Source organism: Sphingomonas faeni, from assembly GCF_040407505.1.
GTDB classification, from domain to species: domain Bacteria; phylum Pseudomonadota; class Alphaproteobacteria; order Sphingomonadales; family Sphingomonadaceae; genus Sphingomonas; species Sphingomonas faeni_E.
Genome location: NZ_JAPZPQ010000002.1, coordinates 342,663 through 398,371, shown reverse-complemented (window position 1 = coordinate 398,371; position 55,709 = coordinate 342,663). Strand labels below are relative to the sequence as shown.

Sequence of the window (55,709 nt, the reverse complement as noted above, 5' to 3'; positions counted from 1 at the left end):
GCACCACTCCCACGCCACCACCCCGGCGAAGGCCGGGGCCCAATTGGGGGACGGCAATAACGGAGGATCGCGCGCAGTTACTGCGACCTTTCCAATTGGGCCCCGGCCTCCGCCGGGGTGGTGATAGCTGGTGTAAGCGCCCGTGCACCAAACGTGTTTCCCCGCGAAGGCGGGGACCCAGACTGGGCTCCCGCCTTCGCGGGAGAACAAGGGGGTCGGTAGAATCGGTTCGCTCGTCTAGCGAACGTGCGTCCGGCGAGGTGTCGCCCCTCGCCGCTGTCCTACAAACCGCGTTTCTGCCACAACGCCCCGCATGACCCGGCAAACCCCGCTGCAATACCAACGGGACGCGCATCGCAACCTCGCCAGACTGTGAACTTTGTGAACTTCGGCCCCAACGAGAGACCCAAGACATGCCCCCGCTGACCGACCGCCTCGCCGCCCTCCGCACCCAGCTCCAAGCAGACCGCCTCGACGGCTTCGTAATTCCGCTCACCGACGAGCATATGAGCGAATATGTCGGCGGCTACGCGCAGCGCCTCGGCTGGCTCACCGGGTTCGGCGGATCAGCGGGCACGGCGGTCGTGCTGGCCGACCGTGCGGCGATCTTTACCGACGGGCGCTACACGATCCAGGTTCGCGAACAGGTCGATGGTGCGCACTGGGACTATGAGCCCGTGCCGCAAACCAGCCCCGCCGCGTGGCTTGGCAAGCATGCACCCGAGGGCGGTCGGATCGGTTACGACCCGTGGCTGCACACCGGGACCTGGGTCGCCGACGCCACCACCGCGCTCGCCGACCGTGGCGCGACGCTGGTTGCGGTCGACGTCAACCCGATCGATGCGATCTGGACCGATCGCCCCGCCCCCTCGCCGGCCAAGCTGACGGTCCAGCCGGACGAGTTCACCGGTGCCTCGTCCGCCGAAAAGCGCGCGAAGATCGCCGACTGGCTGTCCGAGCAGAATGCCGACGCGGTCATCCTGTCCGCACTCGATTCGATCGCTTGGGCGCTCAACGTCCGCGGTGGCGACGTCGATCACACGCCCGTCGCGCTGTCCTACGCGATCGTCGGCGCGGACGGCACCACCGACCTGTTCGTCGCGCCCGACAAGCTCGACGACGCGGTCCGCCAGCATCTGGGCAACGCGGTCCGCCTTCATGATCGCACCGCGTTCGCCGCTGCGCTGGGCACCTATTCCGGCAAGCGCGTCGCCGCCGATCCCGAACGCGCGGTCGCCGCGATCACGCAAGCGCTCCAGGCCGGCGGCGCGAAGATCCTGCCGCTGCGCGATCCCGTCGTGCTCGCCAAGGCGATCAAGAACCCCGTCGAGATAAACGGCCACCGTGCCGCCTCCGCCCGCGACGGCGCCGCACTCGCGCGTTTCCTGCGCTGGGTCGAGAGCGAGTGCGTGAAGGGCGGGCAAACCGAACTCAGCGCCGCCGCCAAACTGCTCGCCTTCCGCGAACAGACCGGCCTGCTGAAGGATACCTCGTTCGACACCATTTCGGCGACCGGGCCGCACGGCGCGAGCCCGCATTACCATGTCACCGAGGAGTCGAGCGCGCCGATCGAACCCGGCCAGCTCTATCTGATCGACTCCGGCGGACAATATGCGGACGGCACCACCGACGTGACGCGCGTGATGCCGATCGGCGAACCGACCGAAGAGATGCGCGACCGCTTCACCCGCGTCCTGAAGGGCCATATCGGCATCGCTACCGCGGTCTTCCCCGACGGCACGATGGGCGGCCAGATCGACGCCTTCGCCCGCCGCCCGCTCTGGGAAGCCGGCCTCGATTTCGGCCACGGCACCGGCCACGGCATCGGCGCGTATCTCGCGGTGCACGAGGGTCCGCAGCGGATTGCCTCACCCAATTATCCCGGCGGCGCGGCGATGGAGCCCCTGCGTGCCGGCATGATGCTCTCCAACGAGCCCGGCTATTACAAGGCCGGCGAATACGGCATCCGCATCGAGAATCTGATCCTGATCGAACCGCGCGCCATTCCCGGCGCCGACCGGGAGATGCTGGGCTTCGAGACGCTCACCTTCTGCCCGATCGAGCGCACGCTGATCGAGCCGACACTGCTGACCGCAGCAGAACGCCAATGGGTCGACGACTATCACGCACAGGTGCTGGCGGTCCTCACCCCCGAAATGACCGACACGGAGGATCGCGCTTGGCTCGCCGCCAAATGCGCACCGCTTACTTGAGCGGGTCGTCCTCGGTCGCAGGCGCGGCGCTGACAGCACGCGCCTGCGCCTTCCGCCGCCGCAGGTTCTCGCGCAGCGCGGCGGCCATGCGCTCGGCCTTTTCCGCCGCCTTTCGATCCCGGTCATCCATAATTTCGCCCTACATTGTGGTGGGACAGCTTGACAACCGCCCCGCCCTCGTCTCTTAGCCCCACTCCGCCGGCAGCGATGCCAGCGAGTGCTGCCGTAGCTCAGTGGTAGAGCGCATCCTTGGTAAGGCTGAGGTCGTGAGTTCAATCCTCACCGGCAGCACCATTTTTTCAACATTTGATCGTCGTGACAAGCATCCCCTGCGGGGACACCGACTTCCGCCGGGGTCTGTATTGACGCTTCCGCGAACGTTCTAGAGCCCGAGTTCGGCCATCGTCACGACGCGGTGTTCGCGGGCGCTGATCTCGGCGGCGGTGCCGATCGCGACGGCGCGCAGGCCGTCCTCCGCGGTGACCTGGACTGATCCCTCCCCGCGGACCGCTGCGGCGAAGGCGGCGTGCTGGTAGTAGGTCGCGCCTTCGTGCGAGCCGGCGGCCTTGGCGGCGGGGTCTACGGCGACGTGCGCACGCTCGACCTGCTTCGGGTTCAGGAAACCGACGCGGGGGGAATAGACGAGTTCGCCTGCGGGGATCAGCACGTCGAGGCGGGCGGCGTCGCCGGTGGCGGACATCTCCTCTTGGTTCTCGGCACCGTCGGCGAACATGCTGAGGTCGAGCATCGCGCGCACCCCGTTGGCGAAGTCGACGGTCGTGAAGCTGTTGTCGATGATGTCGGGGCGCTGCCCGTCATAGCGTTCGTCGAGATGGTTCACGTCCATTGCGCCCGAGCAATATACGCGGACCGCTTCGGATCCGACAATCAGCCGCATCAGGTCGAAGAAATGGCAGCATTTCTCGACCATCGTGCCGCCGGTGTTGGCAGAGAAGCGGTTCCAGTCGCCGACCTTGGGGAGGAAAGGGAAGCGGTGTTCGCGGATCGAGAGCATCTGAAGGCGGCCGACGCGGCCTGCGTGGACCTGTTCGATAAACGCGGCGGCGGGGGGCATGAAGCGGTATTCCATCCCCGTCCAGAACGGCTTCGAATGAACGGCAGCGCGGTCGACGATCCAGCGGGCGTCCTCGATCGTCGTCGCCAGCGGCTTCTCGCAGAGGATCGCAGCGTCCATGTCGAACAGCCGATCCAGCACGTCGCGGTGCGTTTTGTTGGGCGAGGCGATGACGATCGCATCGACGTCGGCGCCTTTTGCGAAGGCCTCAACGCTGTCGAATCGTGCGACATTGGCGGCGCGGTCGCCAAGCGCATCGGTCGCCCAATCGAGCGAGGTCGCGACCGGATCAGCGATCGCGACGATCTCGGCACCGGGCAGGATCGCCAGGTTTCGAAGGTGTTCGACGCCCATCATGCCCGTTCCGACGACGCCGTATCTGATCGTGGCTACCAAGCTGTCATTCCCTATGCCATGGCCGCCTGCATGACGACGATCCGCCTTTCCAACGACCTTCGCCCGCTCGGCAAGAGCGAAATCCTTGTTTCGCCGATAGCCTGGGGCATGTGGCGGCTGGCCGGAGAGGTCGCCCCGGTCCACGCCATGATCGAGGCCGCGCTGTCGGCCGGGATCAACTTCTTCGACACCGCCGACATCTATGGCTGCGACGTGCCCGCCGGGTTCGGCTCGGCGGAGGAACTGTTCGGGCGCGCGCTGGCCGAAGACCGGTCATTGCGTGCGAAAATGGTGATTGCGACTAAGGCGGGCATCCGTCCCGGCATCCCGTATAATTCGAGCGCGACGTATCTTGCCGATGCGCTCGACGCGTCGCTGACGCGGATCGGCGTCGAGCAGGTCGACCTCTACCAGATCCACCGCCGTGATTTCCTCACGCATCCGCACGAAGTGGCCGAAACGCTGACCCGGATGATCGACGCGGGCAAGATCCGCAGCATCGGCGTGTCGAATTACAGCGTGCACGAGTTTGATGCGTTGCAGGCGTTCCTGGGCCAGCCGATCGTCAGCACGCAGCCGGAGTTCTCGCCGCTGCGCACCGCGCCGCTGTTCGACGGGACGCTCGACCACGCGATGCGGCGCGACGTTGCGGTGATGGCGTGGTCGCCGCTCGGGGGCGGACGCCTCGCGCAGGGCAATCATCCCGCGGCCAAGCTGCTCGCCGAGCATGGCGCGCGCTACGACGTCGATGCGGCGACCGCGACGCTGGCGTGGATCATGGCGCATCCGGCGCGGATCATTCCGATCGTCGGATCGCAGAATGCGGCGCGGATCGCTGCGTCGGCGGATGCTTACAAGGTCGAGTGGACGCGGGCCGAATGGTATGGCGTGCTGCAGGCCGGGATGGGTGAGAATTTGCCATGAGCGACCTGCCTCCCTGCGAAATCAGCTGGTTCTCCGCGCTGTGCGACGACGATTACGAGTTTCTCGGCGTGCCCGATGCGGCACTGAAATCGAGCTGGGAGCATTGCCGCGACATCGTGATGCAGGCCGAGACCGCCGGCTACGATAATATCCTGTTGCCGTCGGGCTATGCGCTGGGGATCGACACGACCGCATTCGCCGCGGGGATCGCGCCGATGCTGAAGCGCCTGCGGTTGCTGATGGCGGTACGGATCGGCGAGAGCTGGCCGCCGCAACTCGCGCGACAGATCGCGACGATCGACCGGATGCTCGGCGGACGGCTGGCGATCAACATCATCTCGAGCGACCTGCCGGGCGAGAAGCTGGAGAGCGCGCCGCGCTACGCGCGCACGGTCGAGGCGATGCACATCCTGCGGACGTTGCTCGACGGCAAGCCGCTCGATCATGATGGCGCGTTCTGGAAGCTAAAGGTCGATCCGCCTCGGGTGACGACGGTTTCAGGGGCATGTCCGGCGTTGTATTTCGGCGGGCTTTCGGAGGCGGCGCGCGATGCGGCGGCGACCAATGCCGACGTGTATCTGATGTGGCCGGATACGATGGACGCGGTGCGGGCGATCGTTGCGGATTTGCGGTCGCGGGCGGCAAAGTATGGGCGGACGTTGCGGTTCGGGTACCGCGTGCATGTCGTGGTGCGCGAGACCGAGGCGGAAGCGCGTGCGGCGGCTGACCGGCTGTTGTCGAAGCTGGACGATGCCGAGGGTCGCGCGATCCGGGAGCGGTCGCTGGATTCGCAATCGGCGGGCGTGCGGCGTCAGGCCGAGCTGCGCGAAGGATCGGACGATGGCTATGCGGAGGCGAACCTCTGGACCGGCATCGGCCGCGCCCGCTCGGGCTGCGGCGCGGCGATCGTCGGCGATCCGGATCAGGTACTGGCTAAGCTGAATGCTTACCGGGCGGAGGGGATCGATGCGTTTATTCTCTCCGGGTATCCGCATGCGGCCGAGGCGGATCTGTTTGCGCGGCATGTGTTGCCGCGGATCGAACATGGCCCTTTGGTGATCTGAGCAACTCGATCTCTCCAACAATCGACCACCCCGGCGAAGGCCGCGGCCCAATTGGGGGACGGTAGTAACGTAGGGCGGTCCGTCGTTACTGGGGACTTTCCAATTGGGCCCCGGCCTTCGCCGGGGTGGTGTGAGGTTGGCGGCGGCCCTTCCCCTTCCTTGTTCTCCCGCGAAGGCGGGAGCCCAGTCTGGGTCCCCGCCTTCGCGGGGAAACAAGGGTGCTCGAAGGAGATGGCCGCCAAGCCAATCCGGAGTGAGCCCCACCCGCTGCAACCAAATAACCGGCTTCACGAAGAGAAACTGGCTAGCCTCCCCGCCACGCTCGTCCATGCTAAGCGCGTATGACCAAGCCTACCAAGACCGTCGCGCAGCTCAGCGCCCACGCCCGCGCGCTGCTGTTCGCGCTCGTCGTCACCGCCGGTATCCTAAACCTCGTCGACCGCCAGATCATCTCCGTCCTGAAGCCGATCATCGCCACCGATCTCGGCTGGAGCGACGACGACTACGGGACGCTCGCCGCGTGGTTCCAGGGCGGCGCGGCGTTCGCGTTCCTGTTCACCGGGTGGATCGTCGACAAGCTCGGCGTCAAATGGGCGAACCCGATCGGCGTTGCAGCGTGGAGCATCGCGGCGATGGCACATGGCTGGGCGCGGTCGATGACCGAATTCGTGATGATCCGCGTCAGCCTCGGCGCGACAGAGGCGATGGGGACGCCGACGGGGATCAAGACGATCGCGTCAGTGCTGCCGAAGAACTGGCGATCAAGCGGGTTCGGCGCGACCAACGCCGCCAACAGCATCGGCGCGATCCTGGCGCCGCTCGCGATCCCGGGTGTCGCGTTGCTGGTCGGGTGGCGTGGGACGTTCGTCGCGGCGGGCGCGCTCGGGCTCGTCTGGGCCGCGGTATGGCTGGTCGCGACACGGCGCGTGACCTTCTCCCCGCCCCGTCCGGTCGAGACGGATACCGCTCCCCTTACTGAGTACGGCCCGATCCTGCGCAACCGTCAGACCTGGGCGATCGTGGTCGCCAAGGTCCTGTCGGATGCGACGTGGTGGCTGTTGCTGTTCTGGTTGCCCGACTTCTTCCACAGGCAATACGGCCTGACCGGCGTCGCGCTCGGCGTACCGCTCGCCATTGCCTATGGTGGCGCGGCGGTCGGATCGCTGCTCGGCGGTGGTGTTTCGACGCGGCTGCTGAGCCTTGGCTACAGCGTCAACACGGTGCGCAAAGGCATCTTGCTGGTCGCCGCGCTCTGCGTCCTGCCAATCCCGCTGGTGCTGTATGCAGGCAATTATGCGGTCACGATCGGGCTCATGGCACTGACGCTCGCGGCGCATCAGGCATTCTCGACCAATCTTTTCGCGCTGATCGCCGACGTCGTGCCACAGGACAAGCTTGGTCGCGTGACGGCGTTCGGATCATTGAGCGGCAACGTCGGCGGCATGGTGATCGCTAAGGTCGCGGGGCTCGTGCTCACCGCAGGCCTCGGATATCTCCCGTTATTCCTGTTCGCGAGCGTGTCGTACCTGCTCGCGGTCGGATGGATCCAGCTGCTGCTGCCGACGCTGCGACCGATCGAGGCGCGCTAAAGCTGATACGACGCACCTGCATATCGTTCTTTATACCCATCGCGCGAATGGGATTTACAAGGCGGCATCAATTTCGGGGAGGGAACCCATGATCGACCCACGCATCCAGCGGCGCCATGTCGCGTTGTTCGCCGGCACCGCACTCGTCGCGCTCGTCACTCCGGCTACTGCGCAGGATATTCCCGCGACGACACCGGCAACGGCGTCGACAACCGCGCCCGCCCCGGCTGCCCAGAGCGACGAGGTCATCGTCACCGCGCGCTACCGCAACGAGACGCTCCAGTCGGTGCCGATCGCGATCACCGCGGTCAGCGGCCAGTCGCTCGCCGAGCGCCAGTTGAACACGGTCGAGAACATCGCCGCGACGATCCCCTCGGTCGGCTTCCGCAGCGGCGCGTCGAACAAGGATCGCACGATCTTCATCCGCGGCGTCGGCACGATCACCACCTCGCCCGGCGTCGAGCCATCGGTGTCGACCGTGCTCGATGGCGTCGTCCTCACCCGCCCGGGCCAGTCGACGCTCGACCTCGGCGAAGTCGAGCGGATCGAGGTGTTGCGCGGGCCGCAGGGCACCTTGTTCGGCAAGAACGCCTCGGCGGGCGTGGTCAACATCGTCACGCGCAACCCGACCGACGAATTCCGCGCGTTCGGCGAGGCCGGCATCACCTCCGACGAGGAATATCGGATCAAGGCCGGCATCTCGGGCGCCCTCGTCCCCGGCAAGGTACAGGCCCTGATCGGCGGGCTGTACGACGACTATAAGGGCAACGTCCGCAACGTCGTGCAGGGCAAGGACGTCAACGGCTACCGGCGCTATGGCGCGCGCGGCAAGCTGGTCGTCACGCCGTCGGACGACCTGAAGTTCACGATCATCGGCGATTATCTCAACTCGCACGATACGACGCCGACCAGCGTTTACGCCGCCACCAGCCGCACCGCCTATCCGACTGGTGTCGTCACCAATTCGCCCGACCTCGCCGCCGCGCTGGGCGCAAGCGGGATCGTCGCGGGGCCGAGCAATCGCCGGACGAACAATAACTCGATCACCGATGTGAAGGACGAGAATTACGGCGGGTCGTTCACCGGCGAACTCGCGCTTGGCGATTATCACATCACCTCGATCACCGGCTGGCGGCAGTGGCTGAACAACCAGCGCCAGGATTACGACAGCGTCGCCGCGCTCTCGACCGTGTTCCCGTCGGGGCAGGACGCGGGCAGCGTGAATACCAAGCAATTCTCCGAGGAACTGCGCCTCACCTCACCCAAAGGCGGGCTGATCGATTACGTCGTCGGCGCCTATTACCTGCACGCGACGACCGACGAGCGATACCAGCGCACGCTAACGTCGCTCGCGGCGGGTGGCGCGCAGAGCACGACCACGGGCGTCGCCAACTACGGCATCACCAACGACAATTACGCGCTGTTCGGTGAGGCGAACGTCAACTTCACGCCGAAATTCCGCGGTATCGCCGGCTACCGCTCGACCTGGGACAGCCTGGATTTCTACCACGTCCGCACCTCGACTGCGGATCCGCTCAACACCGGCGCGGCGGCGCTCGATCGGCCCGGCGTCCGCGCGTATCACAACGCGACGGGCGGCATCGACAAGCGCGGCGACAGCTATCGTCTCGGGCTGCAGTATGATCTGGGCGAGCATGCGCAGACCTATTTCACCTATTCGCACGGCTATAAGGGCCCGGCGTACAACGTGTATTTCAACATGCGCTCGCTCAACGCGACGACGCCGCTCGACGAAGTGCCGCTGAGCCCGGAGACGTCCAATTCCTACGAGGTCGGACTGAAGGGCAGCACCGCGAACCGCGCGCTGAGCTATAGCCTGGCCGCGTTCACGACCAACTTCGACGGGTATCAGGCGAGCTTTAACGACGTCGTCGCGGGCGCGCAGGTCAGCCGGCTGATCAACGCCGGATCGGTCCGCTCGCGCGGGGTCGAGACGGACGTAACGCTGCGCCCGACCAAGGGCCTGACGCTCGATATTTCCGCCGCCTATACCGATGCGACGGTGCGCAACTTCCTCTGCCCGACCGGCGCGCCGACGAGCTGCAACATCAACGGCCAGCCGCTCCCCTATGCTCCGAAGATCAAGTTGTACGAGAATGCAGCGTACAAGTTCGGGCTGACCGACACGCTGGCGCTGGAACTCCAGACCGACGTGACGTTCAGCAGCAAGGTGCAATATTCGCTCGCCGAGACGCCGAGCACGATCCAGCCTTCGTACGCGATCTGGAACGCGAGCGTCGCGGTGCTGAGCGATACGTCCGGGTGGCAGCTGCGCGCGTATGTGAAGAACCTGACGAACACCTCCTATTCGTCGTTCCTCACCGCGGGCACGTTCGCCGGCACCGTCCGGTTCGTGCCGCGCGACGACAAGCGCTATGCCGGGCTGCTCCTCCGCAAGGATTTCTGACCGAGCCTGGACTCTGCTGATGTCGTTGTGGCTGGATCGCCCCTTCGGTTGACAAGCCGCTGTAATTGCGGCGCCATGCGGTACGCGCGTTCTTCCTATCGAGCGCGTTTTACCACATGGTGCCCGCATGCCGACGATCCCCGCCGTCTCGACGATCGCCCAGACGATCCAGCTTTCGCTAGCGCCCGTGTTCATGCTGGCGGGTATCGGCCAGTTGCTGAACGTACTTGCCGGCCGCCTGTCACGGGTGATCGATCGCGCGCGGAAGCTCGAACATCTGCACGCAAGCAGCACCGGGCCGGAGCATGTCCGCTTCGTCTGGGAATTGCGCCTGCTCGACCGCCGGATGACGATCATCAACGCCGCGCTGTTCCTCGCGGTCTCCAGTGCGATCATGACGTGTATCCTGATCGCGCTGCTGTTCATCGCCGAACTCGCGAAGCTGCATTTCGGGACCTACGTCGCGGTGTGCTTCATTCTCGCGATGATCCTGCTGATCGCCGCGCTCATCTCGTTCATCTTCGAGGTGCGGATTTCGCTCCGCGCATTTCGTATCCGCCCCGAATTGCTGAGGCCCCTGCCATGACCGGCTCGATCGAGAAGCGCCTGTTGCAGGCCGTTATCGCGGTGGCGTGCCTGTTGCCGCTGATCGTCGGCGGCCAGGGTATCCTGCACGGCCCTGCGCCATTCGGGCATCTGGCCGATGTGCCGAAGGATCTCGACAGCCATTTTCGGTATATCTCGGGGATATTCTTCGCGACCGGTCTCGGGTTCGTCAGTTGCATCCCGAATATCGAGCGCAAGGGACCGCGGTTCCGGTTGCTCGGCGGGCTGATCTTCGTCGGGGGCGTATCGCGGCTGGTATCGTTGATCGCGGTCGGCGTGCCATCGCAGGGCCACGTGCTCGGATTGGGCATGGAGACGATCGTCGTGCCGTTGCTGATGCTGTGGCAATGGAATTTCGCGCGGCGGAATTTCGCGCGGCGGACCGGATTGCGCGCTTGATCTGAACGATGATCGACAGCGTGCGTTAGGGCGACATCCAATCCCATGCAGACAGGAACGCCGTGACGAGACTATTGAAGATCGTCGGCGGTACGATCCTGTTGCTGATCGTGATCGGTGCGCTGATCGTGACGATCGTGCCGCAATTCCTCGATCGCATCTATTATCGCGGGTCTGCATCTGGCCATTTCGACGGTGCGCGGTTCTTCAATCCCGACGGCGACGCGGATACGAAGCAGATACAGCCTAAGGGCAGTGGCGGTGGCCGTGCGAGCTTCTTCTGGAAGTATTTCACCGGCAGCGATGGCCGACCTGCATGGCCGAAGTCGGTCGCGGTGAACCGCATCACGCCGCCCGCCCGCGTCGAGGGCAGGCAGATGGTGGTGACATGGGTCGGCCATGCCAGCGTGCTGATCCAGACTCAAGGGCTGAACATCCTCACCGATCCGGTCTGGGCGGAGAAGGCGGGGCCGCTGGACACGGGGCCGCGGCGTGTCGCCGAGCCGGGGATTGCGTTCGATGCGTTGCCGAAGATTGACGTCGTGCTGGTCAGCCACAATCACTACGATCATCTCGACAAGGCGACGCTGCAGCGGCTCTGGCAGCGCGATCAGCCGCGGATCGTCACCAGCTTGGGCAACGACAGCGTGATCGGCCAGACCGGCGCGCAGGCGACCGCGCTCGACTGGGGCCAGCGGGTGGCGATCAAGCCCGGCGTCGCGGTCACCGTGACGCGCAATCATCATTGGGGCAGCCGCTGGTTCACCGATCGCAACCGCGCGCTGTGGTCGAGTTTTGTCGTGACCTTGCCGGGCGGGAATGTGTTCTTTGCGGGCGATACCGGTATGGGCGACGGCAAGTGGCCGGGTGAGGCTGCGGCGCTGGGGCCGATCCGGCTGGCGCTGATCCCGATCGGTGCGTTCCGGTTCGTCGATGGGCAGATGGAGTCGGGCAGCCATATCGGGCCGGTCGATGCGGTCGAAGTATATCGCCGGCTGGGCGCGGCGCACGCGATCCCGATCCACTGGGGGACGTTCCGGCTGTCGTTCGAGGGGTATGATACGCCGCCGAAACTGCTGGCGGCGGCGATGCGGTGTACGGGGCAAAGTGGTTTCGAACCCGTGGCGATCGGGCGGCCGACGGAGGTTGCGGGGTATGTAAAGCCGGTGACGGTAACGCCGATAGCTCGGGCTGCTTTGTTGCAGTGTCTCAATACGCCGACGGTGCGGGACTTGCGCTAAATTCTCCGTCACCTCGAAGCTGTTCGGCGCAATCCCCTTCGACCGAGTAAGCCTGTTTCCCCGCGAAAGCGGAGACCCAGACTGGGCTCCCGCCTTCGCGGGAGAACAACGAGAGAGAGACGTAACGCCGGCCACACACATCCGACCACCCCGGCGAAAGCCGGGGCCCAATTGGGGAAGGCTGCTAATGGTGGACAGCCCCTCGTTACTGCCACCTTTCCAATTGGGCCCCGGCCTTCGCCGGGGTGGTATTTCCGTCAATCGTGCCCGCACCTCACCCCATCTTGAACACGCAGAGCTTGTTGCCGTCGGGATCGCGGAAATACGCGCCGTAGAAGCCCATCTCCTCAGGCCCGCGCGTGCCGGCAGCGCCTTCGTCCGCTGCACCCAGTTCGATCGCTTTGGCGTAGACCTGGTCGACCTGCTCGCGCGAATCCGCAGCGAGCGCGACCATCGTGCCGTTGCCCGCGGTCGCGGCCGCGCCGTCATAGGGCTTGCCGATCACGAGCATCGGCTTGTCGGGGCCCGCGCCGTAGAAGGTGAGCTGGCGTGCGTCGGGCATCTGCATGAGGCGCTTGCCGCCGACCGTCGCGAACAGCGCATCGTAGAACGCCAGTGCGGCGTCGATATCGTTGGTGCCGAGCGTCGCGTAGCCGATCATGGGTCTCTCCTCTTATGAATAAGGAGCGATATCGGCGGGTTACGCGGGGGACGCAACAAGCTGTTCGCCCGCGAAGGCGGGGGTCCAGGCCCGAACCCTCCCGGGATGCGACGGTGCAATAATCCCTGGGCCCCCGCGTTCGCGGGGGAACCCAAAGCTCAAGGCCGTCAGCCGACGAACGCGCGTTCGATCACGAACGTACCCGGCTTCGAATTCGCGCCCTCCTCGAAGCCCTGCGCTTCGAGCATCACCGCGAATTCCTTGATCATCTCGGTCGAGCCGCACAGCATCGCGCGATCGGTCTCGGGGTTGAGTTTCTGCTCGCCGCGGACAGGGTGGCCGAACAGCGACGCATCCTCGATCAGCGCGCCGATCCGCCGCGTGGTGCGGAACGGCTCGCGCGTCACGGTCGGGATGTAGTGGAACTGCGTCTGCGCTTCGTCGGCGATCAGGGGATCCTCGGCCAACAAGCCGACCATCTCGTCGTGATAGGCGAGATCGCTCACGCGGCGCACGCTGTGTACGACGATCACCTGCTCATACGCGGCATAGACGTCGGGATCGCGCATCAGGCTGAGGAACGGCGCGAGGCCGGTGCCGGTCGAGAACATGAACAGGCGCCTCCCCGGCAGCAACGCGTCGAGCACCAGCGTGCCGGTGGGCTTCTTGCCGAGATACACTTCGTCGCCGGGCTGGATCAGCTGAAGCTTCGAGGTCAGCGGGCCGTCCTCGACCTTGATCGACAGGAACTCGAGTTCCTCCGAATAATGCGGGGACGCGATCGAATAGGCGCGCATGATCGGCTTGCCGCCTTCCTGGGGAAGACCAATCATCACGAACTCGCCCGAGCGGAAGCGGAAGGTCGACGGGCGCTCGATCGCGAAGCTGAACAGATGTTCGTTCCAGTGACGCACCCACAGCACCTTGGCGTTGAGGAACGCGGGGGTTTCGGGAATGAGCGCGGGCGGGCGCGTTGCTTCGACGGTCGGGGCGGTCATGCGTCTATTCCTTGGCCTGCGCGCGGGCGCTGGCGGATCGATGGCTTGCGAAACGGTCGCATTATGGGCGTGAGCGGGACGGGTCAACAACAGCTAAACTTGGCATCGCCCAAACAGGTCCCGTGGCCGTTGCCGACTCAGGCCATGTTCCCCATATTCCCCCTCGATGGCCATTCAGATCCGCACCAGCCTCGCCGAGCCCGAAACCGGCGAAAGCTTCGTCCCGCACCGCCCGACCGCGCGCCCCGACAAGGTCGAGGGCGGCAAGCGGTTCAACCTCGTCAGCGAGTACGAACCCGCGGGCGACCAGCCCACCGCGATCGCCGAACTCGTCTCCGCGATCGGCGACGGCGAGAAGGACCAGGTGCTGCTCGGCGTCACTGGCTCGGGCAAGACCTTCACGATGGCCAGCGTCATCAACCGCGTCCAGCGCCCCGCGCTGATCCTCGCGCCGAACAAGATCCTGGCGGCGCAGCTCTACGGCGAGATGAAGTCGTTCTTCCCTGACAACGCGGTCGAATATTTCGTCAGCTATTACGATTATTACCAGCCCGAAGCGTATGTTGCGCGCTCTGACACGTACATCGAGAAGGAATCGTCGACCAACGAGTCGATCGACCGGATGCGGCATTCCGCCACCCGCGCGCTGCTCGAACGCGACGACGTGATCATCGTCGCGTCGGTCTCGTGCCTGTACGGCATCGGCTCGGTCGAGACCTATTCGGCGATGATCTTCGACCTTAAGAAGGGCACGACGGTCGACCAGCGTGAGATCGTGCGGAAACTCGTCGCGCTCCAGTACAAGCGCAACGACGCGGCGTTCCAGCGCGGCAATTTCCGCGTGAAGGGCGACACGCTCGAGATCTTCCCGTCGCATTACGAGGACAGCGCGTGGCGCATCTCGTTCTTCGGCGACGATATCGAGGAGATCATCGAGTTCGATCCGCTGACCGGCAAGAAGGTCGCGTCGCTGAACTCGGTGCGCGTCTATGCGAACTCGCATTACGTGACGCCCGGACCGACGCTCAAGCAGGCGGGCGAGGCGATCAAGCACGAGTTGGCCGAGCGATTGAAGGAACTGGTGCTGGAGGGCAAGCTGCTGGAGGCGCAGCGGCTCGAGCAGCGGACGAACTTCGATCTTGAGATGATCGCGGCGACCGGCTCCTGCGCGGGGATCGAGAATTACTCGCGCTTCCTCACCGGCCGCATGCCGGGCGAGCCGCCGCCCACTCTGTTCGAATATCTCCCGGACAACGCGCTGCTGTTCGTAGACGAGAGCCACGTCACGATCGGCCAGATCAACGGCATGTCGCGCGGCGATCACCGGCGTAAATTGACGCTCGCCGAATACGGCTTCCGCCTGCCGAGCGCGATCGACAACCGGCCGCTGCGCTTCAACGAATGGGACGCGATGCGGCCGCCGACGACATATGTCTCGGCGACCCCGGGCAGCTGGGAGATGGAGCAGACCGGCGGCGTGTTCGCCGAACAGGTCATCCGCCCGACCGGGCTGATCGATCCGCCCGTCGAGATCAAGCCGGTCGAGGAGCAGGTCCAGGACCTGATCGTCGAGGTCGGCAAGACCACGGCGCTAGGCTACCGCACGCTCGTCACCACGCTGACCAAACGGATGGCCGAAGATCTGACCGAATATATGCACGAGGCGGGGATCAAGGTCCGCTACATGCACAGCGACGTCGAGACGCTGGAGCGCATCGAACTGATCCGCGACCTGCGGCTCGGCGTGTACGACGTGCTGATCGGCATCAACCTGCTGCGCGAGGGATTGGACATCCCCGAATGCGGGCTGGTCGCGATCCTCGATGCGGACAAGGAGGGCTTCCTGCGCTCGGAGACATCGCTGATCCAGACGATCGGTCGTGCGGCGCGCAACGTCGACGGCCGCGTGATCCTGTACGCCGACCGCGTCACCGGATCGATGGAGCGCGCGATGAACGAGACCTCGCGCCGCCGCGAGAAGCAGGTCGCGTACAACACCGAACACGGCATCACCCCGACGACGATCCGCCGCAACATCGGCGACATCATCGCGCATGTGGCGAGCCAGGATCAGGTGACGATCCCGATCGACGAGGACCGCCCGCACATGGTCGGGCATAACCTGCGTGCGTATATCGAGGATCTTGAGAAGCAGATGCGCAAGGCCGCAAGCGACCTGGAGTTCGAGACCGCCGGGCGACTTCGCGACGAGATCCGGCAGTTGGAGAACGAGGAACTGGGCCTGCCGGTCGACCAGCAGAAGGCGCCGGTCATGGGACGTTCGAACGAGGGCAAGCCCGGCACGCGGAAAACGCGTTACGGCAAGAGCCAGAAAATGCGGATGGGGGGATCGCGGTCGCGGTGATCGCGGACGTCACCGGTGCGGCAACTTACCCGCACCGGTCGAAATGTAGCTTAGCCGACGACGAGATCTTCGCTGCTCGACCCGTAATAGCTGGCAACGCGGTCGGCATAGGCCTGGTCGAACACCGGCGCGTTGTTGGCCCAGCTCGGGCCGCCTTCGAGGACGCGCTTGTCGATCGTGACGACGTATAGGTCGCGGACCGCGTCGAACTGGAGGAGCGCGAAGGGCAGCGGGTAGAAGCTCTTGCCCATCCCGAGGAAGCCGCCGAGGCTGAGGACCGCGTGGGTGACGCGGCCGGTGCCCTTGTGGACCATGAACGCGTGGACCGAGCCGACATTGTCGCCATCGCGGCTCTCGACCTTCATCGTGCCGGAGATGTTCGACTGGACGAGCAACTGGGTGGGCGTCTGGGCGGCGGTATCGGACATGGACGTTCTCCTGATTTCTTCCGTCGTTGAACCGGTATCACCGTGCGGCGGTTCCCGCCGGGCGCGCTTCGTCGTACTTGAGCGACCGCCGGGCGTGCCGCATAGCGATGCGATGCGCACTCCGTCCCCTCACCTCGTCGGCTTGCGATCGCTCGCCCGCCCTCTCGTCCTAGCGCGTCTTGCCGGTCTGGCGACGCTCGCGTCGATCGCGGGCTGCGTGCCGCCACCGCGGGCCGAAGCGCCGCCCCCGCCGCGCACCGTGGCCCCACCCGCTGCTCCGGCACCGCGCCCGGTACCGATTGCTGCCGACTGGCGCGACTGGCCGTATTCGCCGGGGACTTGGGTCTATCGCCGCGATGCGCGCGGTTCGATCGCGTTGTTCGGGCCTGCCAACGCCGACGCGTCGCTGACAGTGCGGTGCGACACTACGGCGCGCCAGGTCTACCTGTCGCGCGCGGGGAGCACGGCGACGCCGCTCACGATCCGCACGTCGAGTGTGACGCGCGCCGTGTCCGTACAACCGACCGGGGGCACGCCGCCCTATGTCGCGGCTGCGCTGATGCCGAACGATTCGTTGCTGGAGGCGATGGGGTTCAGTCGCGGGCGGTTCGTCGTCCAGCAGGCCGGACTTCCGCCGCTCGTCGTGCCCGCCTGGGCCGAGATCGAGCGCGTCACCGAAGATTGCCGCGGCTGATTTCGGTGAAGTGGCAGTCGCACAGGATTGCCCGAAAACTTCCGTAAAACAAGGCTTGTATCGCAGGCGCGGTCGGCACACATTGGCGTTGCGGTCAGGCTTGGCCGCGTTGTTTCAACAAGCGAAAGGAGGTGATCCGATGTCTCATGGTTCAGCAGTGAGTTCGGTTCGGTTCGTTCGGGGGACGCACCGCTAACGCCGCCGACATGCGTGGGGAGTATTCTCTCCCAGTCAACGCGTGTGTCATAGGATAGGTGGTACGCATGGTCCTCCGGGCTGGAGCTCTCCGGCCGCTGACCATGTCTGGAGGCTGTCGGGTCGTCGGGAGATGATCCGGCAGCCTCTTTTCGTTTGTAGGAACTACGTGGCGTGTTGGCATGCTGCGCTCGGGGGCAAACCCATTGCCCGGCCGCCTAATGTGGGGCCAATCCCAGACTCCACAGCGCTACTTGATCGGTTAAGTTATGCGGCATTGTGTGCCCGAAACTTTCCAGAGATTCCGGGACGTTTGGCACGCCGCCGTCCGTGACAGATCGAAGGGGCAACGCACGTCCTTGTTCTCCGGCGCAGGCGGGAGCCCAGTCTGGATCCCCGCCTTCGCGGGGAAACATGCTGGTTCAGGTACACATTCTGCGTTTTGCTCGTAGAGGCGCAGGCTGCCCAAGACCGCCGCACTACAGGAACGACTTCGCCCGGTTGAGGACGATGCTGCACATCCGCGTCTTCACCTGCCCGCCAAGGTCGTCGAGTGAAAACGCCTGGCCGTTCGGCGCCTGCACTTCGCCTTCCTGTCCCGCGGCATAGCCCGGCGAAGTCTGCACCCCCTGACGTCCGGTAAGACGCTGGAGGATGGATTGCGCCCCGGTGGCCGGGGCCTTCGCGCTGCCCGCTCGTGACGCGGCATTCCGCCCGCCAGTTAAGGCGCCAAGTGCACCGCCTTGCCCGAGCAGATTGTTCTTTAGGCAATAGCCGAGCAACCCGGCAGCATTGCCCGCGCCGATCGATCCGAGGTTCGGCAACGCGCCACCTAGCAGACCGCCGAGTCCGCCGAGGCTGCCCAAGCCACCCTGAGTCGACGCCGATTGTGGCGCGGTGGTCTGGGCCGAGGCCGTGGTCGCGAGGGCGAAGGCTGCGACGAGGGCGATTGCGGTCTTGGGCATGATGAGCGTGCTCCGATAAAGTCGTATTACCAACAGGACTGGCCGGGGTGCGTTCCGGGCTCGGCTTCGTTCAGCCGTCCGCGAAGAACGCGTCGACCGATCCGCGCTTGGCGCCCAACGCCGCCGCCACCCGTTGGCGAGCATCGTAATATACCAGCGCGGGCGCGGCCGGATCGGTCTGCCGAAGGCGGGCGGCCTCCGCGTCCGTCAGGCTGCTCTCGCGCGCGACATGATCCGCATACCCCTCCTGCTGCCAGGTCGGGAGCATAGCACTGCGCACTTCGCCAAGATGGTTGGCGACCATGATGTGCGTCGTCTCGTGCGCGATCACGCCGGACAGCGTCCGGGTACCACCGATCGCACGACCGTTCGTCACGCGGTCGGCGGCGACGTCGCTTCGGTTGAAAACGATCGCCGTGCTGAACGGCCGGCGGAACGCGAAGGCGCCCGGTGACTGGATCGCCAGAAGGCGCCAGCGCCAGCCACCGTCCGTCAGGAACAGCGAGCGATCGAGCGGGCCGGTGTAGATCGGACTGGCGCGCAGCAACCCTTCCGCGCGCGCCAGTTCGCTGCCGATCCGCGGATCGATCGGACGCTCGGCATAGACGGTAACGCCGCCGATCCGCTGCTTATACGGAAACGCGAGCAACTGCGGCGCGTAAACGACCGCGACGGCGAGCAGAAGGAGGAAGGCCACGACCCACCGGACGGGCCCCCGCCCCCTTCTGCCTGCGCGCGTCGTCATGCCGGCATCAGCAAGCCTTCGCGCGCGATCTTCTCGCGCCACACCAGCGGTGCAAGCTGGTGGACGTTCTCGCCCGCGGAATCGACCGCGACCGTCACCGGGAAGTCGCTGACTTCGAACTCGTAGATCGCTTCCATCCCGAGATCCGCAAAGCCAACGACTTTCGAACCCTTGATCGCGCGCGCCACGAGATACGCCGCCCCGCCGACCGCCATCAGGTATGCAGACTTAGCCTCCGCGATCGCCTTGGTCGCATCGCCGCCGCGCTCGGCCTTGCCGACCATCGCCAGCAGGCCCTGGTCGAGCATCATCCGCGTGAACTTGTCCATCCGCGTCGCCGTGGTGGGCCCCGCAGGTCCGACGACTTCCTCGCCGACCGGATCGACCGGGCCGACATAGTAAATCACGCGACCCTTGAAATCGACCGGCAGCGGCTCGCCTGCATCGAGCATGTCCTTGATCCGCTTGTGCGCCGCGTCGCGCCCGGTCAGCATCTTGCCGTTGAGCAGCAGGCGGTCGCCATGCTTCCACGTCTGCACGACTTCGGGCGTCAGCGTGTCGAGATCGACGCGGATCGCGGCCTTGTCGGGCGTCCAGTTGACGTCGGGCCATTCCTCCAGCTTCGGCGCTTCCAAATACACCGGGCCTGAACCGTCCAGCGTGAAATGCGCATGGCGCGTGGCGGCGCAGTTCGGGATCATCGCGACCGGCTTCGACGCGGCGTGGGTCGGCCAGTCGAAGATCTTCACGTCGAGGATGGTAGACAACCCGCCCAAGCCTTGCGCGCCGATGCCGAGCGCATTGACCTTGTCGTAGATCTCGATCCGCAGCGCCTCGATGTCGTTCTTCGGCCCACGCGCCTTCAGCTGCGCCATGTCGATCGAGCCCATCAGCGACTGCTTGGCGAGGATCATCGACTTTTCCGCGGTGCCGCCGATGCCGATGCCGAGCATGCCCGGCGGGCACCAGCCGGCGCCCATCTGCGGGATCATCTCGAGCACCCAGTCGACGATCGAGTCGCTCGGGTTCATCATCTTGAACTTCGACTTGTTCTCGCTGCCGCCGCCCTTCGCCGCGACGTCGATCGAGACGGTGTTGCCGGGCACCATCTCGACATGCATCACGCTCGGCGTGTTGTCCTTGGTGTTGCGGCGGGTGAAGGCGGGGTCGGCGAGTATCGACGCACGCAGCTTGTTCTCGGGATTGAGATAGGCTTTCCGCACGCCTTCATCGATCACTTCCTGCAAGGAACGGGTCGACTCGAGGCGGCAATCCTGGCCCCATTTGACGAAGATCGTGACGATGCCGGTATCCTGGCAGATCGGGCGATGGCCCTCGGCGCACATCCGGCTGTTGGTGAGGATCTGCGCGATCGCATCCTTTGCGGCGGGTGATTTCTCGGCCTCGTACGCGACGCCCAAGGCGCGGATGTAATCCATCGGGTGGTAGTAGCTGATGAACTGGAGTGCGTCGGCGACGCTTTCGATCAGGTCGGCTTCGGTGATGACGGTCATGCAGCGCCTTTACGGATACAGGTTTGCAAGCGTCTTAGCGGCGATCGTGCGATTTTTGAAGACGGGGTCGTTGCGGTGATTGGCGCGCAAACGGCCAAAGGTTACGATAAGGTCACACCAACGTGCCCTCGTGTATCCGATGCCACCAAACGGAAAAGGCCGGGATAGCCTTAGCGCCACCCCGACTTTTCCTAGTTATTTCAATATGTTAGTACGATTACATCGGCGGTGTCAGACCGTCCTTGCCAACGGCGACCGACTTGGCGCCCTTGGAGTCGGTCGCAACGATCGCGAACAGCTTCTGGCCCTTGGCGAGGACCGTGCGCTCGGCCGGCTCGAACCGGACGATCGGCGTGCCGACGGGAACAACAACCTGGGCCTTGCCGCCCTTGTACGAGATGCTCAGCTTGGTCTCGCCGGGCTTGCCTGCGTCACCTGTGACCGTGCCATTCGTCATGCCGCTCTGCTGCGCGACCGTGCCGTTGGTCATCGCACTCTGGCCATCGACGATGCCGTTGGTCATCGCGCTCTGCCCGTCGACGGTGCCGTTGGTCATTGCGCTGGACCCGTTCGTGCCGCCGCCTGCAGCCGCGACCGCGCCGGGGACGTCCCAGGGATAATGCCCCTCGCCGGTGCCGCGCATCGCCTCGGGGAAGATGACCAGTTCGACCGCGCGCAGCGCGTCGTCAGGACCGGTCGTCGCCGTGCCGATGAAGTCGCCGTCCTTGAGCGTCGACAGGTCGGACTTCACCACCCAGGCGAACTTGGTGTTGGCGTCGAGCGGCACGGTGGCCGACTTACCGTCATAGGTCTGGACGGTCAGCGCATCGGTGCCGATCGCGGTGATCACGCCGCGGACGCGGTTGACCGCCGGGGTCGCGCTCGCCGCAGCGCTGGTGTTGCCCATGGCGATGTTCGCGGTCGTGGTGTTCGAGTCCGTCGAAGTCGTCTGACCACAGCCGCCGAGGACCGCGATCACGCCGCCCAGCAGCATCAGCTTTTTCGTCAACATCGCAGTAAATCCTTCACAATATCAATGCGTAGCGCCGAGACGGCACCGGCGATCGGTTCGCAGACGGCCATGATGATATGGTCGATGTACCTCAACGCCGGAAGGGACAATCGGTCGCATCACACGGACACGGCGTGCGGGCGACCGGAAGGCGATTTCGGCGGCGGCAGGCTTACTTCGGCTTTCCGCGCGTCGCTGCCCCGCCTAGAATGTGCCGATGCAGGATATCAGAAACATCGTCGTCCTGACGGGCGCGGGCATCTCGGCGGAAAGCGGGATCGCGACGTTTCGCGGGCCGGGCGGCTTGTGGGAAGGGCACCGGGTCGAAGACGTGTGCACGCCCGAGGCTCTCGCGGCGGATCCGGAAATGGTGCACCGGTTCTACGATCTGCGGCGCGCGGCTCTGGCGACGGTCGAGCCTAACGCGGCACACCACGCGCTGGCGCGGCTGGATGCGGCGTGGGAGGGCGAACTGCTGATCGTCACGCAGAATGTCGACGACCTGCATGAGCGGGCGGGGGCGACGCGGATGCTGCATATGCATGGTGAGTTGTTGTCGGCCTTGTGTGCCGTTTGCGGCGCGCGTGAGGCTTGGATGGGGGCGTTGCCGGAGGGGTCGGTTTGCGGCGCGTGCGGGGCGGCGGCGTTGCGGCCGGACATCGTGTTCTTTGGGGAGATGCCGTACCAGATGGAGCGGATCGAGGCGGCGCTGGCGAAGGCGGATCTTTTCGTTTCGATCGGGACTTCGGGGGCGGTGTATCCGGCGGCGGGGTTCGTGCAGACCGCGGCGTATCATGGGGCGCGGACGCTGGAGCTGAACCTTGATCCGTCGATGGGGAGCGTGTTCTTCGAGCAGACGCGGATTGGGGCGGCTGGGGTGTTGGTGCCGGCGTGGGTTGAGGAGGTTCTGTCCTAGGCTTGCTCCCCCGCTTAAGCGGACGCTACGCCACATCGCCCCCCCGGCGAAGGCCGGGGTCCAATTGGAGAGGTTGCAGTAACGATGCGCCGGCCGCCGTTATGGACGTCCCCCAATTGGGCCCCGGCCTTCGCCGGGGTGGTTGTGAGTTGGTGGCTTCGGCGCACCTAGTGGTCGACAGAAGATTTGTTCTCCCGCGAAGGCGGGAGTCCAGTCTGGGCCCCCGCCTTCGCGGGGGAACAGTCTTTTGGACGAGGGTCAGTCGACCCAGTCTAGGCCCATGTCGCGGTAGACTTCGCGGTCTTCATCCCAGCCGGGTTTGACCTTTACGTGCAGGTACAGGTGGACGGGCTTGCCGGTGATCGAGGCGAGTTCGATGCGGGAGCGGGCACCGATCTCCTTGATGCGGACGCCGCCCTTGCCGAGCACGATCGCGCGTTGGGTGGGACGCTCGACCAGGATCTGCTGGTGGATTTCCAGCGAGCCGTCCTGACGCTCGATATACTGCTCGGTCTCGATCGTGCTCGCATAGGGCAGCTCGGCGTGGAGCTGGAGGTAGAGCTGCTCGCGCGTGACTTCGGACGCCAGCGCGCGTTCGGTCGAGTCGGAGACCTGGTCCTCGGGATAATGCCACGGACCTTCTGGCATCGCTTTGGCGAGCTGCGTCTTGAAGTGGGCGAGGCCGTCGCCGGTGCCGGCGCTGATGAAGAACGTCTCGGCGAACGGGAGCAGCGCGTTGAGTTTCTCGGCGTGGATCAACAGCTTGGTCTTGTCGGCGAGATCGACCTTGTTGAGGATCAGCCAGATCGGCTCGGTGCGGCCGACCAGCGATTCGACGATTGTGGTGACCTTGCCGCCGATCCCGCCCTTCGCGTCGACCACCAGCGCGATGATGTCGGAGCCCTCCGCGCCACCCCAGGCGGCGGCGACCATCGCGCGGTCGAAGCGGCGCTTGGGCTCGAAGATGCCGGGGGTGTCGACGAGCAGGATCTGCGTATCGCCCTCGATCGCGACGCCCATCAGCTTGGCGCGCGTCGTCTGCGCCTTCGGGCTGACGATCGCGACCTTCTGGCCGACGAGCGCGTTGACGAGCGTCGACTTGCCCGCATTCGGCGCGCCGACGATGGCGACTAGGCCGCAATGCTTGAGGGCGGAGATTTCAGGCGTGGTAGGTTCGGTCACTAAAGCTCTTTTCGGCATCGGGATATTCGGGGGCGGTCATACAGACAAAACGCCCTCGCGTCATTCCCGCCGAACTGCGGCCCTGCCCGTCGTCGCGCGGTTCACAGTTTAGGAAAGAGAAGTTGGTTCACGCGGAGGCGCGGAGCCGCGGAGATGGCGTGGATGGGGCTCGCGCCGTGTGCGATCATGCGCCGCCGATTATCTCGGAGGCGTTCGGGGCAAGACCGGAGTCCCAACCGCACCACCTCCGCGGCTCCGCGTCTCCGCGTGAACCAACCTTCTCAGCCGAGCTTCTCGAGCAGTGCCTTGGCCGCGGCCGTTTCGGCTTCCTGTTTGCTGGAGCCCGTCGCAGTCGCTTCGGCGAGTTTGCCGACTGACACCAGCATCGTGAATTTCGGGGCGTGGCCGGGGCCGGTGCGTTCGACGATGGTGTACTCGGGGGGCTTGCGGTTGTGCGCGGCGGCCCATTCCTGGAGGGCCGACTTGGGGTGTTGCGGGGCTTTTGCGCCGGCCTGGACGCGATCCCCCCAGGCACCGCGGACGAATTTGCGCGCGGCGTCTAGGCCGGCTTCCTGATACCAGGCGCCGATCAGCGCTTCCATTACGTCGCCGAGCACGTTGTCGCTGTCGCTGGCGCCGTCGTCGCGGGCCTGCTTGCCGAGTTTGAGATGCGCGCGGACGCCGAGTTCTCGGGCTACGTCCGCGCAGACCGGGCCGGTGACGAGTGCGTTGAGGCGTTTCGACAGCGAGCCCTCGGGGTCTGTGGCGAACAGTTCGTAGAGCCACTCGGCGATGATCAGGCCGAGGACGCGGTCGCCTAGGAACTCGAGTCGCTCGTAGTTCGCCGCGGCCTGGCTGCCGTGCGTGAGCGCGCGCTCATAGGGGGCGAGGTTGGTCGGTGCGCGGCCGAAGAGCGTCTTCAGCCAGCCGGCGAGGTCGCTCAAAAGCCTTCCCCGATACGGCTCCAGCGCGCGGCACTGACCCAGGTCCAGGGCTTCAGCCATTCGGCATCGCCGTCGGTCGAGAAGAAATTGACGACCGCCTTGCCCTCGACGTTCTCGAGCGGGACGTAGCCCATGCCCTGCGGGGCGGGGAATCGGCTGTCGCCGCTGTCGTCGCGGTTGTCGCCCATCACGAAGATGTGGCCGGCGGGGATGGTGTAGAGCCCGGTGTCGTCGCGATCGGGGAGTTCGGCCTGGTCGAGGACTTCGTAGCTACGCCCGCCCGGAAGCGTTTCTCTGAAGCGAGGGTAACGGCAGATTTGGACGTTCGCGACGACGTCGACGTACGGCGCGCCGCATTTCTCGGCGTTGAAGTTCTCGGTCAGCGGGATCGTGAAGTCGGCGATGCGGAGCTTCGGGATCGCCTTGCCGTTGAGGTAGACGGTGCCCTGGCGCATCTGGATCGTCTCGCCGGGCAGGCCGATGACCCGCTTGATGACGTCGTGGTCGAGCACCTCGGGCGCGCGAAAGACGACGACGTCGCCGCGGGTCGGGGTGCTGCCGAAGATGCGGCCGGGAATCAGCGGCACGCCGGCGGGGAGCGACCAGCGCGAATAGCCGTAGTTCCACTTCGACACGAAGAGATAGTCGCCGATCAGCAGCCGGGGCAGCATCGACTCGGATGGGATGCTGAACGGCGCGAAGATGAAGCTGCGCAGGATCAGCACGACCACCGCGAGCTTCAGGAGAAAGCGGAAGGTCTCGCTTGTTTCGGACCGCTGCGGTTTCGTCTTCACGTCATTTGCCATGTGCGCGGGTTTGCCCAGACCGCGCCTATCGTCAAGCGTGCGCGGGATACGTGTCACCGAAAGAACGTTGTCGAGGTCTCGCGCTTGCAGCATGACCGGCGCGCACGTCTATTCGGAGAAGTAGCATGACCGCCGACTGGTCCAAGATCGAAGCCCTGCCCGCCACCAAGCTGACCGACCTGTTCGCAGCGGACTCGGAGCGCCTTTCGAAGCTAAGCCTCGACGTCGCGGGGATCCACTTCGACTGGTCGAAGACTCACCTGACGACGGACATGGTCACCGCGTTCGAGGAGATGGCGAAGGCGCAGGACCTGTCGGGCAAGCGCCAGGCACTGTTCTCGGGCGAGGTCGTCAACGTCACCGAGGGCCGCGCGGTCGAGCACACTGCCGAGCGCGGCGAGGGCAAGCCCGAGAGCGTCGCGATCGCGCAGGCCAGCCACCAGCGGATGCGGACGCTGATCGATGCGATCGAGGCGGAAGCGCTGGGTCCGGTGCGGCATATCCTGCATGTCGGGATCGGTGGGTCGGCGCTGGGGCCGCAGTTGCTGGTCGATGCGCTGGGGCGTGACGACAAAAGGTACGACGTGGCGATCGTCGCGAATGTCGACGGCGTTGCGCTGGAGGACGTGTTCGCGAAGTTCGATCCAGCGGCGACGTTGCTGGTGGTCGCGTCGAAGACGTTCACCACGACCGAGACGCTGATGAACGCCGAAAGCGTGCTGCAGTGGATGACCGAACATAATGTCGAGGATCCGTATGGCCGCGTGATCGCGCTGACCGCGTCGCCTGAGAAAGCGATGGAGTGGGGCGTCGACGAGACGCGTATCCTGCCGTTCGCGGAGAGCGTCGGTGGGCGGTATTCATTGTGGTCGACGATCGGTTTCCCGGCGGCGATCGCGCTGGGGTGGGACCGGTTCGAGGAGTTGCTCGAGGGTGCGGCCGAGATGGATCGGCATTTCCGGCTTTCGGCGCTTCACGAGAACGCGCCGGCGCTCGCGGCTTTTGCCGACCTGTATTACACGCAGATCCGCCATGCCGAGACGCGCGCGCCGTTCGCGTATGACGAGCGGTTGCGGTTGCTGCCGAGTTATCTGCAGCAACTCGAGATGGAGTCGAACGGTAAATCGGTGACGGTCGACGGTCAGCCGCTCGGGCGTCCTTCGGCGGCGATCACCTGGGGCGGGGTAGGCACCGAGGCGCAGCATGCGGTGTTCCAGCTGCTCCACCAGGGCACGCATCTGGTGCCGGTCGAGTTCATCGCGGTGATCGAGCCGGGCGATACGTTGCCCGAGGAGCATCACCGGGCGCTGTTGCTCAACGCGTTCGCGCAGGGGGCTGCGTTGATGGCGGGCAAGCAGGTCGAGGATCCGGCGCGGAGCTATTCGGGCGATCGGCCGTCTTCGACTTTGCTTTTGGACGATCTGGATGCGCGGACGCTGGGCGCGCTGATCGCGTTTTATGAGCACCGGGTGTTCGTAAACGGGGTGCTGTTGGGGATCAATTCGTTCGACCAGTTTGGGGTCGAGCTGGGGAAGGAAATGGCGAAGGCCGCGGAGAAGGGCGGGCAGACGTTTGATCCTTCGACGGATGATTTAATCAAGCGCGCTTTTGAGTGAGGTTTGGGGGGAGGTGGCCCCCTCCCCTTATTCGGAAGTTGCCCTCAGCTACTCCACCCCGGCGAAGGCCGGGGCCCAATTGGGCGAACCGCGGTTTATTAAATAGCCACCTTTCCAATTGGGCCCCGGCCTTCGCCGGGGTGGTTGTGGTGGAGGGGAGCACAAGCCCGCTTCCCGCGTTATCTCCCAATGCCCCTAATCCTCTCCGTCGCGCTCGCCGCCTCCCCCACCATTGCGCAAATGAGGTGGGAGCGGCGCGTGTTGATCGTCTCTGCCTCGACCGCTGAAGATCCCGCGCTCGCCGCGCAACGTCGTATTCTGGCCACTTGGAAGACCAACGCCGCCGCTCGCGACCTCACGATTGTCGAAGTTGTCGGCGACACGGTCCGCGGCGCAAGCGACCCAGCCGCGGCGCTCCGCCGCAAATACCATCTCCCTGCCAGCTTCACCGCGATCCTCATCGGCAAGGACGGCGGCGAGAAACTGCGTAGCGCCAAGCCCTTCCCGGCCGCCGCACTGGAGGCGACGATCGATGCGATGCCGATGCGCAAGGCGGGGCAGCGATAGGCTGAGCCGATCAGCGTGATCGCCGCGCCGGGGTTGCCGCCTCGCGCCCCCTGCCCCAGATGGCATGCAAAGCCGCCCCGCGGCATGCGACCTACGAGGACTGCCCGTGACCGACACCACATCCGTGACCGATACCCAATTCGACTATGACCTGTTCGTCATCGGCGCAGGCTCGGGCGGGACGCGTGCATCGCGCGTCGCCGCCGCGCATGGCGCGCGCGTCGCCGTCGCCGAAGAATACCGGGTCGGCGGGACCTGCGTCATTCGTGGCTGCGTGCCGAAGAAGCTGCTGATCTACGGCGCGCATTTCGCCGAGGATCTGAAGGACGCCAAGCGGTTTGGGTGGCAGGTGCCCGACAACTGCGCGTTCAGCTGGCCGACGTTGCGCGACAACGTCATGGAAGAGGTCGACCGGATCAACGGCGCCTATACGACCACGCTGCAGAACAACCATGTCGACATCATCCACCAGCGTGCGGTCGTCTCTGGGCCCAACGAGGTTACGCTGGCCGACGGCACCACGAAGACCGCCGCGAAGATCCTGATCGCGGTCGGTGCGCATCCCTTGACCCCGGAGTTCCCCGGCGCCGAACACGGCATCACCTCGAACGAGGTGTTCCACCTCGACGACGTGCCGAAGCGCGTGCTGATCGCCGGCGCGGGGTATATCGCCAACGAATTCGCCGGGATCTTCCACCAGTTCGGATCGCATGTGACGCTCGTGAACCGCACCGACGTCATCCTGCGCGGCTATGACGAATCGATCCGCGACCGGCTGCTCCAGATCTCGATGAGCAAGGGCATCGATTTCCGCTTCAACGCTGCGTTCGAGAGCATCGAGAAGGATTCGGATGGGTGTCTCACCGTTCGCATGAGCGGGCATGAGCCGATTACCGTCGACCTTGTGATGTTCGCTACCGGGCGCCTGCCGAACACCAAGGGCCTCGGGCTCGAAACGGCGGGCGTCGAGATGGACGCCGCCGGTGCGGTGATCGTCGACGAAGACAACAAGTCGAGCTCCGACTCGATCTTCGCGGTCGGCGACGTCACCAATCGCATTCAGTTGACCCCGGTCGCGATCCGCGAGGGGCAGGCGTTTGCCGATACCTTCTATGGCAACAAGCCGACGCGAGTCGATTATGCCAACGTGCCCGCCGCAGTGTTCAGCCATCCGCCGATGGCTGGTGTTGGCATGACCGAGTCGCAGGCGCGCGAAGCACTCGGATCGGTTAGGGTGTATTCGAGCGACTTCCGGCCGATGAAGAACGTGCTGGCGGGCCGCAACGAGCGCTCGCTGTACAAGATGATCTGCGATGGCGAGACCGACCGGGTCGTCGGCATCCACATGATCGGGCCGGACTGTCCGGAGATCCTGCAATCGGCTGCTGTGGCGGTGAAGGCCGGGCTGACCAAGGCCGATTTCGACGCGACGGTCGCGCTGCATCCGACGATGGCGGAAGAGCTTGTCTTGATGAAGTAAGGGGCGGCCGCGCCTAAAGATTGTTCCCCCGCGAAGGCGGTAGCCCAGACTGGGCCCCCGCCTTCGCGGGGGAACAATCAGGTGGCGGTGAAATTGCCCGGACGGCGTTCGCTAACGGCGCGGACACCTTCGGCGAAGTCGTTGGTCTTCTGCAACCAGGCCTGTTCGGCGAGTTCGTGATCGGTCTGTGATTGGACCAGCGCGAACAAGTCTCCGCGCATCGTCTTGCGTGTAGACCCCACGGCCAGCGGTGCTCCGGCCGCTATCTCCCTTGCGAGCGACAGCGCTTCAGCGCGCAACTGGTCCGCAGGTACCACCGCGTCCGCCAGCCCCCAGGACTCCGCCTGCTCGGCGCGGATGCGCCGCCCTGTCAGGTTCATCAGCAGCGCGCGCTGGCGACCGATCACGCGTTCCAGCACCGCGGAGATCCCGAAGCCGGGGTGGAAGCCGATCTGGACGAAGTTGGCGACGAACTTCGCGTCGGGCGAGGCCACGCGGAAATCGGCGACGAGCGCGAGGCCGAGCCCTGCCCCGACCGCGGCCCCCTGGATCGCGGCGACGACCGGCGTCTCGACCGCGAACAGCTTGGCGGCGGCGACGTAGAACGGGTTGCGCTCGCCCTCGGTCCGCTCCGCGGCGACCGGATTGGCGTTGACGAGGTCCGCCCCCGCACAGAACACCTTGCCCTCGGATTGCAGCACGATCGCGCGCACCTCGCGGTCGGCATCCGCGGCGGCGAACGCAGCCCCGATCGCCTCGATCAGCGCCAGATCCGCGAAATTGTGCGGCGGTCGCGCGAACGTGACGATCGCGACATGCCCGTTGCGGGTGACGTCGACGCCGTTTGTGCGAGCCTGATCGGTCATTGCATTCTCCTCGAAGCCGTCTCGATATCCGCCCGCCTGCGCTCGCGATAGCGTCAAAGCACTTTCAAACGATCGTGCCACCGCCTAGATCATCTGCATACCCGATCCTCGAAAGGTTCCAGAATGCGTGAAGCCGCCATCGTCTCGACCGCCCGTACCGCTATCGGCAAGGCGTATCGCGGCGCGTTCAATGCGACCGAGGCGCCGGTGCTGGCGGGGCACGTGATGAACGCGGTGGTCGAGCGCGCAGGAGTAGATCCGGCGCGGATCGACGAGGTGTTCTGGGGGGTCGGCAATCAATGGGGTACGCAGGGCGGCAACGCCGGGCGGATGGCGATCTTTGCGGGTGGGCTGCCGGAGTCGGTGCCGGCGTTCACGCTCGACCGAAAATGCGGGTCGGGGCTGACCGCGGTGGCGCTCGCGGCGCGGACGATCATGTGCGACGAGGCGGATGTCGCGCTGGCGGGCGGGATGGAGTCGATCAGCTATACCGTGACGAAGGACGCGCCGCGCTTCGTCAATGCGAGCGTGGTCGCGAAGGAGCCGGCGGCGTATATCCCGATGATCGAGACCGCCGAGATCGTCGCGGAGAAATACGGCATCAGCCGTGAAGCGCAGGACGCGTACGCCGCGATGAGCCAGCAGCGTGCCGCCGCGGGGCTGGCGAGCGGGGCGTTCGCCGAGGAGATCGTGCCGATCACGGTGGAGAAGGCGCTGTACGACAAGCAGGGCGCGCATGCCGGGATCGAGAGCGTTACCTTGTCGCAGGACGAGGGCATCCGCGCAGGCACGACGCTGGAGGCTTTGCGTGGGTTGAAGACCGTGTGGCCGGGCGGCGAGTTCTCGGGGCCAGGGTCGAGCGTGACCGCGGGCAATGCCAGCCAGCTGTCGGACGGTGCGTCGGCGCAGCTGCTGATGGACCGCCGGACTGCGGAGGCCGAGGGCAAGGATATCCTCGGCATCTATCGCGGGTTCCAGGCGGCGGGGTGCAGCCCGGCGGAGATGGGAATCGGGCCGATCTTCGCGATCCCGAAACTGCTCGAGCGGGCGGGGTTGTCGGTTGGTGACATCGGGTTGTGGGAGCTGAACGAGGCGTTCGCGTCGCAGTGCCTCTATTGCCGCGATTTCCTCGGGATCGATCCGGAGAAGTACAACGTCAACGGCGGCGCGATCGCGGTCGGGCACCCGTTCGGGATGACGGGGTCACGGCTGGTCGGGCACGCGCTGATCGAGGGACGCAAGCGCGGGGTGCGCTATGTCGTGGTGTCGATGTGCACCGCGGGGGGCATGGGCGCGGCGGGGTTGTTCGAGATCGTGTGACGCCGGCGCCGACCGGTGCGTGCCCTCACCCTTCCCACGGCGAAGACGCCGCGGGCCCCTTCCCTCTCCCCGATGGGAGAGGGAGAGCGTCCGGGCCATTGCCAACCTCTTGAGCTGGGCGCAGGCTTTCGGCTTCTCGGATAGGGATGCGGGCTATGACGACGGCACTGATCACCGGCGCATCGGCGGGGTTGGGCGAAGGTTTTGCGCGGGCGCTTGCGGCTGAGGGCAATGCCCTGATCCTGACGGCGCGTCGGGTCGATCGGCTCGAGGCGCTGGCGACCGAACTGCGGGCGGCGCACGGCGTCACGGTGCATGTCTTCGCCGCCGATCTTGCGGATCAGGCTGGTCCGGACACGCTCATTGCTGCCATCGCCGCCGCCGCATTGCCTATCGATGTGCTGATCAACAATGCCGGGTTCGGTGCGCGGGGTGATTTCGCGGAGCTTGATGGCGCGCTGCAACTCGGCATGATCGACCTGAATTGCCGTGCGCTGGTGGCGCTGACGCATTCCGTGCTGCCGCAGATGATCGCGCGCGGATCGGGCGGGATCCTCAACCTCGCCTCGGTCGCGTCGTTCCAGCCGGGGCCGTGGATGGCGGTCTATTACGCGAGCAAGGCTTTCGTGCTGAGCTTTTCCGAAGCGCTGCACGAGGAGGTGAAGGACAAGGGCGTGCGCGTGGCGGCGCTGTGCCCCGGGCCGACGCGGACCGAGTTCGCCGATGTGGCGGGGCTTGGCGATACCGCGCTGTTCGAGCGATTGGCGAGCGATCCGGCGGCGGTGGTGCGCGACGGGTTGGCGGCGCTGGCCGCAAACCGGGCGGTGAAGGTGTCGGGTGCGCTGAACTTCGCGATGGCGGAGGGGATACGGTTTACGCCACGCAGTCTTGCGCGGCGGATCGCGGGGTCGTTGCAGAAGGCTCGCGGGTGAGGTGGGTCTAGGATGTAAACACCGGTTCCGCTTGCCGCCCCCTCCGTCAGGCTTTGCCTGCCACCTCCCCCTGGCGGGGGAGGATTGTTTTGGCACTTCACTTGGTAGGGCACCCGGCGGTTAGCGGCTGACCATCCCGGTCACGGTGATCTGCCCGCCGCGATCGACGATCTCGCCGTCGACCATGCCGCTGACGAGCACCGTCGCGCCGGGTTCGACGATCAGCGTACCGTCGATCATCCCGGCGATCTCGGCGGTGGCGCCGGCCGGGACGATCGCGGTGCCGTCGAGCATACCCTCGAACTTACCCTCGATCGTCAGGTCTCCGCGGTGCATGCCCTTCACGCGCGTCAGTCTGCGAAGAGCAGGACGGGGGTTTCGAGGTACTTCTTGAGACCCTGGACGAAGCTTGCCGCATCCCAGCCGTCGACGACGCGGTGGTCGCAGCTAATCGACAGGTTCATCAGCTTGGCGCGGACGACCTCGTCACCCTTGAAGATCGGGCGTTCGACGATCTTGTTGGGGCCAATGATCGCGACCTCGGGGCGGTTGATGACCGGGGTCGTGGCGATGCCGCCGAGCGGCCCGAGCGAGGTTACCGTGATCGTGCCGCCGCCCATCTCGTTGGGCGCGAGCTTGCCGGCGCGGGCGGCTTCGGCGAGGCGGGTGATCTCGGTCGCGAGCTGCCAGACGTTGCGGTCCTGTGCGTCGCGGATCACGGGGACGGTGAGCCCGGCGTCGGTCTGCGCGGCCATGCCGAGGTGGATGGCGCCGTGGCGCGTGACCACGCCCGCTTCGTCGTCGTAGCGCGCGTTGAGCATCGGGAAGTCGGGAATCGTCTTGCAGATAGCAACGATCATCAGCGGGAGCATCGTGAGCTTGGGGCGGCCGCCGCGGTTGGCGTTGAGGTCGGCGCGCATCGCTTCGAGAGCGGTGACGTCGATCTCGTCGACATAAGTGAAGTGCGGGATCGCGCGCTTCGATGCCGCCATGTTCTCGGCGATGCGGCGACGCATGCCGATGACCTTGATGGGCTGGTCTTCGCGGGCGCGCGACGCGTGCGGGGGGTGGTAGCCTTCGCCCGAGCCGTAGCGGAGGTAGGCGTCGAGGTCGGCGTGGCGGACTCGGTCGGAGTCGGTCTTTACCGACGCGAGGTCGATGCCGAGGTCACGGGCGCGGGCGCGGACTGCTGGGGATGCGAGCGCGTGGGGCTTTTGCTCCGCCTCAGCCGCAGGAACGGCGTGCGCCTTCTGCTCCCTCTCCCCGTTGGGGAGAGGGCTGGGGTGAGGGGTTGGGGCAGTTGCCGGCGTTTCCACCTGGGGCTGCCCCTCACCCCGACCCTCTCCCCTGAGGGGAGAGGGAGGTGTCTCGACCACCTCTTCAACGCCCGGATTCTCGGCTTCGTATTGCTCCGCGGTCTCGGTCTGCGCCGAGGTCAGCGGCGCGGCGACGACTTCGTCCGCGGCATCCACCGCATCCGTTTCGATCACCACCAGCGCAGCGCCGATCGACACCTGGTCGCCGACTTCGCCCGCGAGTTCTACGACGACACCCGTCACCGGCGATTCCATCTCGACGGTGGCCTTGTCGGTCATCATGTCGGCGATCGGCGAATCCTCCTCGACGCGGTCGCCGATGGCGACGTGCCATGCGACGATCTCGGCCTCGGAGATGCCTTCGCCGATGTCCGGCAGCTTGAAGGTGAAGCGGGCCATTATGCGTCCTTCATGATCTTTTTCAGGGCTTCGCCGATGCGAACCGGCCCCGGGAAATAGGCCCATTCGAGGCTGTGCGGGTACGGCGTGTCGAACCCGGTCACGCGCTCGATCGGCGCCTCGAGATGGTAGAAACAGCGTTCCTGAACGATCGCCGACAGCTCCGCGCCGAAGCCGCTGGTGCGCGTCGCCTCGTGGACGATCATGCAGCGGCCGGTCTTCTTTACCGACGCCTCGATCGTCTCGATGTCGAGCGGCACGAGCGTGCGGAGGTCGACGATCTCGGCGTCGATCCCGGCCTCGGCGACCACGGCTGCGCAGACATGAACCATCGTGCCGTAGGCGAGGATGGTGAGCGCCTCGCCCGCGCGGACGATCTTCGCCTTGCCGAGCTCGATCTTGTAGTAGCCGGTCGGGACTTCGCCCGCGGGATGCTTCGACCAGTTCTGCGATGGGCGATCCCAATAGCCGTCGAACGGGCCGTTATAGATGCGCTTGGGCTCGAAGAAGAGCGTCGGGTCATTGTCCTCGATCGCGGCGATCAGCAGGCCCTTGGCGTCATAGGGCGTCGACGGGATAACCGTCTTGATGCCTGACATGTGGGTGAAGAGCCCTTCCGGCGACTGGCTGTGCGTCTGGCCACCGAAGATGCCGCCGCCGAACGGCGAGCGCACCGTGATCGGCGAGGTGAACTCGCCGGCGGAGCGATAGCGCAGGCGTGCGGCTTCGGAGACGAGCTGGTCGAGCGCGGGGTAGATGTAATCCGCGAACTGGATCTCGGGGACAGGGCGCAAGCCGTACGCGCCCATGCCGACCGCGACGCCGATGATGCCGCATTCGGTGATCGGGGTGTCGAACACGCGGGTCTTGCCGTGCTTGGCCTGGAGTCCGGCGGTCGCGCGGAAGACGCCGCCGAAATAGCCGACGTCCTCGCCCATGACGATCACGTCGGGGTCGCGCTCCATCATGATGTCCATGGCGGAGTTGATCGCCTGGATCATGTTCATGCGGGTGGTGGGCTCGGCGTCCGCTGCTCCGGACTCGGGTGCCTCGATCATGTCGCTCATGCCTTGCGATCCCATGGACGGCCGCTGGCCGTTTCCTCGTCGAGCATCTGCTGACGCTGCTCCTTCAGATGCCACGGCAGTTCCTCGAACACGCCGTCGAACAGCGATTCGAGCGGCTGGTGGAGGCCGTGGCCGAGGATGCCGTTCTTCTCGGCTTCCTTCTGCGCGGCCTTGACCTGCTCGGCGAGTTCCTTGTCCTGTGCTGCGTGGCGCTCCTCGTCCCATTCGCCGATCGCGATGAGGTGATCCTTGAGGCGCTTGATCGGGTCGCCGAGCGGCCAGGCGTTGGGTTCGCCTTCGCTGCGGTACTGGCCGGGATCGTCGGAGGTCGAATGGCCTTCCGCGCGGTAGGTAAAGTGCTCGATCAGCGTCGGGCCCTGGTTGGTGCGTGCCCTCTCGGCGGCCCATTCGGTCGCGGCGTAGACCGCCAGCGCGTCATTGCCGTCCACCCGGAGCCCGGCGATGCCGTAGCCGACCGCGCGCGCTGCAAACGTCGTCGCCTCGGCACCGGCGAACCCGGAGAAGCTGGAGATCGCCCACTGGTTGTTGACGACGTTGAAGATCACCGGCGCGCGGTAGACCGCGGCGAAGGTGCAGGCGGAGTGGAAGTCGCCCTCGGCGGTCGAGCCCTCGCCGCACCAGGTCGCGGCGATCCGCGTGTCGCCCTTGGCGGCGGACGCCATCGCCCAGCCGACTGCCTGGGGATACTGCGTCGTGAGGTTGCCCGAAATCGAGAAGAACCCGGCTTCCTTGACCGAATACATGATCGGCAGCTGCTTGCCGCCGAGCCGGTCCGCGGTGTTCGAATAGATCTGGTTCATCATGTCGACGAGGCTCCAGCCCCGGGCGATCAACAGCCCCTGCTGGCGGTACGAGGGGAAGCACATGTCCTCGTAATCGAGCGCGTAGGCCGCGGCGACCGCGACCGCTTCCTCGCCGAGCGCCTTCATGTAGAAGCTGGTCTTGCCCTGGCGCTGTGCGCGGAACATGCGCTCGTCGAACGCGCGGAGCAGCGCCATGCTGCGCAACATGCGGCGCATCACCTCGGGCGAGAGCTTGGGATCCCAAGGGCCGACCGCGTTGCCGTCGTCGTCGAGCACGCGGACCAATGTGTAGGCGAGATCGATGAAGTCGGACGCCTTGTCCGCGGTGTCGGGGCGTCGTGCCTTGCCGGCGGGCGGCACGTCGACTTCGGCGAAGTCCACCGCGTCGCCGGGGCGGAACTTCGGCTCGGGGATATGCAGCGTAAGTGGCTGCAAATTGGCGCGCGGATGCTCGCTTGCCATCGTCATTCCATCTCCATGAGGCCGCTGTGACCGCGGAACACTCTTACCGAGGCTTGTTATTAAATTTCAACGCAGATTGCGAGGGGGAGTTGCGCATTCACGATGTGCCGCGCGGATTTTTCTCCCCCTCGGCAGAAAATCAGCCGCCGACGGTCTGTTCGATCACGCCGAAGATCGGATGGCGCTTGTCGTCTTCCGCCCAGATGCGGACGACGTCGCCCTGCTTGAGGAACGGCGTGACGGGCTTGCCGCCCTGGATCGTCTCGATCGTCCGCACTTCGGCGAGACAGGAATAGCCGACGCCGCCCTCGGCAACCGACTTGCCGGGGCCACCATCGGGGCCGCGGTTCGAGACTGTGCCGGAGCCGACGATCGTCCCCGCGCCGAGCTTCCGGGTCTTGGCGGCGTGGGCGACGAGCGTGCCGAAATCGAACGTCATGTCCTCGCCCGCCTCGGCGCGACCGAGCGGCTGGCCGTTGAGGTCGACCATCAGCTTGCGGTGCAGCTTGCCGTCCTTCCACCAGTCGCCAAGCGAGTCGGGGGTGACGAAGACCGGTGAAAACGCGCTGGCCGGCTTCGACTGGAAGAAGCCGAAGCCCTTGCCGAGTTCGCCGGGAATCAGGTTGCGCAGCGAGACATCGTTAGTCAGCCCGACCAGCAGGATCGCCGCCAGCGCCTCGTCGCGACTCGCGCCGAGCGGCACGTCGCCGGTGACGACGACGACCTCGCCCTCCATGTCGCAGCCCCAAGACTCGTCGGCGAGCGGGATCGGATCGCGCGGGCCCAGGAACCCGTCCGAGCCGCCCTGGTACATCAGCGGATCGTGCCAGAAGCTGTCGGGCATTTCCGCGGCTCGCGCCTGTCGTACGAGCGCAACATGATTCACGTATGCTGAGCCATCCGCCCATTGATACGCCCGTGGCAGCGGCGACTCGGCATCATGCTCGTGGAAGCGGCGCATCGGGATCATCTCGTGCTCGAGATCGGTCGACAAATTCTTGAGGTCGATCGAAAGCCGGTCCCAGTCGTCGAGCGCGGCCTGCAGCGTCGGCGCGATGTGGCTCGCATCGGCATACCAGGCGAGGTCGTTGGAGACGACCACAAGCTTGCCGTCTCGTCCACGGGTGGTGTCGGGATGCTTCAGGCTGGCCAGTTTCATGGGGCGGATCCTCTATATGTTTGTAGGCATCCTACGCCCGTGACGGAGTTCAAGTCGAGCATGCAGCGTGCAGCAAACCTGATTTTGGTAAGAGCGGAGCCAATGTCGACCTGATAGGTTCGAACTTACGTAACGGTCGAGGAAGGTGAGCATGCCCAGATACTTCTTCGATATCGACAACCATAAACACGTGAACGACGACGACGGCACAAATCTGGCGGACGACGAGGAAGCACGCGTCCAGGCGGTAATCTTCGCAGGCGATTATCTCAGCGATCATCCGGCAATCGCACGCGACGGCGCTCGGTTCAGCGTCGCTGTACGGAACGAGGCGGGTAGCGTTCTGCTCACGGTCACGGTGACGATCGACGAAACGAGCTAGCCGAACGGCTGGCCTCGTTTTTCGCCACGGTCCCGGCAATCGGGCGCATAAATGTCATAACATGGGTTTTGTCGGCTCGGTCAATCCTGGGATAAGGTGCGTATTGTTGCAACGCGCTATTCCAGAGAGGGTGACAGCGAGAAACGAGTGCTCCTGCACTGGATGCGGAGAGTGCACGTGGATATCTCCACCGTGACTGAGAAGGTGTTACGGAAGTTCGAATCGCGGATGGCGATGGGTGCGGACGATCGTGCGCAGATCGCCGCGTTGCCGTTCAAGGTCCGGACGATCGATGCGTCGACCTATATGCTGCGCGAAGGCCAGCGTCCGACGCGCTGCGCTTTCATTCTCGAGGGCCTGGCCTATCGGCAGAAGCTGACGCCGAACGGCGAGCGTGAGATCGTGTCGATCCTGATGCCGGGCGAGTTCGTCGATCTGCAGAACCTGTTCCTCGATGAATCCGATCATGACATCCAGGCGCTGACCCGCCTGACACTAGCGGAAGTACCGATCGCGGCGCTGCGGCTCTTCATCGAGGCGTGCCCGGCGGCGGGCCAGGCCTTGTGGATCGACGCGCTGGTCGAGTCGTCGATTCACCGCGAGTGGCTGCTGAATGTTGGGCGGCGCAATGCGCGGAGCCGGCTGGCGCATCTGCTGTGTGAATTTTCGGTGCGGTTCCAGAAATCGACGCTCGCCGATGCGATGGCGTATGAGTTGCCGATGACGCAGGAGCAGTTGGGCGATGCGCTTGGGCTCACCCCCGTACACGTCAATCGCGTGCTGAAATCGCTCGAGACCGACGGCCTGATCGCGCGCAAGAAGCGCCAGGTGAGCGTGATCGACTGGCCCCGCCTGCGCGATGCCGCCGAGTTCAACGAGCGCTATCTGCACCTGGGTCAGATCCGCCGCTGACCCCGCCCTGGGTGCAAAAAGGGGCCGAAGGTTGACTTTTCGACCGTGATACGCCAGATGGCCGCTATCGAGGCGTAATGCAGCGTGATTGGACCCTAGCCGGTCTTAGCTCCGCCTCGGTCGTTTCCAACGGGCTTCCCTTTTCACGCGGGGTGTCAAAACACCACCGCCCCTCGCGCGTCCTTGTGTGGATTCGCGAGCCCGGCATCTATTTGAGAGACTATTCATGTCATTTGCAAACCTCGGCCTCGCCGAGCCGCTCGTCCGTGCGCTCGAAGCCAAGGGCTATACCGAGCCGACGCCGATCCAGGCCCAGTCGATCCCGATCCTGCTCGAAGGTGGCGATCTGCTCGGCATCGCGCAGACCGGCACCGGCAAGACCGCGGCGTTCGTGCTGCCGTCGATCCAGCGCCTGACCGAAACCCAGAAGCGCGTCCTGCCGACGCATTGCCGCATGCTGGTGCTCGCGCCGACGCGCGAACTCGCCAGCCAGATCGCCGACAGCGCCCGCGCCTACGGCCAGTTCAGCAAGATGTCGGTGACGACCGTGTTCGGCGGCACCAGCATCAACAAGAACCGCCAGGACCTGAGCCGCGGCGTCGACATCCTCGTCGCCACGCCGGGCCGCCTGATCGACCTGATCGAGCAGGGCTTCTGCAACCTGTCGATGATCGAGATCCTCGTGCTCGACGAAGCCGACCAGATGATGGACCTCGGCTTCATCCACGCGCTGAAGAAGATCGTCCGCATGCTGCCGAAGAAGCGCCAGACTTTGTTCTTCTCGGCGACGATGCCGGTTGCGATCCGTGAGCTCGCCTCGCAGTTCCTGCTCGACCCGAAGACCGTTTCGGTGAAGCCGGCCGCGACGACCGCCGAGCGCGTCGACCAGTATGTCACCTTCTGCAACCAGTCGGAGAAGCAGGCGCTGCTGACGATCACGCTGGCCGATCCTGCGATCGACCGTGCGCTCGTCTTCACGCGCACCAAGCATGGCGCCGACCGCGTCGTGAAGCTGCTCGCCGGCAACGGCATCGCGTCGAACGCGATCCACGGCAACAAGAGCCAGGGCCAGCGCGAGCGGGCACTCGGCGAGTTCAAGCAGGGCAAGGTCAAGGTCCTGATTGCGACCGACATCGCCGCACGCGGCATCGACGTCTCGGGCGTCAGCCACGTCATCAACTTCGAACTGCCGAACGTCGCCGAGCAGTATGTCCACCGCATCGGCCGTACCGCGCGTGCGGGCGCCAGCGGCATCGCCGTCGCGTTCTGCGCGGATGACGAGAAGGCGTACCTGCGCGACATCGAGCGGATCACCCGCCAGAAGGTCCAGGTCCGGTCGCTGCCGGACGATTTCGTCAACCTGTCGAACCAGATCAAGCAGACGCGCGTGAAGACGATGGGTGCCGACCCCGAGGTCCGGATCGACCGTCCGCGCGATCCGGCACGTCCGCGCGCGACGCATTCGCCTAGGGCGACCGGTACGACCGGTCGCAACTATGCGGGTGCTAGCCGTGGTGGCCAGGGTGGCGGCGGTCAGGGCGGCGGCGGCGGTCGTCCCCAGGGCGGTGGTCGTCCTGGTGGTCAGGGCGGCGGTGGCCGTCCGGCTGGCGGCGGTGGTGGCCGTGGTCCGAGCCGCGGCGCGGGGCCGAGCTCGGCACGCTAAGGAGCATTCGTTCGCCTCGCGGGTTTGGTATAGACCGGTCCCGCGAGGAGAATGCTCATGGACGTTTCCACTACACCTGTCGCCGAACGCGTCGCGCGCGTGCTGGCGGGACAGCGGATCAGCGCGAATGCCGGCGGCGATGCCGAGTCGGCGTCGCGGCTGATCGACGATGCGTGGGCGGACTATCTGCCGGATGCGCTGGCGGTGCTGAAGACGTTGCGCGAGCCGGACAAGGCGATGGCGGCGGCGGGCGATCCTGCGGTCTGGGAAGCGATGATCCTCGCGGGGATCAAGGGTGCCAAGCCTCAGACGGTGATCCTGTAATTTTTGTTTCCCCGCGAAGGCGGGGACCCAGTCTGGGCACCCGCCTTCGCGGGTGAACATTGCCGCATACGCCACCACCCCGGCGGAGGCCGGGGCCCAATTGGCAAGGCCGACGTGACGAGGCGCTTCGCTCTGTTGCCACCGTCACCCAATGGGCCCCGGCCTTCGCCGGGGTGGTTTTTTGGTTAGCGTGGATGGCCTAAATCAGCCGATCGTCCTCAGCCATTCCGCTTCGTCTGCGCGCTCGGTACGTAGCGCATTGGCCGGCGCCGTCTTGTCCTCATACCCGATCGCCATGCCGCAAAAGAGCATGCGGTCTTCGGGCATGTCCAAGACCCGCCCGACCGTTTCCGGATACATCGCCCAGCATTCCTGCGGGCAGGTGGCGAGGCCGGCGTCTACCGCGAGCAGCATCAGGTTTTGCAGGTACATGCCGAGGTCCGACCATTGCGGCGGGCCCATGCAGCGATCGACTGTGCAGAAATACGCGGCGGGGGCGCCGAAGAACTGGAAGTTGCGGGCGAACCACTCCCGGCGGGCGGGCTTGTCGTCGCGGGGGATGCCGAGGTGGGCGTACATCGCTTCGCCGACGGCGTAGCGGCGGTCTCGGTAGGGGGCGGCGAGGTCGCGAGGGTAGACGTCGTAGGCGGGGGTTTCGGTTGCGCCGGTGGTGATCTTTTGCGCCATCGTCGCTTTGAGTCGGACCAGAGGTTCGCCTTGGACGATGGCGATGTGCCAGGGTTGGAGGTTGCCGCCGGTTGCGGCTCGGGACGCTTTTATCGCGAGGTCGCGGAGGAGTTCGGGATCGACCGGGGTTTCGAGGAAGCCGCGGACGGATCGGCGAGCGGCTATGGCTTCGGCTACGTCCATGGTTTCTCCTAAACACCTCCACTCCGTTCGCCCTGAGCGAAGTCGAAGGGCATGAGACTCAGGTGCTTCGACTTCGCTCAGCACGAACGGGGGGTGGTGGCCCCCCGCCCTATGATCAGAGCACGAAGCGGCTCAGGTCGGTGTTGCGCGCGATTTCCTTCAGCTGGCTGTCGACGTACGCGCCGTCGATGACGAGGTTCGAGCCGCCGCGGTCTTCGGCGTTGTAGCTTACCTCCTCGAGCAGCTTTTCCATCACCGTCTGCAAGCGCCGTGCACCGATGTTCTCGATCTCCGAATTCACCTCGGCGGCGATGCGCGCGATCGCGGCGATGCCGTCTTCGGTGAATTCGATGCCGACGCCTTCGGTGGCGATCAGTGCCTTGTATTGCAGCGGTAGCGACGCCTTGGTGTCCGACAGGATCGCGACGAAATCGGCTTCGGTGAGGCCCTTCAACTCGACGCGGATCGGCAGGCGGCCCTGGAGTTCGGGGAGCAGGTCGCTCGGCTTGGCGACGTGGAACGCGCCCGATGCGATGAAAAGGATGTGGTCGGTCTTCATCGGGCCGTATTTGGTCGCGACGGTCGTGCCCTCGATCAGGGGCAGCAGGTCGCGCTGGACGCCTTCGCGGCTGATCGAACCGCCGCGGCCATCGGAGACCGCGATCTTGTCGATCTCGTCGAGGAAGACGATGCCGTTGGCCTCCGCGTCGGCCAAGGCCGCGCGGCTGACCTCATCCTGGTCGAGACGCTTGTCGGCCTCTTCCTCGACGAGCTTGTCCCACGCCGCGTGGACGGTGAGTTTCCGCCGCTTCAGCTGCTGGCCGCCGCCGAACGACTTCATCATCTCGCCAAAGTTGATCATCTGCGGCGCGCCGCCGGGGATTTCGAACGGCGTGGTCGGCGCCTGCTCGACCTCGATCTCGACTTCGGCGTTATTGAGATGGCCGTCGAGGAAGCGCTGCTTGAAGCTCTCGCGCGTCGCTTCACTCGCGTTCTTGCCGGTGAGCGCGTCGAGCAGGCGCGACATCGCAGCCTCTTCCGCCTTGTCCTTGACGGCGACGCGACGCCGTTCCTTTTCGAGGCGGATGGCTTCCTCGACGAGATCACGGGCGATCTGTTCGACGTCGCGACCGACATAGCCGACTTCGGTGAACTTGGTCGCCTCGACCTTCACGAACGGCGCGTCGGCGAGCTTGGCCAGACGGCGGCTGATCTCGGTCTTGCCGCAGCCGGTCGGTCCGATCATCAGGATGTTCTTGGGGGTGACCTCGTCGCGGAGGTCTTCGCTGAGCTGCTGACGGCGCCAGCGGTTGCGCATCGCGACGGCGACCGCGCGTTTCGCGGCGGCCTGACCGATGATGTGGGCGTCGAGCGCGGCGACGATGGCCTTCGGGGTGAGTTGGTCGTTCATTCTGATCTCGCTCCCCGCCCGCTTGCGGGAGGGGTTGGGGGTGGGCTCGCGCTTCCCTCGAAGGTTGGCGCTGGAGGTGAGCGGGCGCCCACCCCCTGCCCCCTCCCGCTTGCGGGAGGGGGAGAAGGAATTACGTCGTGCTGTCCATCGTTTCGACGGTGAGGCGGTCGTTGGTGTAGACGCAGAGTTCGGACGCGATGTGCATCGCCTTGCGGCACAACACTTCGGCGTCGGTCTCGTATTCTACCAGCGCTCGGGCGGCGGCGAGCGCGTAGTTGCCGCCGGAGCCGATCGCGGCGACGCCGTTTTCGGGTTCGAGGACATCGCCGTTGCCGGTGAGGATCAGCGTCACGTCCTTGTCGGCGACGATCATCATCGCTTCGAGGTTGCGGAGGAACTTGTCGGTGCGCCAGTCCTTGGCAAGCTCGACCGCGGCGCGGAGGAGCTGGCCCTGGTGCGCTTCGAGTTTGCGTTCGAGGCGTTCGAACAAGGTGAACGCGTCGGCGGTCGCGCCGGCGAATCCGCCGATGACGCTGCCGTCACCTAGGCGGCGAACTTTACGCGCGTTGGGTTTCATGACGGTCTGGCCCATCGAGACCTGGCCGTCGCCGATCACGACGACCTTGCCGCCGCGGCGGACCGAGAGGATCGTGGTGCCGTGCCATGTCGGCATGGCGTGGGGGTCGTTGCTCATGGCAGCGATGTAGGGTTTGGTTTTGGGGGTGCAACGCCCCTGCCCGAACGCGCGCCGTTCGTGTCGGCGGACATCCCGTTCGTGTCGTCCATCCCACTTCCGTTCGTCCCGAGTAGCGATCGAGCTTGTCGAGAGCGCGTATCGAGGGATTGAGGTTGCGCGTGTCACCTGTACCTCGATACGCGCCCTCGATACGCCCAAGGGGGCTACTCGGTCGCTACTCGGCACGAACGGTTGGGGGGCGGTAAGGCGCGCGCCGTAAGGAGGGGGAGTGGCGGCAAGGGGTGCACATCATCGGCCCTTCCCCCATTCCCGCGCCACCGTGTAGCCGAGATAGCCGGTGCCGAAGAGCGCGTACAGCGGTTCGGGGATCGCGTTCAAGTACGCGGACATACCGGCGGCGATCGCCTGCGCCATGTTCGGGCGGACGGCGGCGATCAGGCCTGCGGGGATCGCGCCGAGGAGAAATGTGTACATCACGTAGAGGAAGGTCGGCCGGGCTCGGGTGATCCAGGGGTCTGGTGCTGGATCAAGGGGTTGCGGGGTCATTGGCTGTCTCCGGGAATCTGGAAGTACACAAAGTTCACACGCTGGGAGCGTTTTCGCAGGGGGCTCAGACGCGGTTCGCGAGCCAGCCGTAGAGGAAGGCTTCGTTGGCGGGACGGGTCTCAGCTAGCGCGACGTAGCGTTCGCCTTGCAGGGCCTCGATCGCTTTCAGGAGCACGGTTTCGCCGCCGGGTTTGCGGCGGGCGAGGAAGGCTTCGAGCGCGGTGAGGGTCGCGGGGCCGATGCGGCCGTCGAGGGTCATGTCGGGGTAGTCGGTGGCGCCTCGGTTGAGCGCGTTGAGCGCGCGTTGGAGGAAGGTGGCGGCGACCGCGGGGCCCATGTTGACGCCGGTGTCGAAGAGTTCTTCGGCGATCTTGGGGGCGCGGGTGGCGATCTGGTCGAAGGCCGGGCGGGTCCAGTAGAGGCGGTGGTAGATCGTTTCCGCCTGGTCGCGGGGGAAATTGCGCATGTCTCCGGGGTAGCCGTTGGTGCGGGCTACGCTTTCCGTGATGCCGTAGCGGGTGGGGCCGCCTCGGTCTGCGGGGTGGTTCGAGTAGCCGCCTTCGCGGTCGATGACGGCGTCGATGAGGTGGTCGATGGGCATGGCTGGCTCCCGGTTTTGTTGGCGGGAGCGAACCATATTGGTTCGCTGTAGGACAGGGGATTCTCAGTCGGTTGTGCTGGCTTCCGGTCTTTCTTGCTCCCCTCCTGGAAGGGAGGGGTTGGGGGTGGGTTGGCCTGCTTGGGTTCCGACGGGTTTGTATGCGGAAGCCGACCCACCCCCGGCCCCTCCCTTCCAGGGAGGGGAGGAGAAGTGCTTTCATCCTCTGCACCGCCCCGGCGGAGGCCGGGGTCCAATTGGGCGACGGTTGTAACGGAGGACGGCGCTTCGTTATGTCCGACGTTCCAATTGGGCCCCGGCCTTCGCCGGGGTGGTGCTTTGCTGGGATGGTGCTGTGGTGTGGGGCGCCGGGTCGCGGTCGCCCCGCCGCCCCGTACCCAAACCGACGCTACGTCCGCGCGGGGTTGGCGGATTGGTGTGCCTAAGGCTATGCGCTCCCTTGAACATTCGCCGCGGGCCTTGCCCGCGCCCACCCGGTCGCCGCCGCGGCCGACAGGTTAGGAAGACCATGGAAGACGATTTCCGCAAAGCCGCGCTCGATTATCATCGCTATCCCAAGCCCGGTAAGCTCTCGGTCGAGGCGACCAAGCGGATGGCGACGCAGCGCGATCTCGCGCTCGCCTACTCGCCGGGCGTCGCCGCTGCGTGCGAGGAAATCGCCGCCGATCCGGACAAGGCGCGCGACTATACCGCGCGGGGCAATCTGGTTGCCGTGATCACCAACGGCACCGCGGTGCTTGGGCTCGGTGCGATCGGTGCACTTGCGTCGAAGCCGGTGATGGAGGGCAAGGCGGTGCTCTTCAAGAAATTCGCCGGGATCGACTGTTTCGACATCGAGATCGACCAGCTTGATCCGCAGGCGTTCATCGAAGCGGTCCGCGTGCTCGAGCCGACGTTCGGCGGGATCAATCTCGAGGATATCAAGGCGCCCGAATGCTTCGAGATCGAGACGAAGCTGCGCGAACTGATGAACATCCCGGTGTTCCATGACGACCAGCACGGCACCGCGATCGTGTGTGCCGCCGCGGTCCGCAACGTGCTCGAACTGCGCGGCAAGCGGCTCGACCAGATGAAGCTGGTGACGTCGGGCGCAGGCGCGGCGGCGCTCGCGACGGTGGATCTGCTCGTGTCGATGGGGCTCAACCCCGAGAACGTCACGCTGACCGATATCGCCGGCGTCGTGCACAAGGATCGCGGCGACGTGATGCCGCCGAACATGGCGCGGTACGCGCGCACCACGAATGCGCGGACGCTGCCGGACGTGCTGGAGGGGGCGGACATCTTCCTCGGCCTGTCGGCGCCGCGCGTGCTGAAGCAGGAATGGCTGCATCTGCTCGCACCCGATCCGTTGATCCTGGCGCTGGCGAACCCCGAGCCGGAGATCCAGCCGGCGCTGGTGCATGCGACCCGGCCCGATGCGATCATCGCCACCGGCCGCTCGGATTTTCCGAACCAGGTCAACAACGTGCTGTGCTTCCCGTTCATCTTCCGCGGTGCGCTCGACGTCGGTGCGACCGAGATCAACGAGGCGATGAAGGTCGCGGCGGTCGATGCGATCGCGGCCCTGGCGCGTGCGACGGCTTCCGATGTGGTCGTCACCGCTTACGGCGGTGCGACGCCGGTGTTCGGGCCGACCTACATCATCCCGAAGCCGTTCGATCCGCGGCTGATCCTGCACGTCGCGCCGGCGGTGGCGAAGGCGGCGATGGAGTCGGGCGTGGCGACGCGGCCGATCGAGGATTTCGATGCGTATCTGCGCGATCTCGAAGTGTTCGTGTACCGCTCGGGCCAGCTGATGCGGCCGATCTTCGCGCGCGCCAAGCAGGCGGGGCGCTCGATCGCCTATGGCGAGGGCGAGGACGACCGCACGCTGCGCGCGGTGCAGACGGTGATCGACGAGGGTATCGGGCGGCCGGTGCTGATCGGGCGGCGCGAGGTGATCGCCGAGAAGATCCAGTCGAGCGGGTTGCGGATGGCGATCGGCACCGACGTCGAGGTGCTCGATCCGGGTACCGACCGCGAAGTGTTCGATCCGTTGCTCGCAGGGTATAACGCGTTGGTCGGCCGTCGCGGATCGCCGCCCGACAGTGCCGAGCGGGCGCTGCGGACTCGGCCTAGCGTGGCGGCGGCGATGCTGCTGCGCGAGGGTCGCGTCGACGCGGCCTTGTGCGGCGGGATCGGCGACTGGTGGACGCAGATGACCTATGTCATGCCGCTGATTCCGCGGATGCCGGGCGTCTCGCGGCTGTATGCGATGTCGGCGGTGATCCTGCGGACCGGCAGTCTTTTCTTCTGCGATACGCATGTGACGGTCGATCCGACCGCCGAGCAGATCGCCGAGATGACGCTGCTAGCGGCCGAGGCGGTGCGCGCGTTCGCGATCGAGCCGAAGGCGGCGTTGCTGTCGCATTCGAGCTTCGGTGCGTCGCGGTCGCCCTCCGCGCAGAAGATGCGCGCGGGGCATGCGTTGCTGAAGGAGTTCGCGCCGGAGTTCGAGTTCGACGGCGAGATGCACGGCGATGCGGCGCTGTCGGAGGCGCTGCGGCGGCGGTTGGTCGCGGACAGTCCTTTGACCGGGTCGGCGAATTTGCTGGTGATGCCGAACATCGATGCGGCGAACATCGCGGTGTCGCTGTTGTCGGCGTCGACCGAGTCGTTGCCGTTGGGCCCGATGCTGCTGGGGCTTGCTAAGCCGCTGCAGATGATGGTGCCGAGCGTGACCGCGCGGGGGATCGTTAACTTGAGCGCGGTTGCCGTCGGTCATGCGGCGACGGTGAGCGAGACGGCGTAAGATCACCGGACGGGGCCGCCATCAGAGTCGGCCCCATTCCAAGTTCAGTCATCCCCGCGCAGGCGGGGATCCATACGGGCTGGCGTTGCTGGTGACAGGCAACGTTCGAGTTTATGGGTCCCCGCCTCCGCGGGGATGACGACGAGTGTAACGGAATGCGCTCGCACAAGAGCTGCACGAGTTCACCGTTTATCGATGTAAGAAAATGGTCGGAGCGACAGGATTCGAACCTGCGACCCCCACACCCCCAGTGTGGTGCGCTACCAGGCTGCGCTACGCTCCGACCGAACGGGCCGCATAGCAGCCCGAGCCGCGCGCTCTACGCAGGGTCGGCGTGCGATGCAAGTCGCAACGCCGCTTGCCGGCGAAGATTGCCTCATTCGCCCATGAGCGTGCGCCAGAAGCTGCCGTCATACGCTTTCACGCTGACCTGCTCGACGGTGTACGCGCGCAGGGCGCGACCGAAGGCCTTCTGGTGTTCGGCCTGGCCGTGCGCGGCGATCGCCTCGGGACTCGCCCAGCGTTCGGAGATCCGGATCAGGTCGGGATCGACCAGGTCGAGTGCGAGATTGTAGAATTCGCAGCCGTCTTCCGCGGCGCAGGCGGCCATGTGCGCGATCAGCGTGTCGGCGATCTTCGCGCCCTCGCCTGCGGCCAGCTTGATATGTCCCATCACCAGAATCATTGCATCTCTCCTGTTTTGTGCCGGTTTCGTCGCAACTTCGTCGTAGTCTCTACACGAACCGTCCGCGCCTGCGTCAGTTGCACGCGACATCAAGCGATGATAGCGGGCGGACCAATGCGACCGGCCGCGCGGCGCGCGAACCGAGCCACCCTTCACAGATACGGAACTCCATGTTCATCTCACCAGCATACGCCCAGGCCGCAGACGGCGCCGCCACGACGGCGGGAGGCGGGATCGCCTCGTTCCTGAGCCTCGCGCCGCTCTTCCTCGTGTTCGTCGTGTTCTATTTCCTGATGATCCGTCCGCAGCAAAAGCGCATGAAGGCGCTGCAGGCGTCGGTCGCGGCGGTGAAGAAGAACGACAGCGTCGTCACCTCGGGCGGGATCCTGGGCAAGGTGACCAAGGTCGAGGATAATGTCGTCGAGGTCGAGATCGCGCCGAATGTCCGCGTGCGCGTCGTCAAGGCGACGCTGACCGACATCACCAGCCCGAACACGAAGCCGGCGAACGACTGATGCTCGACTTCCCGCGCTGGAAAATCGGGTCGATCATCGGGTTGCTTGCGGCATTGTGCCTGCTGGCGATCCCGAGCTTCCTCCCCGAGAGCACCACGAGCCAATGGGGGCGGATCCCGCATCCGCACATCAACCTGGGGCTCGATCTCGCCGGCGGCAGCTATCTGCTGCTCGAGGCGGATACCGCCGACCTCGCCGCGACGCGGATCGAGGCGATGCGCGACAGCGTCGCGGGGACGATGCGCAACGGGACGCCACGGATCGAGATCGGCGACATCTCCACGCGGGGTGGCCAGCTGACCTTCCTGCTGCGGGATCCTTCGCAGGTCGATGCGGCGCGTGAGCGCCTGCTGGCGATCACCGGCGGTGGCGCCGGGATGAGCGGCCAGCGCGAATGGGACATCAACGTCGTCGATACGAGCCGGTTCGTGCTCAAGCCGACCCAGGCCGGACTGACCCAGGCGGTCGACACCGCGATGAAGGACGCGACCGAAGTCGTCCGTCGTCGTATCGACGCGCTCGGCACCAAGGAGCCGACGATCGTTCGCCAGGGCGCGACGCGGATCGTTGTGCAGGTGCCTGGCCTGAAGAACCCGCAGGCGCTGAAGGAGCTGATCGGCAAGACCGCCAAGCTCGAGTTCAAGCTGGTCGACGAGACCGCGAACCCGGCCGATCTGGTCAAGGGTATCGCCCCGGTCGGCAGCCAGGTGCTGCCGTATCCGGGAAATCCGCGCGGCGTGCCGTTCATCGCGGTCAAGCGATCGGTGATCATTTCGGGCGACCAGCTCGCCGATGCGCGCCAGGAGTTCGAGTCGCAGACCAACGCGCCGCAGGTGGCGATCACGTTCGATGCGGTGGGTGGCCGTCGCTTCGCCAAGGTGACGACTGAGAACACCAACAAGCCGTTCGCGATCATCCTCGACAATTCGGTGATCTCCGCGCCGAACATCAACGAGCCGATCCTCGGCGGTCGTGCGTCGATCTCGGGCAACTTCACCGTCGAGTCGGCGAACGCACTGGCGATCTCGCTGCGGTCGGGCAAGCTGCCGGTCAATTTGAAGACCATCGCCGAGAGCACCGTCAGCCCCGATCTCGGCAAGGATTCGATCCGCGCCGGCGTGCTGGCGTCGATCGTCGCCGCGCTGCTCGTGATCGTGTTCATGTTCGTCACCTACGGCCGGTTCGGCCTGTATGCGAACCTCGCGGTGGTCATCAACATCCTCGTGATCGTCGCCGTCATGGCGATGCTGAACGCGACGCTGACGCTGCCCGGTATCGCCGGGTTCGTGCTGACGATCGGGACCGCGGTGGACGCCAACGTGCTGATCAACGAGCGTATTCGCGAGGAGCGGCGACGCGGGCGTAGCGTCGTCCAGTCGGTCGAGCTCGGCTACAAGGAGGCGAGCCGGACGATCTTCGAGGCCAACGTGACGCACGCCATCACCGGCGTGATCATGCTGCTGCTCGGCTCGGGCCCGGTGAAGGGCTTCGCGGTCGTGCTGCTGATCGGGATATGCACGTCGGTGTTCACCGCCGTCACGTTCACGCGGATGATGGTCGCGCTGTGGCTGCGGAAGAACCGCCCCACCACGATCAATATTTGAGGCGGGAGACAACAATGCGCCTGCTGAAACTCGTTCCCGACAACACGAACCTCAAGTTCGTCTCGCTCCGCAAATGGGCGTTCGGGCTGACCCTGCTACTGTCCCTGCTCGCGGTCGGGCTGGTCGTGACGAAGGGCCTCAACATGGGCGTCGACTTCGTCGGCGGCGTCCTGATCGAAGAAAAGTTCGCGACCCCGCCGTCGATCGACGCGGTCCGTACCGAAGTCGACCGGCTCGGCGTCGGCGAAGCCTCGATCCAGTCGTTCAGCGATCCGAAGACGCTGTCGATCCGCCTGCCCGTCCCCGCCGGCGACGAAGGCGCGACCAACCGCCTCGTCAAGAAGGTGTCGGACGACCTCGCGGTCAAGTTCCCCGGCGCGACCTTCTCGAAATACGATACGATCTCGGGCAAGGTCTCGGACGAGCTGATCAGCAAGGGTCTGCTCGCGGTCGGCCTCGCGATCCTTGGCATCGCGCTGTTCGCGGTGGTGCGGTTCGAGTGGCAGTTCGGCGTCTCGACCGTCGTCGCGATCGTCCACGATCTGTTGATGACGCTCGGCTTCTTCGCGCTGACGCAGTTCGAGTTCGACCTGAACATCGTCGCGGCGGTGCTGACGATCATCTCGTATTCGATCAACGACAAGATCGTGATCGACGACCGTATCCGCGAGAACATGCGTCGGTATCGGAAGATGGACATGCGCGAGATCATCGACCTGTCGGTGAACGAGACGCTGCCGCGGACCGTGATGACCTCGGTGACGATCCTGCTCGCGCTGGTCGCGATGCTGGTGCTCGGCGGCCACGTGCTGCGCGGGTTCACCGCGGCGATGATCCTGGGTATCGTCGTCGGGACCTATTCGTCGATCTACGTGTCGTCGTCGCTGCTGATCACGCTGGGGCTGCGGGCCGATCCTGCACCGCGCAAGGGCGGCGTGCAGGACGGCGCCGAGCGGGTTGGTCCGAAGGTCGAGCGCTAAATGAGGATGGACCGCGAGAAGACCGATGGGCCGATGATCTCGGCGATCGGTCGGGCCGGGTTCAAGGTCGACGACGGGTATTATACCGCGCTGCTGATCAGTCCTGAGCGTGCGGATGGCTGGGAGCCGCCGGCGTTCGAGGCGTTGGGCGAGGTGGATGTGGCGGCGTTGCTGGCGCTCGATCCGCCGCCGGAATTCCTGTTGTTGGGTACCGGGTCCGCGCTTCGTCAGCCGCCGCTTGCGTTCAAGAAGGCGGTCGAGGCTCGTGGGTTCGGGATCGAGGCTATGGACAGCCGTGCTGCTGCGCGGGCTTGGGCGGTTCTGCGTGGTGAGGGTCGCTGGATCGTGGCGGCGTTGTACCCGCTCGAGGGGTGATCTGAGACTGTTGATCCTCCCCCGCTAGGTGGAGGTGGCTGGCACTTGCCAGACGGAGGGGGAGGAAAGGTGAAACCGCCGTTCCGTGCCCTCCCCCTCCGTCACCTTCGGTGCCACCTCCCCCTTACGGGGGAGGATTCTAAATTCGGTGTTCCGCGGCTAGCGTTGCCAAATGCTCGTAGAGCGCGGCGGTGTTGGCTTCCCAGGTGAAGCTGGCGACTGTGGCGCGTGTCGCCTGGGGCGCGGGCGGGTCGGCCAGGAGGGTTCGGATCGCGGCGGCGAACGCTAGTGGGTCACCGATCGTGACGCGGCCTGCTTCGGGGGATGTCACCACGTCATGCGCGCCGCCGGCGTCGGTGATGACGACCGGCGTGCCGCAGGCGAGCGATTCGACCCAGGCGTTGGCGAGGCCTTCGGACTCGGAGGCAAGCGCGCTGACATCGGCAGCGGCGATCAGCTTCGGGATTTCGGCGTGTGGCACGGCGCCGAGCAGGCGAACGCGGTCGACTATGCCGAGTCGTGCGATTTGCGCTTCCAGTGTCGCGCGCGCGGGGCCCTGTCCGGCGATCAGGAGCGTGACGCCGGGGAGCGCGGCGACCGCGTCGATGACGATGTCGTGGCCCTTGCGCGGGATCAACGCGCCGACCGAGACGACTAGCGGGCCCGCTACGCCGAGGGCCGCCTTGGCGGCGGCACGATCGACGTGATGGAAGCGGTCCTGGTCGACGCCGGTGTGGTGGACGCGGATGCGGTCGGCGGGCAGTCCCATCGCGACCATGTCGGCCTTCATCGCGGCGCTGACCGCGAGCATGCCCGCGGCGTTGCGGCCTGCGGCGCGGACTTGTGCGGCGGTGGCGGGTGCGTTGCCCCAGATGTGGATGTCGGAGCCGCGCGCCTTGATCGAGACGGGGACGCCGTAGCGCTTGCCGAGCGCGACCGCGGCGGGGCCGTCGGGGAAGAAGAACGAGGCGTCGATGACGTCGAACGCAAAGTCTTCGCGGATCGTGTCGAGGACGGGGATGAGCGCGCGCTGCAACGCTGCGGCGTGGTGACGACCCTGGAGGAACGGGCGGACGGTGAAGCGCGGACGGTGGAGGTCGATGCCTTTCCAGCGTTCGTGCGTCGGGAGCGTGGCGAGGGTCGCGTAGTGACCGAGGCGGCGGAGCGGGCCCGGGGGGAGGCCTATCGGTGCTACCGCTTGCAATGAAACGTCGGGATGCGCGGCGAGGCCGAGCGTCTGGCGTTCGACGAAGACGCCGAAATTGGGGCGGGTCGCATCCGGGAACAGGGTGGAGAAGGTTAGGATGCGGAGCATGGTCTGGGGGTTACAGGGGGCGGGTTAATGCGGGGTGAGTTTGGGGGTGTATCAGCCTCGATACCACCCCGGCGGAGGCCGGGGCCCAATTGGGAGACGTTGCTAACGAAGGACAGCCCGCCGTTATTGTCACCTTTCCAATTGGGCCCCGGCCTTCGCCGGGGTGGTGGTGGTTGGGGTGGCGTTTACCCTCGACCACTATGTTTCCCCGCGAAGGCGGGGACCCAGACTGGGCTCGCGCCTTCGCGGGAGAACAAGGAGGCGGGAGGTGAAGGTGTTGCTCAGATTCGCTTCGCGAGCGGATACGCGAACAGCACGTCTGCGTCGGCACTCGTCGAGACCGTTTCGCTGCCGGTCATCGTCGCACACTCACCGGCCTTGAACGCGACGCCTGCGACATCGCCCGAGCCGGTGATCGGGATCACCCAGCCGGTCGTGCCTTCGGGCAGGTTGACGACGTGGTCGCCGCCCTTCCAGCGCTCGAGCACGAACTTGGGGCCCTCGACCATGATCGTGCGGCCGGTCTCGACTTCGATCGGCGGCGCGACGGGGACGTAGGGCGTGGGGTCGGCGACTTCGATGCCGTCCTTGAGGTGAAGTTCGCGGTCGCTGCCGTAATCGTAGAGGCGGTAGGTGGTCTCGGAGTTCTGCTGGACCTCGATCACCGTCAGGCCGCCGCCGATCGCGTGGATCGTGTCCGACGCGCAATACATGAAGTCGCCCGGCTTGACCGGCTTCCAGTCGAGCTTGTCCTCGATCGTGCCGTCGATCGCCGACTGCCGGAGTTCGTCCTTCGAGATCGGCTGCTTCGTGCCGACCGCGATCGTCGAGGTCGGCTCGGCGGCGAGGACCGTCCAGCACTCGTCCTTGCCGCGCGGCAGGCCGCGGGCGTGCGCCTGTTCGTCGTTGGGATGAACCTGAACCGACAGCTTCTCGCTCGTGAACAGATATTTGATCAGCAGGTCGGGGGTGGTGTTGCCGGGCTCCTGGAACCAGACTTCGCCGATCGGCGGCGTACCGGGGGCGGCATCCTCGAAACCGGGCCAGAGCGTGTCGCGACCCCAGGGCTTCTCGACGCGGTGGGTATGCAGCAGGGTGGCGGGCATGGGATATCCTCGACTGGAATGACGGGTCGGCAACGCACGACTATTGCCGTGTGATCCGGCTCACGGAAAGCCCCCATGGTCGGCAACCGCGGGGCCGCGTTTCGGGCGCCGAACGGGGGTGGCGAAAGGGATTGTTCGCGAAGCCCCGCATACGCTAAGGACAACGCCGATGCGTATCCCCCAGTCCCTTCCGAGCATGTCGCGTGCCTTTGCTGTCACGCTCATTGCAGCGCTTGCGCTCCCCATGGCCGGTTGTGCGGGTCGTTCCGCCAAGGGCGACCTTCCTTACGTCGCGCGCGACGTGGGCACGCTGTACTCTACCGCCAAGGCGCGGCTCGACCAGGGGCGCTACAAGGAGGCGGCACAGCTGTTCGACGAGGTCGAGCGCCAGCACCCCTATTCGATCTGGGCGCGTCGTGCGCAGATCATGTCGGCGTTCAGCTATTACCTCGCCAAGGATTACACCGCGTCGATCAGCTCGGCGCAGCGCTTCCTCGCGGTGCATCCGGGTAATCGCGACGCGCCCTACGCCTATTACCTGATCGCGCTCGGCTATTACGAGCAGATCACCGACGTGACTCGCGACCAGAAGATCACGCGCCAGGCGCTCGATTCGCTCGGCGAGTTGATGCGCCGCTATCCGAACACGCGCTATGCATCGGATGCGCGGCTGAAGATCGATCTGGTCAACGACCATCTCGCCGGCAAGGAGATGGAGATCGGGCGGTTCTACGAGACGCGCGGCCAGTGGCTTGCAGCGAACGGCCGGTTCCGCACCGTGATCGACAAGTTCCAGCAGACCACGCACACGCCCGAGGCGCTGATGCGGCTGACCGAAACGTATCTGCAGCTCGGCGTGCCGATCGAGGCCGAGAAGGCCGCTGCAGTGCTGGGTCGCAACTATCCGGGCACCGACTGGTACGATCATGCCTACAAGCTGATGCAGGACCATCCGGTAAAGCCGCTCGCACCGCTGGCGCCGGGTGAAGTTCCCGTGCCGACCGGTACGGCAGGCGCGCCCGCGACCGGGCCGATCGAGATTCCCAAGGTCAAGGGTGACTCCGGCGGCACCGGCTCCGGCAGCGTTGCGACGCCTGCACCGGTCGGCCCGGGCAGCGCGACGCGGACGACGCCTGGGACCTGAGCCCGACGAATACGAGAACAATTGGGGATCAACATCCCATGCGAATGGTTTAGGACGCGCGTGATGTTGACAGACCTTTCCATTCGCGACGTGGTGCTGATCGAGGCGCTGGATCTGGGATTCGGCGAGGGACTCGGCGTGCTGACCGGCGAGACCGGGGCGGGTAAGTCGATCCTGCTCGATGCGCTGGGGCTGGCGCTGGGCGGGCGCGGCGATAGCGGGCTGGTGCGGCATGGCGCTACGCAGGCGGTGGTGACCGCGACGTTCGATGCCCCTGCCCCCGAGTCGCCGCTCGCGATGTTGTTCGATGAGAACGGGCTGGAGATCGAGCACGGCGAGCCGCTGATCGTGAAGCGGATCGTCAAGGCGGATGGAGGCAGTCGCGGGTTCATCAACGACCAG

53 protein-coding genes and 2 tRNA genes (1 of these 55 only partly in view) are annotated in these 55,709 nt (G+C 65.7%); 28 read left to right on the top strand and 27 right to left on the bottom strand.

The features are described from left to right. The first annotated feature begins 413 nt into the window (after positions 1 to 413). Positions 414 to 2,213: an aminopeptidase P family protein gene (locus O6X71_RS08420; protein ID WP_353465437.1), complete on the top strand. Its 1,800-nt coding sequence runs from the start codon at positions 414 to 416 to the stop codon at positions 2,211 to 2,213. Here O6X71_RS08420 and O6X71_RS08415 read toward each other — a convergent pair. Next, on the bottom strand, positions 2,206 to 2,343 hold the full coding sequence (locus O6X71_RS08415) for a hypothetical protein (protein WP_254686153.1): 138 nt from the start codon (positions 2,341 to 2,343) through the stop codon (positions 2,206 to 2,208). The two genes, O6X71_RS08420 and O6X71_RS08415, sit on opposite strands and share 8 nt — an antisense overlap. Before the next feature lie 89 nt (positions 2,344 to 2,432). On the opposite strand from O6X71_RS08415, the gene O6X71_RS08410 reads away from it, so the two are divergent. Beyond that, positions 2,433 to 2,507 (top strand) — tRNA-Thr (locus tag O6X71_RS08410). A gap of 88 nt (positions 2,508 to 2,595) precedes the next feature. Here O6X71_RS08410 and O6X71_RS08405 read toward each other — a convergent pair. After that, complete coding sequence (locus O6X71_RS08405) at positions 2,596 to 3,684, bottom strand: Gfo/Idh/MocA family protein (protein ID WP_353465435.1); 1,089 nt, start codon at positions 3,682 to 3,684, stop codon at positions 2,596 to 2,598. 30 nt (positions 3,685 to 3,714) lie between these two features. Here O6X71_RS08405 and O6X71_RS08400 point away from each other — a divergent pair, with 30 nt between their 5' ends. The 7 genes from O6X71_RS08400 (at position 3,715) to O6X71_RS08370 (ending at position 11,935) form a co-directional block, all read left to right on the top strand. Next, positions 3,715 to 4,608: an aldo/keto reductase gene (locus O6X71_RS08400; RefSeq protein ID WP_353465434.1), complete on the top strand. Its 894-nt coding sequence runs from the start codon at positions 3,715 to 3,717 to the stop codon at positions 4,606 to 4,608. Next, complete coding sequence (locus tag O6X71_RS08395) at positions 4,605 to 5,672, top strand: LLM class flavin-dependent oxidoreductase (RefSeq protein ID WP_353465432.1); 1,068 nt, start codon at positions 4,605 to 4,607, stop codon at positions 5,670 to 5,672. The genes O6X71_RS08400 and O6X71_RS08395 overlap by 4 nt, the downstream gene beginning before the upstream one ends. A 341-nt stretch (positions 5,673 to 6,013) precedes the next feature. Continuing rightward, positions 6,014 to 7,261: an MFS transporter gene (locus O6X71_RS08390; RefSeq protein WP_353465431.1), complete on the top strand. Its 1,248-nt coding sequence runs from the start codon at positions 6,014 to 6,016 to the stop codon at positions 7,259 to 7,261. 88 nt (positions 7,262 to 7,349) lie between these two features. Then, entirely contained in the window at positions 7,350 to 9,689 is a 2,340-nt protein-coding gene (locus O6X71_RS08385) for a TonB-dependent receptor (RefSeq protein WP_353465430.1), read from the top strand. Positions 9,690 to 9,816: 127 nt separating this feature from the next. Next, positions 9,817 to 10,275 (top strand): DUF2721 domain-containing protein, encoded by a 459-nt coding sequence (locus O6X71_RS08380; RefSeq protein ID WP_056065567.1) that lies wholly within the window; start codon positions 9,817 to 9,819, stop codon positions 10,273 to 10,275. Next, on the top strand, positions 10,272 to 10,694 hold the full coding sequence (locus tag O6X71_RS08375) for a DUF4345 domain-containing protein (RefSeq protein WP_353465428.1): 423 nt from the start codon (positions 10,272 to 10,274) through the stop codon (positions 10,692 to 10,694). Before O6X71_RS08380 ends, O6X71_RS08375 begins: the two co-directional genes overlap by 4 nt. 62 nt (positions 10,695 to 10,756) lie before the next feature. Next, positions 10,757 to 11,935, top strand: coding sequence for an MBL fold metallo-hydrolase (locus O6X71_RS08370; RefSeq protein WP_353465426.1), 1,179 nt, complete (start codon positions 10,757 to 10,759; stop codon positions 11,933 to 11,935). Positions 11,936 to 12,209: 274 nt separating this feature from the next. Here O6X71_RS08370 and O6X71_RS08365 read toward each other — a convergent pair whose 3' ends face one another. Then, positions 12,210 to 12,596: a VOC family protein gene (locus O6X71_RS08365; RefSeq protein ID WP_353443560.1), complete on the bottom strand. Its 387-nt coding sequence runs from the start codon at positions 12,594 to 12,596 to the stop codon at positions 12,210 to 12,212. A gap of 167 nt (positions 12,597 to 12,763) precedes the next feature. Continuing rightward, positions 12,764 to 13,594: a ferredoxin--NADP reductase gene (locus O6X71_RS08360; RefSeq protein WP_353465425.1), complete on the bottom strand. Its 831-nt coding sequence runs from the start codon at positions 13,592 to 13,594 to the stop codon at positions 12,764 to 12,766. Positions 13,595 to 13,760: 166 nt separating this feature from the next. On the opposite strand from O6X71_RS08360, the gene uvrB reads away from it, so the two are divergent. After that, entirely contained in the window at positions 13,761 to 15,959 is a 2,199-nt protein-coding gene (gene uvrB, locus O6X71_RS08355; RefSeq protein ID WP_056065553.1) for an excinuclease ABC subunit UvrB, read from the top strand. 50 nt (positions 15,960 to 16,009) lie between these two features. On the opposite strand, the gene O6X71_RS08350 is transcribed toward uvrB, so the two are convergent. After that, positions 16,010 to 16,387: a PRC-barrel domain-containing protein gene (locus O6X71_RS08350; RefSeq protein ID WP_056065550.1), complete on the bottom strand. Its 378-nt coding sequence runs from the start codon at positions 16,385 to 16,387 to the stop codon at positions 16,010 to 16,012. A 112-nt stretch (positions 16,388 to 16,499) separates the two neighbouring features. Between O6X71_RS08350 and O6X71_RS08345 the strand changes: the two genes are divergently transcribed. Continuing rightward, positions 16,500 to 17,081 carry a hypothetical protein gene (locus O6X71_RS08345; protein WP_353465424.1) on the top strand — a complete coding sequence of 194 codons (582 nt, stop codon included), beginning with the start codon at positions 16,500 to 16,502 and terminating at the stop codon, positions 17,079 to 17,081. Between the two features lie 674 nt (positions 17,082 to 17,755). On the opposite strand, the gene O6X71_RS08340 is transcribed toward O6X71_RS08345, so the two are convergent. The 4 genes from O6X71_RS08340 to O6X71_RS08325 all read right to left on the bottom strand — a co-directional run bounded on the left by O6X71_RS08340 (position 17,756) and on the right by O6X71_RS08325 (position 21,512). Next, the gene (locus O6X71_RS08340; RefSeq protein ID WP_353465423.1) at positions 17,756 to 18,241 is read right to left on the bottom strand and encodes a DUF2501 domain-containing protein; all 486 of its coding nucleotides are present in this window, start codon (positions 18,239 to 18,241) and stop codon (positions 17,756 to 17,758) included. Positions 18,242 to 18,311: 70 nt separating this feature from the next. Beyond that, positions 18,312 to 18,938, bottom strand: a complete 627-nt coding sequence (locus tag O6X71_RS08335) for a hypothetical protein (protein ID WP_353465422.1) — start codon at positions 18,936 to 18,938, stop codon at positions 18,312 to 18,314. A gap of 44 nt (positions 18,939 to 18,982) precedes the next feature. Further along, positions 18,983 to 20,500, bottom strand: a complete 1,518-nt coding sequence (locus tag O6X71_RS08330; RefSeq protein WP_353465420.1) for a fumarate hydratase — start codon at positions 20,498 to 20,500, stop codon at positions 18,983 to 18,985. Between the two features lie 217 nt (positions 20,501 to 20,717). Beyond that, positions 20,718 to 21,512 (bottom strand): hypothetical protein, encoded by a 795-nt coding sequence (locus O6X71_RS08325; protein WP_353465418.1) that lies wholly within the window; start codon positions 21,510 to 21,512, stop codon positions 20,718 to 20,720. Positions 21,513 to 21,729: 217 nt separating this feature from the next. Here O6X71_RS08325 and O6X71_RS08320 point away from each other — a divergent pair, with 217 nt between their 5' ends. Beyond that, positions 21,730 to 22,428 carry an NAD-dependent deacylase gene (locus O6X71_RS08320; protein WP_353465417.1) on the top strand — a complete coding sequence of 233 codons (699 nt, stop codon included), beginning with the start codon at positions 21,730 to 21,732 and terminating at the stop codon, positions 22,426 to 22,428. Positions 22,429 to 22,686: 258 nt separating this feature from the next. Here the strand turns inward: O6X71_RS08320 and era are convergent, their stop codons facing one another. The 3 genes from era to lepB all read right to left on the bottom strand — a co-directional run bounded on the left by era (position 22,687) and on the right by lepB (position 25,360). After that, complete coding sequence (era, locus tag O6X71_RS08315; RefSeq protein WP_353465415.1) at positions 22,687 to 23,628, bottom strand: GTPase Era; 942 nt, start codon at positions 23,626 to 23,628, stop codon at positions 22,687 to 22,689. A gap of 263 nt (positions 23,629 to 23,891) precedes the next feature. After that, positions 23,892 to 24,554: a ribonuclease III gene (gene rnc, locus O6X71_RS08310; protein WP_056065532.1), complete on the bottom strand. Its 663-nt coding sequence runs from the start codon at positions 24,552 to 24,554 to the stop codon at positions 23,892 to 23,894. Next, entirely contained in the window at positions 24,551 to 25,360 is an 810-nt protein-coding gene (lepB, locus tag O6X71_RS08305; protein WP_353465413.1) for a signal peptidase I, read from the bottom strand. Before lepB ends, rnc begins: the two co-directional genes overlap by 4 nt. Positions 25,361 to 25,485: 125 nt before the next feature. Here lepB and pgi point away from each other — a divergent pair, with 125 nt between their 5' ends. From pgi to gorA, 3 genes are all read left to right on the top strand, one after another. After that, the gene (pgi, locus tag O6X71_RS08300) at positions 25,486 to 26,976 is read left to right on the top strand and encodes a glucose-6-phosphate isomerase (protein WP_353465412.1); all 1,491 of its coding nucleotides are present in this window, start codon (positions 25,486 to 25,488) and stop codon (positions 26,974 to 26,976) included. Positions 26,977 to 27,165: 189 nt separating this feature from the next. Beyond that, positions 27,166 to 27,543 (top strand): DUF4174 domain-containing protein, encoded by a 378-nt coding sequence (locus tag O6X71_RS08295; RefSeq protein WP_353465411.1) that lies wholly within the window; start codon positions 27,166 to 27,168, stop codon positions 27,541 to 27,543. A 124-nt stretch (positions 27,544 to 27,667) separates the two neighbouring features. Further along, positions 27,668 to 29,023 carry a glutathione-disulfide reductase gene (gene gorA / locus O6X71_RS08290; protein WP_353465410.1) on the top strand — a complete coding sequence of 452 codons (1,356 nt, stop codon included), beginning with the start codon at positions 27,668 to 27,670 and terminating at the stop codon, positions 29,021 to 29,023. 77 nt (positions 29,024 to 29,100) lie between these two features. On the opposite strand, the gene O6X71_RS08285 is transcribed toward gorA, so the two are convergent. Then, entirely contained in the window at positions 29,101 to 29,889 is a 789-nt protein-coding gene (locus O6X71_RS08285; protein WP_353465409.1) for an enoyl-CoA hydratase/isomerase family protein, read from the bottom strand. Between the two features lie 123 nt (positions 29,890 to 30,012). Between O6X71_RS08285 and O6X71_RS08280 the strand changes: the two genes are divergently transcribed. Beyond that, on the top strand, positions 30,013 to 31,209 hold the full coding sequence (locus O6X71_RS08280; protein WP_353465407.1) for a thiolase family protein: 1,197 nt from the start codon (positions 30,013 to 30,015) through the stop codon (positions 31,207 to 31,209). A 155-nt stretch (positions 31,210 to 31,364) separates the two neighbouring features. Next, positions 31,365 to 32,141, top strand: coding sequence for an SDR family NAD(P)-dependent oxidoreductase (locus tag O6X71_RS08275; protein ID WP_353465406.1), 777 nt, complete (start codon positions 31,365 to 31,367; stop codon positions 32,139 to 32,141). 120 nt (positions 32,142 to 32,261) lie between these two features. On the opposite strand, the gene O6X71_RS08270 is transcribed toward O6X71_RS08275, so the two are convergent. The 5 genes from O6X71_RS08270 to O6X71_RS08250 form a co-directional block, all read right to left on the bottom strand. After that, complete coding sequence (locus tag O6X71_RS08270; RefSeq protein ID WP_192977177.1) at positions 32,262 to 32,486, bottom strand: hypothetical protein; 225 nt, start codon at positions 32,484 to 32,486, stop codon at positions 32,262 to 32,264. A gap of 5 nt (positions 32,487 to 32,491) precedes the next feature. Then, positions 32,492 to 33,856: a dihydrolipoamide acetyltransferase family protein gene (locus O6X71_RS08265; protein ID WP_353465405.1), complete on the bottom strand. Its 1,365-nt coding sequence runs from the start codon at positions 33,854 to 33,856 to the stop codon at positions 32,492 to 32,494. Further along, the gene (locus O6X71_RS08260; RefSeq protein WP_056053047.1) at positions 33,856 to 34,863 is read right to left on the bottom strand and encodes an alpha-ketoacid dehydrogenase subunit beta; all 1,008 of its coding nucleotides are present in this window, start codon (positions 34,861 to 34,863) and stop codon (positions 33,856 to 33,858) included. The genes O6X71_RS08265 and O6X71_RS08260 overlap by 1 nt, the downstream gene beginning before the upstream one ends. A 56-nt stretch (positions 34,864 to 34,919) precedes the next feature. Then, positions 34,920 to 36,209: a thiamine pyrophosphate-dependent enzyme gene (locus O6X71_RS08255; RefSeq protein ID WP_353465870.1), complete on the bottom strand. Its 1,290-nt coding sequence runs from the start codon at positions 36,207 to 36,209 to the stop codon at positions 34,920 to 34,922. Between the two features lie 139 nt (positions 36,210 to 36,348). After that, a complete protein-coding gene (locus O6X71_RS08250; RefSeq protein WP_136188511.1) occupies positions 36,349 to 37,368 on the bottom strand; it encodes a fumarylacetoacetate hydrolase family protein in 1,020 nt (339 codons plus the stop codon). A 151-nt stretch (positions 37,369 to 37,519) separates the two neighbouring features. On the opposite strand from O6X71_RS08250, the gene O6X71_RS08245 reads away from it, so the two are divergent. From O6X71_RS08245 to O6X71_RS08230, 4 genes are all read left to right on the top strand, one after another. Next, positions 37,520 to 37,750, top strand: a complete 231-nt coding sequence (locus tag O6X71_RS08245) for a DUF6894 family protein (protein ID WP_120300568.1) — start codon at positions 37,520 to 37,522, stop codon at positions 37,748 to 37,750. Positions 37,751 to 37,927: 177 nt separating this feature from the next. Next, positions 37,928 to 38,662, top strand: a complete 735-nt coding sequence (locus tag O6X71_RS08240; RefSeq protein ID WP_235518982.1) for a Crp/Fnr family transcriptional regulator — start codon at positions 37,928 to 37,930, stop codon at positions 38,660 to 38,662. 226 nt (positions 38,663 to 38,888) lie between these two features. Then, positions 38,889 to 40,325 (top strand): DEAD/DEAH box helicase, encoded by a 1,437-nt coding sequence (locus tag O6X71_RS08235; RefSeq protein WP_353465404.1) that lies wholly within the window; start codon positions 38,889 to 38,891, stop codon positions 40,323 to 40,325. A gap of 57 nt (positions 40,326 to 40,382) precedes the next feature. Next, on the top strand, positions 40,383 to 40,649 hold the full coding sequence (locus O6X71_RS08230; RefSeq protein ID WP_093399082.1) for a hypothetical protein: 267 nt from the start codon (positions 40,383 to 40,385) through the stop codon (positions 40,647 to 40,649). Between the two features lie 204 nt (positions 40,650 to 40,853). On the opposite strand, the gene O6X71_RS08225 is transcribed toward O6X71_RS08230, so the two are convergent. From O6X71_RS08225 to O6X71_RS08205, 5 genes are all read right to left on the bottom strand, one after another. Beyond that, positions 40,854 to 41,519, bottom strand: coding sequence for a nitroreductase (locus O6X71_RS08225; protein ID WP_353465403.1), 666 nt, complete (start codon positions 41,517 to 41,519; stop codon positions 40,854 to 40,856). 115 nt (positions 41,520 to 41,634) lie between these two features. Further along, a complete protein-coding gene (gene hslU / locus O6X71_RS08220; RefSeq protein ID WP_353465402.1) occupies positions 41,635 to 42,930 on the bottom strand; it encodes an ATP-dependent protease ATPase subunit HslU in 1,296 nt (431 codons plus the stop codon). A gap of 130 nt (positions 42,931 to 43,060) precedes the next feature. Continuing rightward, positions 43,061 to 43,603 carry an ATP-dependent protease subunit HslV gene (gene hslV / locus O6X71_RS08215; RefSeq protein WP_056053053.1) on the bottom strand — a complete coding sequence of 181 codons (543 nt, stop codon included), beginning with the start codon at positions 43,601 to 43,603 and terminating at the stop codon, positions 43,061 to 43,063. A 312-nt stretch (positions 43,604 to 43,915) separates the two neighbouring features. After that, positions 43,916 to 44,296 carry a 3TM-type holin gene (locus tag O6X71_RS20960; RefSeq protein WP_435368468.1) on the bottom strand — a complete coding sequence of 127 codons (381 nt, stop codon included), beginning with the start codon at positions 44,294 to 44,296 and terminating at the stop codon, positions 43,916 to 43,918. After that, complete coding sequence (locus O6X71_RS08205; protein WP_353465401.1) at positions 44,238 to 44,774, bottom strand: glycoside hydrolase family 108 protein; 537 nt, start codon at positions 44,772 to 44,774, stop codon at positions 44,238 to 44,240. Before O6X71_RS08205 ends, O6X71_RS20960 begins: the two co-directional genes overlap by 59 nt. 526 nt (positions 44,775 to 45,300) lie before the next feature. On the opposite strand from O6X71_RS08205, the gene O6X71_RS08200 reads away from it, so the two are divergent. Beyond that, a complete protein-coding gene (locus O6X71_RS08200) occupies positions 45,301 to 47,583 on the top strand; it encodes an NADP-dependent malic enzyme (RefSeq protein ID WP_353465400.1) in 2,283 nt (760 codons plus the stop codon). 206 nt (positions 47,584 to 47,789) lie between these two features. Here O6X71_RS08200 and O6X71_RS08195 read toward each other — a convergent pair. Together O6X71_RS08195 and O6X71_RS08190 are read right to left on the bottom strand one after the other, a co-directional pair. Next, a tRNA-Pro gene (locus O6X71_RS08195) sits at positions 47,790 to 47,866 on the bottom strand. 93 nt (positions 47,867 to 47,959) lie between these two features. Then, positions 47,960 to 48,268 (bottom strand): putative quinol monooxygenase, encoded by a 309-nt coding sequence (locus O6X71_RS08190; protein ID WP_353465399.1) that lies wholly within the window; start codon positions 48,266 to 48,268, stop codon positions 47,960 to 47,962. 170 nt (positions 48,269 to 48,438) lie between these two features. Here O6X71_RS08190 and yajC point away from each other — a divergent pair, with 170 nt between their 5' ends. From yajC to O6X71_RS08170, 4 genes are read left to right on the top strand one after another with little or no spacing between them, the layout of a single operon-like run. Next, entirely contained in the window at positions 48,439 to 48,783 is a 345-nt protein-coding gene (gene yajC / locus O6X71_RS08185) for a preprotein translocase subunit YajC (protein ID WP_056066746.1), read from the top strand. Continuing rightward, positions 48,783 to 50,387, top strand: a complete 1,605-nt coding sequence (secD, locus tag O6X71_RS08180; protein ID WP_353465398.1) for a protein translocase subunit SecD — start codon at positions 48,783 to 48,785, stop codon at positions 50,385 to 50,387. Before yajC ends, secD begins: the two co-directional genes overlap by 1 nt. Before the next feature lie 14 nt (positions 50,388 to 50,401). Beyond that, on the top strand, positions 50,402 to 51,367 hold the full coding sequence (gene secF / locus O6X71_RS08175) for a protein translocase subunit SecF (RefSeq protein ID WP_056489900.1): 966 nt from the start codon (positions 50,402 to 50,404) through the stop codon (positions 51,365 to 51,367). After that, positions 51,368 to 51,742, top strand: coding sequence for an Mth938-like domain-containing protein (locus O6X71_RS08170; RefSeq protein WP_353465397.1), 375 nt, complete (start codon positions 51,368 to 51,370; stop codon positions 51,740 to 51,742). Between the two features lie 139 nt (positions 51,743 to 51,881). On the opposite strand, the gene O6X71_RS08165 is transcribed toward O6X71_RS08170, so the two are convergent. Then, positions 51,882 to 53,057, bottom strand: a complete 1,176-nt coding sequence (locus O6X71_RS08165; RefSeq protein WP_353465396.1) for a glycosyltransferase — start codon at positions 53,055 to 53,057, stop codon at positions 51,882 to 51,884. Positions 53,058 to 53,338: 281 nt separating this feature from the next. Next, positions 53,339 to 54,163: a class I mannose-6-phosphate isomerase gene (locus O6X71_RS08160; RefSeq protein ID WP_056066728.1), complete on the bottom strand. Its 825-nt coding sequence runs from the start codon at positions 54,161 to 54,163 to the stop codon at positions 53,339 to 53,341. A gap of 169 nt (positions 54,164 to 54,332) precedes the next feature. On the opposite strand from O6X71_RS08160, the gene O6X71_RS08155 reads away from it, so the two are divergent. Then, a complete protein-coding gene (locus O6X71_RS08155; RefSeq protein ID WP_353465394.1) occupies positions 54,333 to 55,307 on the top strand; it encodes an outer membrane protein assembly factor BamD in 975 nt (324 codons plus the stop codon). 63 nt (positions 55,308 to 55,370) lie between these two features. Further along, positions 55,371 to 55,709, top strand: partial view of a DNA repair protein RecN gene (recN, locus tag O6X71_RS08150; protein ID WP_353465393.1) — the 5' end (the start) only. 1,326 nt of this gene lie beyond the right edge of the window; 339 of the gene's 1,665 nt are visible here — the first part of the coding sequence; the start codon lies at positions 55,371 to 55,373; the stop codon falls past the right edge of the window.

Excerpts from the sequence above, each read along its gene's own strand:
- O6X71_RS08420 (WP_353465437.1), top strand. The coding sequence starts at position 414 with ATGCCCCCGCTGACCGACCGCCTCGCCGCCCTCCGCACCCAGCTCCAA.
- O6X71_RS08415 (WP_254686153.1), bottom strand. The coding sequence starts at position 2,343 with ATGGATGACCGGGATCGAAAGGCGGCGGAAAAGGCCGAGCGCATGGCC.
- O6X71_RS08400 (WP_353465434.1), top strand. The coding sequence starts at position 3,715 with ATGACGACGATCCGCCTTTCCAACGACCTTCGCCCGCTCGGCAAGAGC.
- O6X71_RS08395 (WP_353465432.1), top strand. The coding sequence starts at position 4,605 with ATGAGCGACCTGCCTCCCTGCGAAATCAGCTGGTTCTCCGCGCTGTGC.
- O6X71_RS08390 (WP_353465431.1), top strand. The coding sequence starts at position 6,014 with ATGACCAAGCCTACCAAGACCGTCGCGCAGCTCAGCGCCCACGCCCGC.
- O6X71_RS08385 (WP_353465430.1), top strand. The coding sequence starts at position 7,350 with ATGATCGACCCACGCATCCAGCGGCGCCATGTCGCGTTGTTCGCCGGC.
- O6X71_RS08380 (WP_056065567.1), top strand. The coding sequence starts at position 9,817 with ATGCCGACGATCCCCGCCGTCTCGACGATCGCCCAGACGATCCAGCTT.
- O6X71_RS08375 (WP_353465428.1), top strand. The coding sequence starts at position 10,272 with ATGACCGGCTCGATCGAGAAGCGCCTGTTGCAGGCCGTTATCGCGGTG.
- O6X71_RS08365 (WP_353443560.1), bottom strand. The coding sequence starts at position 12,596 with ATGATCGGCTACGCGACGCTCGGCACCAACGATATCGACGCCGCACTG.
- O6X71_RS08360 (WP_353465425.1), bottom strand. The coding sequence starts at position 13,594 with ATGACCGCCCCGACCGTCGAAGCAACGCGCCCGCCCGCGCTCATTCCC.
- uvrB (WP_056065553.1), top strand. The coding sequence starts at position 13,761 with ATGGCCATTCAGATCCGCACCAGCCTCGCCGAGCCCGAAACCGGCGAA.
- O6X71_RS08350 (WP_056065550.1), bottom strand. The coding sequence starts at position 16,387 with ATGTCCGATACCGCCGCCCAGACGCCCACCCAGTTGCTCGTCCAGTCG.
- O6X71_RS08345 (WP_353465424.1), top strand. The coding sequence starts at position 16,500 with ATGCGCACTCCGTCCCCTCACCTCGTCGGCTTGCGATCGCTCGCCCGC.
- O6X71_RS08340 (WP_353465423.1), bottom strand. The coding sequence starts at position 18,241 with ATGCCCAAGACCGCAATCGCCCTCGTCGCAGCCTTCGCCCTCGCGACC.
- O6X71_RS08330 (WP_353465420.1), bottom strand. The coding sequence starts at position 20,500 with ATGACCGTCATCACCGAAGCCGACCTGATCGAAAGCGTCGCCGACGCA.
- O6X71_RS08325 (WP_353465418.1), bottom strand. The coding sequence starts at position 21,512 with ATGTTGACGAAAAAGCTGATGCTGCTGGGCGGCGTGATCGCGGTCCTC.
- O6X71_RS08320 (WP_353465417.1), top strand. The coding sequence starts at position 21,730 with ATGCAGGATATCAGAAACATCGTCGTCCTGACGGGCGCGGGCATCTCG.
- era (WP_353465415.1), bottom strand. The coding sequence starts at position 23,628 with ATGCCGAAAAGAGCTTTAGTGACCGAACCTACCACGCCTGAAATCTCC.
- lepB (WP_353465413.1), bottom strand. The coding sequence starts at position 25,360 with ATGGCAAATGACGTGAAGACGAAACCGCAGCGGTCCGAAACAAGCGAG.
- pgi (WP_353465412.1), top strand. The coding sequence starts at position 25,486 with ATGACCGCCGACTGGTCCAAGATCGAAGCCCTGCCCGCCACCAAGCTG.
- O6X71_RS08295 (WP_353465411.1), top strand. The coding sequence starts at position 27,166 with ATGCCCCTAATCCTCTCCGTCGCGCTCGCCGCCTCCCCCACCATTGCG.
- O6X71_RS08285 (WP_353465409.1), bottom strand. The coding sequence starts at position 29,889 with ATGACCGATCAGGCTCGCACAAACGGCGTCGACGTCACCCGCAACGGG.
- O6X71_RS08280 (WP_353465407.1), top strand. The coding sequence starts at position 30,013 with ATGCGTGAAGCCGCCATCGTCTCGACCGCCCGTACCGCTATCGGCAAG.
- O6X71_RS08275 (WP_353465406.1), top strand. The coding sequence starts at position 31,365 with ATGACGACGGCACTGATCACCGGCGCATCGGCGGGGTTGGGCGAAGGT.
- O6X71_RS08265 (WP_353465405.1), bottom strand. The coding sequence starts at position 33,856 with ATGGCCCGCTTCACCTTCAAGCTGCCGGACATCGGCGAAGGCATCTCC.
- O6X71_RS08260 (WP_056053047.1), bottom strand. The coding sequence starts at position 34,863 with ATGAACATGATCCAGGCGATCAACTCCGCCATGGACATCATGATGGAG.
- O6X71_RS08255 (WP_353465870.1), bottom strand. The coding sequence starts at position 36,209 with ATGGCAAGCGAGCATCCGCGCGCCAATTTGCAGCCACTTACGCTGCAT.
- O6X71_RS08250 (WP_136188511.1), bottom strand. The coding sequence starts at position 37,368 with ATGAAACTGGCCAGCCTGAAGCATCCCGACACCACCCGTGGACGAGAC.
- O6X71_RS08245 (WP_120300568.1), top strand. The coding sequence starts at position 37,520 with ATGCCCAGATACTTCTTCGATATCGACAACCATAAACACGTGAACGAC.
- O6X71_RS08235 (WP_353465404.1), top strand. The coding sequence starts at position 38,889 with ATGTCATTTGCAAACCTCGGCCTCGCCGAGCCGCTCGTCCGTGCGCTC.
- O6X71_RS08230 (WP_093399082.1), top strand. The coding sequence starts at position 40,383 with ATGGACGTTTCCACTACACCTGTCGCCGAACGCGTCGCGCGCGTGCTG.
- O6X71_RS08225 (WP_353465403.1), bottom strand. The coding sequence starts at position 41,519 with ATGGACGTAGCCGAAGCCATAGCCGCTCGCCGATCCGTCCGCGGCTTC.
- hslU (WP_353465402.1), bottom strand. The coding sequence starts at position 42,930 with ATGAACGACCAACTCACCCCGAAGGCCATCGTCGCCGCGCTCGACGCC.
- hslV (WP_056053053.1), bottom strand. The coding sequence starts at position 43,603 with ATGCCGACATGGCACGGCACCACGATCCTCTCGGTCCGCCGCGGCGGC.
- O6X71_RS08205 (WP_353465401.1), bottom strand. The coding sequence starts at position 44,774 with ATGCCCATCGACCACCTCATCGACGCCGTCATCGACCGCGAAGGCGGC.
- O6X71_RS08200 (WP_353465400.1), top strand. The coding sequence starts at position 45,301 with ATGGAAGACGATTTCCGCAAAGCCGCGCTCGATTATCATCGCTATCCC.
- O6X71_RS08190 (WP_353465399.1), bottom strand. The coding sequence starts at position 48,268 with ATGATTCTGGTGATGGGACATATCAAGCTGGCCGCAGGCGAGGGCGCG.
- yajC (WP_056066746.1), top strand. The coding sequence starts at position 48,439 with ATGTTCATCTCACCAGCATACGCCCAGGCCGCAGACGGCGCCGCCACG.
- secD (WP_353465398.1), top strand. The coding sequence starts at position 48,783 with ATGCTCGACTTCCCGCGCTGGAAAATCGGGTCGATCATCGGGTTGCTT.
- secF (WP_056489900.1), top strand. The coding sequence starts at position 50,402 with ATGCGCCTGCTGAAACTCGTTCCCGACAACACGAACCTCAAGTTCGTC.
- O6X71_RS08170 (WP_353465397.1), top strand. The coding sequence starts at position 51,368 with ATGAGGATGGACCGCGAGAAGACCGATGGGCCGATGATCTCGGCGATC.
- O6X71_RS08165 (WP_353465396.1), bottom strand. The coding sequence starts at position 53,057 with ATGCTCCGCATCCTAACCTTCTCCACCCTGTTCCCGGATGCGACCCGC.
- O6X71_RS08160 (WP_056066728.1), bottom strand. The coding sequence starts at position 54,163 with ATGCCCGCCACCCTGCTGCATACCCACCGCGTCGAGAAGCCCTGGGGT.
- O6X71_RS08155 (WP_353465394.1), top strand. The coding sequence starts at position 54,333 with ATGCGTATCCCCCAGTCCCTTCCGAGCATGTCGCGTGCCTTTGCTGTC.